This window comes from Streptomyces sp. NPDC051662, from assembly GCF_040681655.1.
GTDB lineage: Bacteria > Actinomycetota > Actinomycetes > Streptomycetales > Streptomycetaceae > Streptomyces.
In genome coordinates, this window is record NZ_JBFAZD010000009.1 from 55,895 (window position 1) to 113,565 (window position 57,671).

General features: G+C 70.6%; 45 protein-coding genes and 1 riboswitch (2 of these 46 running past the window's edge). Of the genes, 21 read left to right on the top strand and 24 right to left on the bottom strand.

The genetic code is table 11. The features are described from left to right. Nucleotides 1-346, top strand: partial view of an NPP1 family protein gene (locus tag AB0M67_RS16885; protein ID WP_365746147.1) — the 3' portion only. Its footprint begins 422 nt before the window's first position; the window shows 346 of its 768 coding nt (coding positions 423-768); its start codon lies off the left edge, out of view; the stop codon is at nucleotides 344-346. Nucleotides 347-361: 15 nt separating this feature from the next. On the opposite strand, the gene AB0M67_RS16890 is transcribed toward AB0M67_RS16885, so the two are convergent. Then, the gene (locus AB0M67_RS16890; protein ID WP_365746148.1) at nucleotides 362-991 is read right to left on the bottom strand and encodes a GntR family transcriptional regulator; all 630 of its coding nucleotides are present in this window, start codon (nucleotides 989-991) and stop codon (nucleotides 362-364) included. A 253-nt stretch (nucleotides 992-1,244) separates the two neighbouring features. On the opposite strand from AB0M67_RS16890, the gene AB0M67_RS16895 reads away from it, so the two are divergent. After that, the gene (locus AB0M67_RS16895; protein ID WP_365746149.1) at nucleotides 1,245-3,527 is read left to right on the top strand and encodes an ATP-binding domain-containing protein; all 2,283 of its coding nucleotides are present in this window, start codon (nucleotides 1,245-1,247) and stop codon (nucleotides 3,525-3,527) included. A 147-nt stretch (nucleotides 3,528-3,674) separates the two neighbouring features. After that, entirely contained in the window at nucleotides 3,675-4,838 is a 1,164-nt protein-coding gene (locus AB0M67_RS16900; protein ID WP_365746150.1) for a glycosyltransferase, read from the top strand. 103 nt (nucleotides 4,839-4,941) lie between these two features. Here AB0M67_RS16900 and glgB read toward each other — a convergent pair whose 3' ends face one another. From glgB to AB0M67_RS16920, 4 genes are all read right to left on the bottom strand, one after another. Beyond that, entirely contained in the window at nucleotides 4,942-7,419 is a 2,478-nt protein-coding gene (gene glgB / locus AB0M67_RS16905) for a 1,4-alpha-glucan branching enzyme (protein ID WP_365746151.1), read from the bottom strand. 110 nt (nucleotides 7,420-7,529) lie between these two features. Next, the gene (locus AB0M67_RS16910; protein WP_365746152.1) at nucleotides 7,530-9,032 is read right to left on the bottom strand and encodes a phosphotransferase; all 1,503 of its coding nucleotides are present in this window, start codon (nucleotides 9,030-9,032) and stop codon (nucleotides 7,530-7,532) included. 267 nt (nucleotides 9,033-9,299) lie between these two features. Next, the gene (treS, locus tag AB0M67_RS16915; RefSeq protein ID WP_365746153.1) at nucleotides 9,300-11,021 is read right to left on the bottom strand and encodes a maltose alpha-D-glucosyltransferase; all 1,722 of its coding nucleotides are present in this window, start codon (nucleotides 11,019-11,021) and stop codon (nucleotides 9,300-9,302) included. Next, a complete protein-coding gene (locus tag AB0M67_RS16920) occupies nucleotides 11,018-13,015 on the bottom strand; it encodes an alpha-1,4-glucan--maltose-1-phosphate maltosyltransferase (RefSeq protein ID WP_365746386.1) in 1,998 nt (665 codons plus the stop codon). Before AB0M67_RS16920 ends, treS begins: the two co-directional genes overlap by 4 nt. A gap of 550 nt (nucleotides 13,016-13,565) precedes the next feature. Between AB0M67_RS16920 and glgP the strand changes: the two genes are divergently transcribed. From glgP to AB0M67_RS16935, 3 genes are all read left to right on the top strand, one after another. Continuing rightward, nucleotides 13,566-16,148, top strand: a complete 2,583-nt coding sequence (gene glgP, locus AB0M67_RS16925; protein ID WP_365746154.1) for an alpha-glucan family phosphorylase — start codon at nucleotides 13,566-13,568, stop codon at nucleotides 16,146-16,148. 230 nt (nucleotides 16,149-16,378) lie between these two features. Continuing rightward, nucleotides 16,379-17,614 carry an alginate lyase family protein gene (locus tag AB0M67_RS16930; RefSeq protein WP_365746155.1) on the top strand — a complete coding sequence of 412 codons (1,236 nt, stop codon included), beginning with the start codon at nucleotides 16,379-16,381 and terminating at the stop codon, nucleotides 17,612-17,614. 265 nt (nucleotides 17,615-17,879) lie between these two features. Continuing rightward, on the top strand, nucleotides 17,880-19,298 hold the full coding sequence (locus AB0M67_RS16935; protein WP_365746156.1) for a DUF2252 domain-containing protein: 1,419 nt from the start codon (nucleotides 17,880-17,882) through the stop codon (nucleotides 19,296-19,298). A 13-nt stretch (nucleotides 19,299-19,311) separates the two neighbouring features. Here the strand turns inward: AB0M67_RS16935 and AB0M67_RS16940 are convergent, their stop codons facing one another. The 3 genes from AB0M67_RS16940 to AB0M67_RS16950 all read right to left on the bottom strand — a co-directional run bounded on the left by AB0M67_RS16940 (nucleotide 19,312) and on the right by AB0M67_RS16950 (nucleotide 21,158). Further along, nucleotides 19,312-19,722 carry a VOC family protein gene (locus tag AB0M67_RS16940; RefSeq protein WP_365746157.1) on the bottom strand — a complete coding sequence of 137 codons (411 nt, stop codon included), beginning with the start codon at nucleotides 19,720-19,722 and terminating at the stop codon, nucleotides 19,312-19,314. Nucleotides 19,723-19,797: 75 nt separating this feature from the next. Further along, nucleotides 19,798-20,190 carry an AraC family transcriptional regulator gene (locus tag AB0M67_RS16945; protein ID WP_365746158.1) on the bottom strand — a complete coding sequence of 131 codons (393 nt, stop codon included), beginning with the start codon at nucleotides 20,188-20,190 and terminating at the stop codon, nucleotides 19,798-19,800. Next, complete coding sequence (locus AB0M67_RS16950; RefSeq protein WP_365746159.1) at nucleotides 20,187-21,158, bottom strand: threonine/serine dehydratase; 972 nt, start codon at nucleotides 21,156-21,158, stop codon at nucleotides 20,187-20,189. The genes AB0M67_RS16945 and AB0M67_RS16950 overlap by 4 nt, the downstream gene beginning before the upstream one ends. A gap of 44 nt (nucleotides 21,159-21,202) precedes the next feature. Here AB0M67_RS16950 and AB0M67_RS16955 point away from each other — a divergent pair, with 44 nt between their 5' ends. The 3 genes from AB0M67_RS16955 to AB0M67_RS16965 all read left to right on the top strand — a co-directional run bounded on the left by AB0M67_RS16955 (nucleotide 21,203) and on the right by AB0M67_RS16965 (nucleotide 24,330). Next, nucleotides 21,203-21,844 (top strand): TetR/AcrR family transcriptional regulator C-terminal domain-containing protein, encoded by a 642-nt coding sequence (locus tag AB0M67_RS16955; protein WP_365746160.1) that lies wholly within the window; start codon nucleotides 21,203-21,205, stop codon nucleotides 21,842-21,844. Nucleotides 21,845-21,934: 90 nt separating this feature from the next. Continuing rightward, complete coding sequence (locus tag AB0M67_RS16960; protein WP_365746161.1) at nucleotides 21,935-23,113, top strand: DUF1266 domain-containing protein; 1,179 nt, start codon at nucleotides 21,935-21,937, stop codon at nucleotides 23,111-23,113. Next, nucleotides 23,104-24,330, top strand: coding sequence for a DUF1266 domain-containing protein (locus AB0M67_RS16965; protein WP_365746388.1), 1,227 nt, complete (start codon nucleotides 23,104-23,106; stop codon nucleotides 24,328-24,330). The genes AB0M67_RS16960 and AB0M67_RS16965 overlap by 10 nt, the downstream gene beginning before the upstream one ends. A 137-nt stretch (nucleotides 24,331-24,467) precedes the next feature. Here the strand turns inward: AB0M67_RS16965 and AB0M67_RS16970 are convergent, their stop codons facing one another. Both AB0M67_RS16970 and AB0M67_RS16975 read right to left on the bottom strand, forming a co-directional pair. After that, nucleotides 24,468-26,504 (bottom strand): M4 family metallopeptidase, encoded by a 2,037-nt coding sequence (locus AB0M67_RS16970; protein ID WP_365746162.1) that lies wholly within the window; start codon nucleotides 26,502-26,504, stop codon nucleotides 24,468-24,470. A 475-nt stretch (nucleotides 26,505-26,979) separates the two neighbouring features. Next, nucleotides 26,980-27,597, bottom strand: a complete 618-nt coding sequence (locus tag AB0M67_RS16975; RefSeq protein ID WP_365746163.1) for a TetR/AcrR family transcriptional regulator — start codon at nucleotides 27,595-27,597, stop codon at nucleotides 26,980-26,982. A gap of 176 nt (nucleotides 27,598-27,773) precedes the next feature. Between AB0M67_RS16975 and AB0M67_RS16980 the strand changes: the two genes are divergently transcribed. Beyond that, on the top strand, nucleotides 27,774-28,955 hold the full coding sequence (locus AB0M67_RS16980; protein WP_365746164.1) for an alpha/beta hydrolase: 1,182 nt from the start codon (nucleotides 27,774-27,776) through the stop codon (nucleotides 28,953-28,955). 37 nt (nucleotides 28,956-28,992) lie between these two features. Here AB0M67_RS16980 and AB0M67_RS16985 read toward each other — a convergent pair whose 3' ends face one another. From AB0M67_RS16985 to glgX, 4 genes are all read right to left on the bottom strand, one after another. After that, nucleotides 28,993-30,015: an alcohol dehydrogenase gene (locus tag AB0M67_RS16985; RefSeq protein WP_365746165.1), complete on the bottom strand. Its 1,023-nt coding sequence runs from the start codon at nucleotides 30,013-30,015 to the stop codon at nucleotides 28,993-28,995. Nucleotides 30,016-30,203: 188 nt separating this feature from the next. After that, nucleotides 30,204-32,156 carry an ABC transporter ATP-binding protein gene (locus AB0M67_RS16990; RefSeq protein WP_365746166.1) on the bottom strand — a complete coding sequence of 651 codons (1,953 nt, stop codon included), beginning with the start codon at nucleotides 32,154-32,156 and terminating at the stop codon, nucleotides 30,204-30,206. After that, a complete protein-coding gene (locus tag AB0M67_RS16995) occupies nucleotides 32,153-34,015 on the bottom strand; it encodes an ABC transporter ATP-binding protein (protein WP_365746167.1) in 1,863 nt (620 codons plus the stop codon). The genes AB0M67_RS16990 and AB0M67_RS16995 overlap by 4 nt, the downstream gene beginning before the upstream one ends. Nucleotides 34,016-34,065: 50 nt before the next feature. Then, entirely contained in the window at nucleotides 34,066-36,387 is a 2,322-nt protein-coding gene (glgX, locus tag AB0M67_RS17000; protein ID WP_365746168.1) for a glycogen debranching protein GlgX, read from the bottom strand. 227 nt (nucleotides 36,388-36,614) lie between these two features. Here glgX and AB0M67_RS17005 point away from each other — a divergent pair, with 227 nt between their 5' ends. From AB0M67_RS17005 to AB0M67_RS17045, 9 genes are all read left to right on the top strand, one after another. Next, nucleotides 36,615-37,799, top strand: a complete 1,185-nt coding sequence (locus tag AB0M67_RS17005) for an Ig-like domain-containing protein (RefSeq protein WP_365746390.1) — start codon at nucleotides 36,615-36,617, stop codon at nucleotides 37,797-37,799. A 367-nt stretch (nucleotides 37,800-38,166) separates the two neighbouring features. Then, complete coding sequence (locus AB0M67_RS17010; RefSeq protein WP_365746169.1) at nucleotides 38,167-39,339, top strand: Ig-like domain-containing protein; 1,173 nt, start codon at nucleotides 38,167-38,169, stop codon at nucleotides 39,337-39,339. 116 nt (nucleotides 39,340-39,455) lie between these two features. Next, nucleotides 39,456-40,226: an enoyl-CoA hydratase-related protein gene (locus AB0M67_RS17015; protein WP_326810599.1), complete on the top strand. Its 771-nt coding sequence runs from the start codon at nucleotides 39,456-39,458 to the stop codon at nucleotides 40,224-40,226. Nucleotides 40,227-40,478: 252 nt separating this feature from the next. Beyond that, entirely contained in the window at nucleotides 40,479-41,003 is a 525-nt protein-coding gene (locus AB0M67_RS17020) for an ATP-binding protein (protein WP_365746170.1), read from the top strand. A 73-nt stretch (nucleotides 41,004-41,076) separates the two neighbouring features. After that, the gene (locus tag AB0M67_RS17025) at nucleotides 41,077-41,919 is read left to right on the top strand and encodes a polysaccharide deacetylase family protein (protein ID WP_365746171.1); all 843 of its coding nucleotides are present in this window, start codon (nucleotides 41,077-41,079) and stop codon (nucleotides 41,917-41,919) included. Next, on the top strand, nucleotides 41,919-43,157 hold the full coding sequence (locus AB0M67_RS17030; protein WP_365746172.1) for a YncE family protein: 1,239 nt from the start codon (nucleotides 41,919-41,921) through the stop codon (nucleotides 43,155-43,157). The genes AB0M67_RS17025 and AB0M67_RS17030 overlap by 1 nt, the downstream gene beginning before the upstream one ends. Nucleotides 43,158-43,323: 166 nt before the next feature. Next, a complete protein-coding gene (locus AB0M67_RS17035; RefSeq protein ID WP_365746173.1) occupies nucleotides 43,324-43,980 on the top strand; it encodes an ADP-ribosyltransferase in 657 nt (218 codons plus the stop codon). A 117-nt stretch (nucleotides 43,981-44,097) separates the two neighbouring features. Further along, a complete protein-coding gene (locus AB0M67_RS17040) occupies nucleotides 44,098-44,310 on the top strand; it encodes an EF-hand domain-containing protein (protein ID WP_365746174.1) in 213 nt (70 codons plus the stop codon). A 129-nt stretch (nucleotides 44,311-44,439) separates the two neighbouring features. Further along, nucleotides 44,440-45,360 carry a CopD family protein gene (locus AB0M67_RS17045; RefSeq protein WP_365746392.1) on the top strand — a complete coding sequence of 307 codons (921 nt, stop codon included), beginning with the start codon at nucleotides 44,440-44,442 and terminating at the stop codon, nucleotides 45,358-45,360. A gap of 35 nt (nucleotides 45,361-45,395) precedes the next feature. Here AB0M67_RS17045 and AB0M67_RS17050 read toward each other — a convergent pair whose 3' ends face one another. Then, nucleotides 45,396-45,776 carry a helix-turn-helix domain-containing protein gene (locus AB0M67_RS17050; protein ID WP_365746175.1) on the bottom strand — a complete coding sequence of 127 codons (381 nt, stop codon included), beginning with the start codon at nucleotides 45,774-45,776 and terminating at the stop codon, nucleotides 45,396-45,398. 117 nt (nucleotides 45,777-45,893) lie between these two features. Between AB0M67_RS17050 and AB0M67_RS17055 the strand changes: the two genes are divergently transcribed. Next, complete coding sequence (locus AB0M67_RS17055) at nucleotides 45,894-46,301, top strand: RidA family protein (protein ID WP_365746176.1); 408 nt, start codon at nucleotides 45,894-45,896, stop codon at nucleotides 46,299-46,301. A gap of 105 nt (nucleotides 46,302-46,406) precedes the next feature. On the opposite strand, the gene AB0M67_RS17060 is transcribed toward AB0M67_RS17055, so the two are convergent. The 9 genes from AB0M67_RS17060 to gcvT form a co-directional block, all read right to left on the bottom strand. Next, entirely contained in the window at nucleotides 46,407-48,623 is a 2,217-nt protein-coding gene (locus tag AB0M67_RS17060; protein WP_365746395.1) for an N-acetylmuramoyl-L-alanine amidase, read from the bottom strand. A gap of 329 nt (nucleotides 48,624-48,952) precedes the next feature. After that, entirely contained in the window at nucleotides 48,953-50,290 is a 1,338-nt protein-coding gene (locus AB0M67_RS17065) for a hypothetical protein (RefSeq protein ID WP_365746177.1), read from the bottom strand. Between the two features lie 153 nt (nucleotides 50,291-50,443). Continuing rightward, nucleotides 50,444-51,190: a hypothetical protein gene (locus AB0M67_RS17070; RefSeq protein WP_365746178.1), complete on the bottom strand. Its 747-nt coding sequence runs from the start codon at nucleotides 51,188-51,190 to the stop codon at nucleotides 50,444-50,446. Between the two features lie 125 nt (nucleotides 51,191-51,315). After that, nucleotides 51,316-51,936, bottom strand: a complete 621-nt coding sequence (locus tag AB0M67_RS17075; protein WP_365746179.1) for an RNA polymerase sigma factor — start codon at nucleotides 51,934-51,936, stop codon at nucleotides 51,316-51,318. A 78-nt stretch (nucleotides 51,937-52,014) separates the two neighbouring features. After that, entirely contained in the window at nucleotides 52,015-52,446 is a 432-nt protein-coding gene (locus AB0M67_RS17080; protein ID WP_365746180.1) for a hypothetical protein, read from the bottom strand. Between the two features lie 228 nt (nucleotides 52,447-52,674). After that, complete coding sequence (locus tag AB0M67_RS17085; protein WP_365746181.1) at nucleotides 52,675-54,057, bottom strand: L-serine ammonia-lyase; 1,383 nt, start codon at nucleotides 54,055-54,057, stop codon at nucleotides 52,675-52,677. Nucleotides 54,058-54,201: 144 nt separating this feature from the next. After that, complete coding sequence (gene glyA, locus AB0M67_RS17090; RefSeq protein ID WP_365746182.1) at nucleotides 54,202-55,470, bottom strand: serine hydroxymethyltransferase; 1,269 nt, start codon at nucleotides 55,468-55,470, stop codon at nucleotides 54,202-54,204. A 16-nt stretch (nucleotides 55,471-55,486) separates the two neighbouring features. Beyond that, complete coding sequence (gcvH, locus tag AB0M67_RS17095; protein ID WP_365746183.1) at nucleotides 55,487-55,864, bottom strand: glycine cleavage system protein GcvH; 378 nt, start codon at nucleotides 55,862-55,864, stop codon at nucleotides 55,487-55,489. 105 nt (nucleotides 55,865-55,969) lie between these two features. After that, a complete protein-coding gene (gene gcvT, locus AB0M67_RS17100; RefSeq protein WP_365746184.1) occupies nucleotides 55,970-57,142 on the bottom strand; it encodes a glycine cleavage system aminomethyltransferase GcvT in 1,173 nt (390 codons plus the stop codon). A gap of 149 nt (nucleotides 57,143-57,291) precedes the next feature. Beyond that, nucleotides 57,292-57,389: riboswitch (glycine riboswitch) on the bottom strand. A 171-nt stretch (nucleotides 57,390-57,560) separates the two neighbouring features. Between gcvT and AB0M67_RS17105 the strand changes: the two genes are divergently transcribed. Beyond that, nucleotides 57,561-57,671, top strand: partial view of an AAA family ATPase gene (locus AB0M67_RS17105; protein ID WP_365746185.1) — the 5' portion only. The gene runs 639 nt beyond the window's last position; only the first 111 of its 750 coding nucleotides appear in the window; its start codon is at nucleotides 57,561-57,563; the stop codon falls past the right edge of the window.

The window sequence follows — 57,671 nt, forward strand, 5'->3', positions numbered from 1 at the left end:
CAACGTGGCCCAGTACGTCTCCACTTCCGCCCACGGCAACTTCAACATCCACACCCGTGACCAGATCCGCTGGGACGGAACCCACCCGAAGGTCGTCTACCACAAGGACGGCATCGGCACGCACTGCTTCCGCGCCGCGAACACCAACGACGAGCCGCCGGAGAACCACAAGGGCGGCTGGCAGTTCCCGACGCTGGTCGGCTGGAACGGCTACCCCGAGGGTCTCCGCGACAAGCTGAGCCAGGCCAACTTCGGCAGCGCCGTCTTCGGCCTCAAGGACGGCAACTTCAACAGCCATCTGGAGAAGGCCAAACCGGTCGGCATCCCGTTCGACCCCAACGCCTGATCCAGACGAAAGGCCCTAACCGGCGAGCAGGACCTTGAGCGTCGTCTCCAGGTGACCGTCGATCGCGCTGTGCGCGGCCGGCCGGTCACCGGAGGCGATCGCCGCCAGGATCGCGCGGTGCTCGGTCAGTACGGACTCCTGCCGCCCCTGCTGGTTGTAGAGCGCCACCACCCCGGCCCGGATCTGCCGGCTGCGCAGCCCGTCGTAGTGCCGGTTGAGCAGCGAGTTGCCCGCCGCGGCCACGATCGTGGCGTGGAAGAGATGGTCCACCGCGATGAACTCCTTGGCGTGCTCGGGCCCGCTCAGGGTCCGCTGGCGCTCCAGGAGCCCGGTCAACTCGGCCACCAGTCCGTCCCGGTCTCCCGGGATGACCTGCTCCGCGGCGTACCGCTCGACGATGCCGCGCAGCTCCATCAGTTCGGTGATCTCCCGCCCCGACAGCGGTACGATCTGCGCCCCCCGCTTGGGGACCAGCCGTACGAGATCCTCGGCGGCGAGCAGCAGCAGCGCCTCTCGAATGGGGGTACGGGAGACCCCGATGCGGTTCGCCAGTTCCTGCTCGGAGAGGAACTCGCCCTGTCTGTCCGGGTCGGTGAGCACGTTCTCCTTGAGGAACGCGTACGCCTTCTCCCTGCCCGACGTCATGACTTCCCCCACAGCGAAGGTTGCATACAACGAGTATACAGCCAGCGATCCGTCCGAGGGGGCGCCGAGGGTGCGCCGAGGGGGCGGGGACGCCGACGGTCGATATGTGCGAAAAAGGTGTGGAACATAAAAAGACCCCGGATCGAATTGACGACCGGGGTGTGCCTCTGCGTATATTGACTGTTTCCATGTCTTCGATGAATAACGACATGGACCAGGTCACTGGAAAGCAGTGTATCGGACAGGGGCTGAATTGTCAACCGAGGAATTGCAGAATGAGCAGCAATTCGTCTCCCTCCTCTATGAGCGTCTCGATGCCTTGAGGGAGCAGGCGGAGACCGCCGTGGAGGCGTCGATCGGGCAGGTCACCACCGTGCGGCAGGCCCGCGTCGAGCGCGATATCAGCGTCGCGGAACACTCGGGCCGCGTGTCCGCGCTGAATGCGGTGGAGTCCGGTCTGTGTTTCGGCCGGATCGATCTCAGCGAGGGAACGACCCATCACATCGGGCGCATCGGAATGCGACGGGACGACCCGGAACGTACCCCGCTGCTGATCGACTGGCGGGCCCCTGTGGCACGTCCCTTTTATCTCGCCACCGGCCACTCCCCGATGGGGCTGCGCAGACGACGCCACCTCACCACCCACGGGCGCCTGGTCACCGCGCTGCATGACGAGATCATGGACCTCACCGATACCACGCGAACCGGATACGAGGACCCGGACGGTGACGCCGTACTGCTCGCCGCGCTGAACTCCGCGCGTACCGGTCGGATGAGCGACATCGTGCAGACCATCCAGGCCGAGCAGGACCGCATCATCCGCGCGCCGCACCGCGGTGTGCTGGTGGTGGAGGGCGGTCCCGGCACCGGCAAGACCGCCGTCGCGCTGCACCGGGCGGCGTATCTGCTCTACGCGTACCGCGAGCAGCTGGCCCGCCGCGCCGTGCTGATCGTCGGGCCGAACCCCGCCTTCCTCGGCTATATCGGCGAGGTGCTGCCCTCGCTCGGTGAGACCGGTGTGCTGCTGTCGACCGTGGGGGAGCTGTTCCCGGGCGTACGGGCCACCGGAACGGACACCCCCGAGGCGGCCGAGGTCAAGGGCCGGGCCGACATGGCGCGTGTACTGGCCGAGGAGCTGCGCGGCCGGCAATCGCTGCCCCGCCCCGTCCTGGAGATCGCGCACGCCGAGTACGGCACGCTGGTACTCGACCGCGACACGGTGTACGAGGCACGGCAGCGTGCCCGGGACACCGGACTGCCGCACAACCCCGCCCGGCCGACCTTCGCCTTCCGGATCATCGACGCGCTCACCGAACAGCTCGCGGACCGGATCGGCGCCGACCCGCTCGGCGGTCCCAACCTCCTCGACCCCACGGACATCGCCCAGCTCGGCAAGGAGATCGCCACCAGCCCCGAGGTACAGGCGGCGATCGACACGCTGTGGCCGAGGCTCACCCCGCAGCAGCTCGTCTCCGACTTCCTGGCGGATCCGGGCGCCCTGCTCGGCCCGCGCGACGCCGCCGCCGTACGCCGCTGCGGGCCCCGGACCGGCGCCGACGCCAGGATCGACTGGACCCCGGCGGACGTACCCCTGCTCGACGAGGCCGCCGAACTGCTCGGTGAGGACGACAGCGCCGCCCGCGCCGCCGCCGCGCTGGAGCGCCAGGAGCGGATCGCCTACGCGCAGGGTGTGCTTGAGCTGTCCTACGGCTCCCGTACGCAGGAGTTCGAGGACAGGGAAGACGAGGATTCGGAGGTCCTCGCCGCGCACGACATCATCGACGCCGAGCGGTTCGCGGAGCGGCACGAGGAGACGGACACCCGCAGCGCCGCCGAGCGGGCCGCCGCCGACCGCACCTGGGCCTTCGGCCATATCGTCGTGGACGAGGCACAGGAACTCTCCGCGATGGCCTGGCGGTTGCTGATGCGGCGCTGCCCGAGCCGGTCCATGACCCTGGTCGGCGACCCCGCCCAGACGGGGGACGCGGCGGGCTGCGACTCCTGGCAGCAGATCCTGGAGCCGTACGTACAGCAGCGCTGGGAGCTGTCCAGGCTGGGCGTCAACTACCGTACGCCCGCCGAGATCATGGAGGTCGCGGCCGAGGTACGGCGACTGACGGATCCGCTCTTCGAGCCGCCGAGGTCCGTGCGCGCGACGGGCGAGGGGCCGGTCGTACGCTCCGCCAAACCGGCTGATCTGGCCCGTACGGCGGCCGGGCTGGCGGTCGATCGGCCGGGCGAGGGCCGGCTCGCCGTGATCGCCCCGGCCGCGCTGCTGCCGCGGCTCGCGGCCGAACTGCCCGACGCCTCCTGGGGTATCGCGCCCGATCTGACCCGGCCCGTCGTGCTGCTCAACGCGCGACAGGCGAAGGGCCTTGAGTTCGACACGGTGATCGTCGTCGACCCGGAGGGGATCATGGACGGCTCGCCGCGCGGCACCAACGATCTGTATGTGGCGCTGACCCGGGCGACCCAGCGGCTCGGGATCGTCCGCGACGCGGAGGTCCCGTCCCGGCTGAAGACGGCCACGCAGTAGGGGTCACGCCTTAGGGGTCACGCCGTGGGCCGGCCCAGGCCGCGGGCGGACCGCGCGTACTCGTGCGCGCGTCCGTCCGCTCGCGGTCCGTATGCCCGGAGTCCGGATTCCGCTCCCTGAATTCGGTGGAGCAATACGCTGATCGATATGCGGATACTCTTCTCAAGCACTCCCGCCCATGGCCATCTGTTGCCACAACTCCCCCTCGCCCACGCGTTCCGTGAACGAGGCGACGACGTGGCGTTCCTGACCGCGGGCGGCCTCGCTCCCGTACTGGCCCGGGAAGGTTTCGACTTACTGCCGGCGGGACCGACCATGGATGTGCTGGTGGCGGACTTCACTCGCGAGACCGGCGAGCGGCCGGAGGGCGAGCCGTCTCCGGACATGGTCGGCGAGCTCTTCGCCGGAGTCCGGGTCGACCGCACCGCGGACGAGGCGCTGGCCGCCGCCCGCGACTGGCGGCCCGAGCTGATCGTCACCGAACTGGCCGACTGCGTGGGTCCGTTGGTAGCCGCCGCCCTCGATGTGCCGGTGGCGAACCTCGCGTACGGTCCCGCCCTGCCGCCCGACTTCGCCGCGGCCATGGACGCGAACGTCGAACGTCGCTACGCCGAACGTGGTCTGACCCCCCGCCCCGCCGCCCACTACCTGGACACCTGCCCGCCCGCGATGCAGCAGGACGGCTGGCGGCCTCCGGCGGGACGGCTGCCGCTGCGCCCGGAGCCCCACGGGCAGACGCGGACCGGACAGGGGTCGTCGGAGCCGGCCGGGACATCGGCGCCCGCCGACCCCGAGCCACGGCGTCCGCGCGTGCTGGTGACCTTCGGCACGGTCTTCTCCGCGCCCGAGGTGCTCAGCCCGATCCTGCGTGAACTGTCCCGGTCGGACCTGGAGTTGCGGGTCACGCTCGGACTCACCGCGTCCGCCGAGGACTTCGACGTCGACCACGACCGGGTGACGTTCGTCGGCTTCACCCCGCTGAGCGAACTGCTCCGCGACACGGACCTGGTGGTGACCCACGGCGGCGCCGGCACCACCCTGGGCACGCTCGCCGCGGGCATCCCGATGGTGGTCGCCCCCCAGGGCGCCGACCAGTTCATCCAGGCCGACCGCGTGGCCGCGGCGGGCGCCGGACTGGGCCTTCCGGGGGGCATGGCCACCCCCGAGGGTGTCGCCAAGGCCGCGTCCGCCGTACTGGCGGACCAGGGCTTCCGGGCCGCGGCCCGTACGGTCGCCGACCAGATCGCCGCGATGCCGTCCCCCGCCGAGGTGGCCGCGACCCTGGCGGCGGAGCAGGCGCCGGTGGCCTGAGCCCGAGCCCCGGCTCTTGATCGCGGAACGACGAGGTGGCGCCGCCCAGCACATCGGGCGGCGCCACCTCCTCACGCGCGGGCGGAAGAGAGAGACCTCCGTATCAGACCGGTCGCAGCCAGACCGTCGCCAGCGGCGGCAGCGTCAGCTGGACGGACACCGGCCGGCCGTGTGCCGCCACCGACTCGGGCTTCAGCGGGTCCGCGTTGAGCACATCGCCGCCGCCGTAGCGCGCCGCGTCCGTGTTCAGGACCTCCGTCCAGGCGGCGAACTCCTCGGGCACACCGAGCCGGTACTCATGGCGCACCACCGGCGAGAAGTGCGAGACCGCCAGCAGCGGCGAGCCGTCCGCGTCGAACCGCAGGAACGCGAAGACATTGTCCTCACCCGCGTCGCCGTCCACCCACGCGAAGCCCTCGGGGACCGTGTCCCGCTGCCAGAGCGCGGGCGTCGCGCCGTACACCGCGTTGAGATCGCGGACCAGATCGCGCACCCCCCGGTGGTCGGGCTCGGCCGCGTACGACGGATCGAGCAGCCACCAGTCCGGGCCGTGCCCCTCCGACCACTCCGCCCCCTGGGCGAACTCCTGTCCCATGAAGAGGAGTTGCTTGCCGGGATGGGCCCACATGAAGCCGAGATAGGCGCGTTCGTTGGCGCGCTGCTGCCACCAGTCACCGGGCATCTTGGAGACCAGCGCCCGCTTGCCGTGCACCACCTCGTCGTGCGAGATCGGCAGGACGTAGTTCTCGCTGTACGCGTACACCATGGAGAAGGTCATCTCGCCGTGGTGATACTTGCGGTGGACGGGCTCCTTGGAGACATAGTCCAGGGAGTCGTGCATCCAGCCCATGTTCCACTTCAGGCCGAAACCGAGCCCGCCGTAGCCGTCGGGCCCGACATCGTGGGTGGCGCGTGTGACCCCGTTCCAGGCCGTGGACTCCTCGGCGATGGTCACCGCACCGGGACAGCGCCGGTAGACGGTGGCGTTCATCTCCTGGAGGAAGGCGACGGCGTCCGGGTTCTCCCGGCCGCCGTGTTCGTTGGGGGTCCACTGCCCCTCCTCGCGCGAGTAGTCGAGGTAGAGCATCGAGGCGACCGCGTCGACCCGCAGCCCGTCGACATGGAACTCCTCGCACCAGTAGACGGCGTTGGCGACCAGGAAGTTACGCACCTCCGTACGCCCGTAGTCGAACTCCAGCGTGCCCCAGTCGGGGTGCTCGGCCCGTTGCGGGTCGGCGTGCTCGTACAGCGGACGGCCGTCGAACCGGGCCAGCGCCCAGTCGTCCTTGGGGAAGTGGGCGGGCACCCAGTCGACGAGCACCCCGATGCCCGCGCGGTGCAGGGAGTCCACGAGATACCGGAAGTCGTCCGGGGTGCCCATCCGGGAGGTCGGCGCGTAGTAGCCGGTGACCTGATAGCCCCAGGAGCCGCCGAAGGGATGCTCGGCGATCGGCATCAGCTCGACATGGGTGAAGCCGAGGTCCTTGACATACGCGGGCAGCTGGGAGGCCAGCTGACGATACGTCAGACCTGGTCGCCAGGAAGGCAGATGGACCTCGTACACCGAGAACGGCGACTCGTGCACCGGACGGTCGGCGCGGTGCGCCATCCACTCCGCGTCGTGCCAGACATGGTGGGACTCGGTGACGACGGACGCGGTCGCGGGCGGTACCTCCGTGCGCCGCGCCATCGGGTCGGCGCGCAAGGTGTGCGAACCGTCGGGCCGTGTGATGTCGAACTTGTAGAGCGTGCCCTCGCCGATCCCCGGCACGAACAGCTCCCACACCCCGGTGGAGCCGAGCGAGCGCATCGGAAGGCTCGTACCGTCCCAGTAGTTGAAGTCACCGGCGATCCGGACGCCTTGGGCGTTGGGCGCCCAGACGGTGAAGCGGGTGCCGCTGACGCCCTGGTGGGTCATGATCCGGGCGCCGAGGGCTTTCCACAGCTCCTCGTGTCTGCCCTCGCCGATCAGATGCAGATCCAGGTCCCCGAGGGCGGGCAGGAAGCCGTACGGATCCCGGACCTCCAGCTCGTTCAGCTCCTGTGCGGCGTCGCTGTAGCGGACGCGGAGCGTGTACGCGGGCACCGCGCGCAGCGGCAGCACCCCGGAGAAGAAGCCGTCCCCGTCGTCGTTCAGCTCGGCTCGGACCTCCAGCTCCTCGGCGACGACGGTGACGGCGCGGGCGTACGGCCGCAGCGTCCGGAAGAGGACACCGTCCTTCACGGGATGCGCCCCCAGCAGCCCGTGCGGATCGTGGTGCGCACCGGAGAGCAGCCGCTCCCGGTCACCGGTGCCCAGCGGTCGCGCGGCCCGCACCCGACGGCCGCCACCCCGTTGCCCGCGCGGCCGGGGCGCCGTGGGAGCCGCCGCCGGGGCCGCCGATTGCGCCGGGGCGGGAGGGGCCGCCTGGGCCGGCGGTGCCTTGCGGCGCGCGGGCTTCTTCCCCTTCTTGGCGGTGGCCTTGCCCGCGCCCGGACGCGCGGTCCCGGCGGCGGGCGCCGGGACCGGGAGCGAGGCGGTGGGAAGCTCGGGCTGGGACGAGCTGTCGGACGAACGGTCGGACGGCGTGCGGGCGGTCACGGGGGCTGCCTCCTCGGCTGGGCTTCGCTGCTGGACGGTCGAACGGGTGGGGAGCGGGGCCGGACAGGCCGGTACGGGGAACAGGGGCGAGGGGCCTCCGGCCGGATGTGTCAGGCGCCCGCGGCCAGTCGGCGGATCGCCGCCATCGGGACCGGGAGCCAGTCGGGGCGGTGCCTCGCCTCGTACAGGACCTCGTAGATCGCCTTGTCCGTTTCGTACGCGCGCAGCAGCTCGGGCTCCGCGCGCGGGTCGGTGCCGGCCGTGGCGTACCCCTCGCAGTACGCCTCCCGGCAGCGCGCCGCCCAGTCCGGGCGCCAAGGCTCGTGGGAGCGGGCCGCGTAGTCGAAGGAGCGGAGCATGCCCGCCACATCGCGGACCGGCGGCTGCGGGCGGCGGCGTTCGGCGAGCGGTCTTGCGGGCTCGCCCTCGAAGTCGATGACCGACCAGCGGCCGTCCGGCGTCCGCAGTGTCTGGCCGAGATGCAGATCGCCGTGGACACGCTGGGCGGGCCGGCCGCGCCCGGCCTCGTCGAGCCCGGCGAGCGCGTCGAAGGCGGTGCGCAGCCCGGCGGCGTACGGCAGGAGCGCGGGCACCGCACGCGCCGCCGACTCCAGGCGTTCCGCCATCCCGTCGGCCAACTGCGCGGTCTGTCTGCGGCCCAGGGTCACGGTCGGCAGCGCGGCGGCGAGCGCGGTGTGCACCTCGGCGGTGGCCCGCCCCAGGGCGTGGGCCTCCGTGATGAACTCCCTGCCGTGGGCGAGCGAGGAGAGCGCCAGCTGCCAGCCGTCCTGCGAGCCGCGCAGATAGGGCTGGAGGACGCCGAGTGTGAGGGAGTCCCCGCTGCCCGAAGGGTCGGCGGCCTCGAACCAGCCGACCGGCGCGGGCACCCGCTCGCACCCCTGGGCGGCCAGCGCGAGCGGCAGCTCCAGATCGGGGTGCGGGCCGGGGAAGACCCGGCGCAGGATCTTCAGGATGTAGGCGTCCCCATAGACCAGGGAGGAGTTGGACTGCTCGGCGTCGAGCAGCCGGCCGCTCAGCCCGGCGGGTACGGCGCTCGCCCGGTCGAATCGCAGCGGGCCGAGCGCACCGGGGGAGCGCAGCCGCTCCAGCAGCAGTTCGGCCAGCTGGGGGTCGTGCAGGGCCTCGTAGACGGTACGGCCGGCCAGTGGCCCCTGCGTGGGGTGGCCGATCAGCGCGGAGGCGAGGCGCGGCGGCAGCGCCTTCCGTACCCCGAGCAGCAGCTGATAGCAGTCACCGGCGGGTGACGGGACCCCGGAGGGGGTGGAGGAGGGGGACGACGGAATCGACCGCGAGGTACCGGAGGTTCCGCGCTGCTCGACCCGTACGAGCAGATGCAGCAGACCCGGACCGGCCGCGTCCACGGGCAGCAGTTCGGTGACCGTCACCGGCACGAAGCCGGTGACGGGACGGCCCTTGCCCGCGAACCAGCGCTGGCGGGGCAGCCAGTCGTGGAGCAGCGGAGCGAGCGAGCCGACCAGCGTTCTCGCGTCGGCGGGCGACAGGGCCGGTGACACGGGCGGTGCGACGGACGGGGCGACGGGCGAAGCAGTTGCGGGGCGCGGCGTGATCCGGGTGGATGCAGCCTTCGACATGGCATCGCGTCCTTTCCCCGGGCACACCACAGGATGCGCAGAGTGTCCCGGATTGCGGCAATGGCTGTCCGGCTGTGCGGGACGTGTCGGGTGAGGATGATCCGTACGGATCGATTCCGTACGAACTCAATACGAATTTGATCGAATCGATCGAACTGGATGTGGAGGAGCGTGCCCCGTGCGGGGCGGTGGAAACCGCCCGGCACGGGACCCCGGTCAACACCGCGTGAACGAGTGAGCGGTGTTGAGCGGGGTGGCGCGGCGTGGTCAGGCCGCGGGATCCTTGCGCAGCCGGAACCAGTAGAAGCCGTGGCCGGCCAGGGTGAGCAGATAGGGCCACTCACCGATCGCGGGGAACCGCACACCGCCGATCAGCTCGACCGGACAGCGCCCGCTGAACTCCTTCAGATCCAGCTCCGTGGGTTGTGCGAAGCGGGAGAAGTTGTGCACACACAACACCAGATCGTCACCCTCGCCCTGCTGGGAGGGCGCCTCACGGAGAAAGGCGAGCACGGCCGGGTTCGACGACGGCAGCTCCGTGTACGAGCCGAGGCCGAAGGCCGGGTTCTGCTTGCGGATCTCGATCATCCGCCGCGTCCAGTGCAGCAGCGAGGACGGCGACGCCATCGCCGCCTCCACATTGGTCACCTGGTAGCCATAGACCGGGTCCATGATCGTCGGCAGATAGAGCCGGCCGGGGTCGCTGGACGAGAACCCGGCGTTCCGGTCGGGCGTCCACTGCATCGGGGTCCGTACGGCGTCCCGGTCGCCCAGCCAGATGTTGTCACCCATCCCGATCTCGTCCCCGTAGTAGAGGATCGGGGAACCCGGCAGCGACAGCAGCAGGGCGGTGAACAGCTCGATCTGATTGCGGTCGTTGTCCAGCAGCGGGGCGAGCCGGCGCCGGATGCCGATGTTGGCGCGCATCCGCGGATCCTTGGCGTACTCCGCGTACATGTAGTCGCGCTCTTCGTCCGTGACCATTTCGAGGGTCAGCTCGTCGTGGTTGCGCAGGAAGATGCCCCACTGGCAGCCGGTCGGGATCGCCGGGGTCTTCGCCAGGATTTCCGAGACCGGGTAGCGGGACTCACGCCGTACGGCCATGAAGATCCGCGGCATCACCGGGAAGTGGAACGCCATATGGCATTCGTCGCCGCCCGCGCCGTAGTCGCCGAAGTAGTCGACGACATCCTCCGGCCACTGGTTGGCCTCGGCGAGGATCACCGTGTCCGGATAGTTGGCGTCGATCTCCTTCCGTACCCGCTTGAGGAACTCGTGGGTGGCCGGGAGGTTCTCGCAGTTGGTGTTCTCCTGCTGGTACAGATACGGCACGGCGTCCAGTCGGAAGCCGTCGATGCCCAGATCCAGCCAGAAGCGCAGCGCGGAGATGATCTCCTCCTGCACCGCCGGGTTCTCGTAGTTGAGATCCGGCTGGTGGGAGAAGAAGCGGTGCCAGTAGTACTGCTTGCGCACCGGGTCGAAGGTCCAGTTGGACGTCTCCGTGTCGACGAAGATGATCCGGGCGTCCTGGTACTGCTTGTCGTCGTCGGCCCAGACGTAGTAGTCGCCGTACGGCCCGTCGGGGTCCTTGCGGGACTCCTGGAACCAGTCGTGCTGATCACTCGTGTGGTTCATGACGAAGTCGATGATCACGCGCATACCGCGCTGGTGCGCGGCGTCGACGAACTCCACGAAGTCGGCGAGATCCCCGAATTCGGGGAGCACCGCCGTGTAGTCCGAGACGTCGTAGCCGCCGTCGCGCAGCGGTGACTTGAAGAACGGCGGCAGCCAGAGGCAGTCCACTCCGAGCCACTGGAGATAGTCCAGCTTGGCCGTGATGCCCTTGAGGTCGCCGATGCCGTCGCCGTTGCTGTCCTGGAACGAACGCACCAGGACCTCGTAGAAGACAGCACGCTTGAACCAGTCGGGATCGCGGTCCTTGGCCGGGGTGTCCTCGAACGTGTCGTGGACGGGCTCATTGACGATCATGATGTGGGTGACCCTCCGATCGGCGGGGACGGTCGCAGAACCGCGACGTGCGCGGGCGTGACGCCCGGCTCTAGGCGCACGTAGGTGGCTCTGCCCCAGTGATAGGTCTCGCCGGTGAGCTCGTCGCGCACCGGGACGGTCTCGTGCCTGTCGAGGCCGAGCCGCTCCATGTCCAACGAGACCGTCGCCTCCTGGGTGTGGTGCGGGTCGAGGTTGACGACCACCAGGATGATGTCCGTCCCCGACCGCTTGCTGTACGCGATGACCGCGTCGTTGTCGGCGTGGTGGAAGTGGATGTCGCGCAGCTGTTGCAGCGCGGGGTGCCGTCGTCTGATCCGGTTGAGCGCGGTGATCAGCGGGGCGATGGTGCGGCCCTCGCGCTCGGCCGCTTCCCAGTCCCGGGGCCGCAGCTGGTATTTCTCCGAGTCGAGGTACTCCTCGCTGCCGTGCTTCGCGGGGGTGTTCTCGCAGAGTTCGTATCCCGCGTAGACACCCCAGGTGGGCGCCATCGTGGCGGCCAGCACCGCCCGTACCTCGAAGGCCGGCCGGCCGCCCTCCTGAAGATAGGCGTGCAGGATGTCGGGCGTGTTGACGAAGAGATTCGGCCGCATGTACGCGGCTGCCTCCCCCGACAGCTCCGTCAGATAGTCGGTCAGCTCCTGCTTCGTGTTCCGCCAGGTGAAGTACGTGTACGACTGCTGGAAGCCGATCGCGCCGAGCGTGTGCATCATCGCGGGCCGGGTGAACGCCTCGGCCAGGAAGATGACATCGGGGTCGGTGCGGTTGATGTTCGCGATGACCTTCTCCCAGAAGAGCACCGGCTTCGTGTGCGGGTTGTCGACGCGGAAGATCCGCACGCCGTGGGCCATCCAGTAGCGCAGGATCCGGCTGGTCTCCCGGACCAGACCGCGCAGATCGCTGTCGAAGGCGATCGGATAGATGTCCTGGTACTTCTTCGGCGGGTTCTCCGCGTACGCGATGGAGCCGTCGGCGCGATGGTGGAACCACGCGGGGTGCTTCGTGACCCAGGGGTGGTCGGGAGAGCACTGGAGCGCGAAGTCGAGCGCGACCTCCATCCGCAGGGTGCGGGCCGTCTCCACGAAGTGGTCGAAGTCCTCGATCGTGCCGAGATCGGGGTGGATCGCGTCATGGCCGCCGTCGGCCGAGCCGATCGCCCAGGGCACACCGACATCCCCGGCGGCGGGGGTGAGGGTGTTGTTGGGGCCCTTGCGGTGTGTGGTGCCGATGGGATGGACCGGCGGGAGATACACGACGTCGAAGCCCATCGCGGCGACGGCGGGGAGCCGTTCGGCGGCCGTCCTGAACGTGCCGCTCACCGGCGGCTCGTCCTTCTCGACGACCGCGCCCTCCGAGCGCGGGAACAGCTCGTACCAGGAGCCGAAGAGTGCCCGCCCGCGCTCCACCAGCAGGGGAGCGGGGCGCGAGGAGCTGACCAGATCGCGCAGCGGATGGCGGGAGAGGGCGGCGTCGACCTCGGGGGCGAGCGCGGCGTCGAGCCGGGCCCGCGCGGGCAGTGTCCCGTCGCGCAGGGTGTCCGCGGCGGCGAGCACGGCCTCCCGGCCGTCGCGTTTCGGTACGCCGTCGGCGGCCCGCTCGTACAGCGCGGCGCCCTCCGCGAGGACGAGGGCGATGTCGTGTTCGTCGGCGGCTGCCGGAATCTTGATGCTCGCGGCGTGGCGCCAGGTGGCGACCGGGTCGCTCCACGCTTCGACGGTGTAGGTCCAGCGGCCTTCCTCGGTGGGTGTGACCTCCGCGCCCCAGCGGTCGGTGCCAGGGGCGAGTTCACGCATCGGAGTCCAGGGGCCGGGGCGGCCACTGGGGTCCATGAGGACGACGTTGGCCGCGACGGCGTCATGACCCTCCCGGAAGACGGTCGCGGTGACCAGGAAGGACTCACCGCTCACCGCCTTCGCGGGGCGTCTGCCGCAGTCGACGAGCGGGCGTACGTCCAGGACGGGAATGCGACCAATCAGCGGTTTCACTGGATCACCTGAGGGCTGTGCGGGCGTGACAGGCAGGGCGGGTGGAGCTGACCGATCGGGATGACCGGGTGGTGCGGCTGCGGAGGATCTTCTGTCCTCCGAAGATCTGCTGTCTTTGCGAGGTTTTGATGTTCTTTGTAGCTGCTCGGTAGACGACTGGGAGGCTGCGGGCATGGCCGCTCCTGTCCGCGTTCACTCGAATAGCGCTGGAATCGTCCTCAATTGTGTAGGGACGCGCTCGTGTGCGGTGCGATGAACATGCGTACGTGCCGGGTGTACCGGGGGAGCCTTCCCACTCTTTTCGGGTGGGCAATCCGGCGGATTGTTAACTACTGCGGCGTACAGGAACAGCAGGGGCGCACGGTCACTAACGGCAAGGTTCAGGCCATGAATTGGGGAGCACGGCGCGGACTCCCCCGGGTGAGTGCGCGTGTGCGCCGTGGTTGCGGAGGGTGAGGTGGGGCTACCGTCAAAGGGACGGCGGGTCGCACAACGTGGTGCGTCCCCTGTGGCTCGTATGTCCCCTGCGAAGGTGGAACACGTGAAGGCAATCCGTCGGTTCACCGTCCGCCCCGTCCTGCCCGAACCACTCCAACCGCTCAGCGACCTCGCCCGCAATCTGCGCTGGTCCTGGCATACAGAGACCCGTGAACTCTTCGAATCCATCGACCCCGCCGGCTGGCGGGCCACCGGCCGCGACCCCGTACGGCTGCTCGGAGCGGTGTCCGCCGCGCGCCTCGCCGAGCTGGCCGGGGACCGTCCCTTCCTGGACCGGCTGGCCGCCGCGGCGGCCGGTCTCGACACCTATCTGCGCGGCGATCGCTGGTACCAGGAACGCGACGAGCAGGGCGCCGAGCTGCCCGCCGCCATTGGCTACTTCTCGCCGGAGTTCGGGGTCACCGCCGCCCTGCCGCAGTACTCCGGCGGCCTCGGCATCCTCGCCGGTGACCATCTCAAGGCCGCCAGCGATCTCGGCGTACCACTGATCGGCGTCGGGCTGCTCTACCGGCACGGCTACTTCCGCCAGTCGCTCTCGCGGGACGGCTGGCAGCAGGAGCAGTATCCGCTCCTCGATCCCAACGAACTCCCGGTGACACTGCTGCGCGAGCCGGACGGCACCCCCGCCCGGATCGTTCTCACCCTGCCGGGCGACCGCTCGCTGCGCGCCTGCGTCTGGCAGGCGCGGGTCGGGCGCGTCCCGCTGCTGATGCTCGACTCGGACGTCGAGGAGAACGGGCCGGGCGAACGCGAGGTCACCGACCGGCTGTACGGCGGCGGCAGCGAACACCGCCTCCTCCAGGAGATGCTGCTCGGCATCGGCGGGGTCCGGGCGGTCCGTACGTACTGCCGGCTCACCGGCCACCCCGAGCCCGAGGTGTTCCACACCAACGAGGGCCATGCCGGATTCCTCGGCCTGGAGCGCATCCGCGAGCTGATGGCGGGCGGTCTCGGATTCGAGGCGTCCCTGGAAGCCGTCAGGGCCGGTACGGTCTTCACCACCCACACCCCGGTGCCCGCCGGGATCGACCGCTTCGACCGCGATCTGGTGGCCCGCCACTTCGGGGACGACGGCGAACTGCCCGGGGTGCCCGCCGAGCGCGTCCTCGGGCTCGGCATGGAGTCCTACCCGGGCGGCGAGCCGAACCTCTTCAACATGGCCGCGATGGGCCTGCGGCTCGCCCAGCGCGCCAATGGCGTATCCACCCTGCACGGCGCCGTCAGCCGCCGGATGTTCGCCGGACTCTGGCCCGGCTTCGACCCGTCGGAGGTGCCCATCACCTCCGTGACCAACGGGGTGCACGCACCGACCTGGGTGGCCCCCGAGATGGCCCGCCTCGGCGACGCCGAGGGCGTCCCGGACGCCGACGTCTGGGCCGTACGGCGCGCCCTGCGCGAGCAGTTGGTGACCGAGGTGCGCGCGCGCCTGCACGCCTCCTGGCGCCAGCGCGGTGCCGAGGCCGCCGAGCTGGGCTGGATCGACGGCGTCCTCGACCCGGACATCCTGACCATCGGCTTCGCCCGCCGGGTCCCCTCGTACAAGCGCCTCACCCTCATGCTGCGCGACCGCGAGCGGCTGACCGAGCTGCTGCTGCACCCCGAGCGGCCGATCCAGATCGTCGTCGCGGGCAAGGCCCATCCCGCGGACGACGGCGGCAAGCGGCTGGTGCGGGAGCTGGTGCGGTTCGCCGACGATCCCCGGGTGCGGCACCGCATCGTCTTCCTGCCCGACTACGGGATGGGCATGGCCCAGAAGCTCTACCCCGGCTGCGACGTCTGGCTCAACAACCCGCTGCGGCCCCTGGAGGCGTGCGGCACCAGCGGAATGAAGGCCGCGCTCAACGGCTGTCTCAACCTGTCCGTCCTGGACGGCTGGTGGGACGAGTGGTTCGAGCCGGACTTCGGCTGGGCCATCCCCACCGCCGACGGCTCGTCCGCCGACGAGAACCGCCGGGACGAACTGGAGGCGAACGCGCTCTACGAACTGATCGAGGACCGCGTCGCACCCCGCTTCTACGACCGCGGCGGGAACGGACTGCCGGACCGCTGGATCGAGATGGTCCGGCGCACGCTGGTGTCGCTCGGGCCGAAGGTGCTCGCGGGCCGGATGGTGCGCGAGTATGTGGAGCGGCTGTACGCCCCGGCCGCCGCCGCCCATCGCGCGCTGGACGCCGAGACCGCCTCGGAGCTGGCGTCCTGGAAGTACCGCACGCGCACGCTCTGGCCGTATGTGTCGGTCGACCATGTCGAGACGGTCGCGGCGACCGGTGTCGGGGGCGGGGCGGGCGGCGGCGCCGAGCTGGGCTCCACGCTCTCCCTGCGGGTGAGCGTCGGCCTCGGCGAACTGCGCCCGGAGGATGTCGAAGTGCAGGCGGTCGCGGGGCGGGTGGGCTCCGACGACACGATCGTGGATGCCCAGACCTTCCCGCTCAAACCGGCCGGCGGGCCCGATCTGGAGGGCCGCTGGGTGTACGAGGGCCCGCTCGCCCTGGACCGTACGGGCCCGTACGGCTACACGGTCCGGGTGCTGCCGGCCCATCCGCTGCTCGCCACCAGCGCGGATCTGGGGCTGGTCGCGCTGCCGACGGAGGCGACGGGGGAGGGCGCGGGCGTGCTGCTGAGGTGAGGGCCGCTCACGCAGGTCATGAGGGGCCGGACAGCTTCGGGTGTCCGGCCCTTCGCATTGCCCGACCGCCGTGCGCTGCTCCGCCCTCTCGACCGGTCCAATGGTCCAGACCTTGACGTGTCCATGGGATGGTTCTACGTTCCTCACTCAACCAACGGTTCACAACCCGATCCCACATTCATGTGAGTGAATCGAGTTGAGGACGTCCAGCGACCGGAAGGCACCCCCACATGCGCCCCGGATCCATCCCCCGAGTCCTCGGACTCTCCACGGCCCTCGCCGGCGTGCTCGCCGCCGCCTTCATGACATCCGCCTCCGCCGAGAAGGCGCCGGACGCCGCACCGGCCAAGCCCGCCACCGCCGCGGTCGCCGCCGCGCCGGCCAACTTCACCCACCCGGGGGTGAACCTCAACACCGCCCAACTCGACTTCATCCGCGGCAAGGTGCAGGCCGGGGCGCAGCCCTGGAAGGGCGCCTACGACCAGATGATGGCCAGCAAGTACGCCAGCCTCTCGCGGACGCCCAAGCCGCGCGCGATCGTCGAGTGCGGCTCGTACTCCAACCCCAACAACGGCTGCACCGACGAGCGCGAGGACGCGATCGCCGCGTACACCGACGCCCTCGCCTGGTACATCACCCGCGACGACCGCTACGCGCAGAAGGCGATCCAGCTCATGGACGCCTGGTCCAACTCCATCCAGGACCACACCAACAGCAACGCCCCGCTCCAGACCGGATGGGCCGGGTCCTCGTGGCCCAAGGCCGCCGAGATCATCAAGCATGTGTACGGGAACTGGCCGAACGCCGGGCGGTTCTCCACGATGCTGCGCACGGTCTATCTGCCCGAGATCATCAACGGCTCCAACTCCAACGGCAACTGGGAGCTGACGATGATGGAGGCGGCGGTCAGCATCTCCGTCTTCCTCGACGACGGGGCGAGCTACGACAGGGCGATCAGCAAGTACCTCGTCCGGGTGCCCGCCTATATCTATCTCGCCTCGGACGGCGCGCTGCCCAAGACCGTCCCGAGCCAGAACCTCAACACCCGTGACAAGATCGTCGGTTACTGGCAGGGCCAGGGAACCTTCATGACCGGGCTGACCCAGGAGACCTGCCGCGACTTCGTGCACACCGGCTACGGCATCTCGTCCGTCGGCCATGTCTACGAGACCGCGCGCCTCCAGGGCCAGGACCTGTTCCCACAGGTCGGCGAGCGGCTGCGGCAGGCGCTCGGCTTCCAGGCGAAGTACGAGATCCAGGCCGAGCCCGTACCGTCCTCGCTCTGCGGCGGCAGTGTGACGCGCGGCCTCGGACCGATCACCGAGGTCGGCTACAACGCGCTCAACACGCGGCTGGGTTACGCGATGACCAATACCCAGCGGCTCACGGAGCAGCAGCGGCCGTCGGGGACGAACAATCTGTTCGTGGCCTGGGAGACGCTGACGAACGCGGGCAACCCGAACTAGGTTCGGACCGACGACCAGCCGCGGACTCGATCGTCCAGGGGCCGCGGAGGCGGGCGCCCCGGGCCCGGCGGCGGGTACCGGTGCGTGGTGGGCCGGCACTCACCGACGTGCCGCGGGTCGGCGCCGCCTCGCCGCCGACCCGCGGCACGCCGGGATGCGGGCGTCCGAGGGCGACGGATAATTGGACGGGAGGGCGTAGGCGGGGCGGGACCGTCGGTGCCCGCCCCTGCCGCGCCACCGCACTCTCGGACGGGAAGTGCACGCCATGACCAAGGCCGGCGGAATCTCCGGTGACGGACGGCCCCTGTCGCCACGGGAACGGGCGGACAGGGGCAGAGCGGCCCGAAAGAGAGCGCCGAGGTCCAGCCACGCGGGGTACACCCCGGCCGAGGGGCGGCAGGACCCGGTGGACGTGATCGAGGAACAGTCGGCCATGCGCGTACCGGAACTCGTCCCGATCCGCTATGGACGGATGACGGAGTCGCCGTTCCGCTTCTACCGGGGCGCTGCCGCGATCATGGCCGGCGATCTGGCCGCCACCCCCACCTCCGGCATCAGGGCGCAGCTGTGCGGGGACGCGCATCTGCTGAACTTCCGGTTGCTCGGCTCTCCTGAGCGACGCCTGGTGTTCGACATCAACGACTTCGACGAGACCCTGCCGGGCCCCTGGGAATGGGACGTCAAACGGCTGGCCGCGAGCCTGGTGATCGCGGGACGCGAGAACGGCTACTCGGCGAAGCAGCGGGCGGGGATCGTCCGGGCCGCCGTACGGTCGTACCGCGAGCGGATGCGGCTCTACGCGGGCATGGGCCATCTTGAGGTGTGGTACGACATCGCCGACACGGCACGGCTCCAGAAGGTGGTGGACAAGCGGCTGAGCGCGAGGGGCCGGGGGCGGGTGTCGCAGGTCATGGCGAAGGCGCGTACCAAGGACAGTCTGCAGGCCTTCGCGAAACTGACCCGGCTCGACGCCGGTGAACGCCGGTTCGTGGCCGATCCGCCGCTGGTCGTGCCGATCGACGACATGTCGGCGGGGGCCGAGCGGGACCGGATCTCCCATGAACTCCACGCACTCATGGAACGGTACGGCCGGAGCCTGTCCACGGAGCGGGCGCATCTGCTCCGGCAGTACCGGGTGGCCGACATCCCGCGCAAGGTCGTCGGGGTGGGCAGTGTCGGAACCCGCTGCTGGATTCTGCTGCTGCTCGGCAGGGACGACGAGGACCCCCTGATCCTCCAGGCCAAGGAGGCCGACCACTCGGTGCTCGCCGCGCGTGTCGGCGAGAGCGAGTACGACAACCAGGGACAGCGCGTGGTCGCGGGACAGCGGCTCATGCAGGCCGTCGGCGATGTCTTCCTCGGCTGGGACCGGGTGAGGGGGATCGACGGCCGTCAACGGGACTTCTACGTACGCCAGTTGCGCGACTGGAAGGGCATCATGATGCCGCAGATCATGGTGCCGAGGGGGATGCGCGTCTTCGGTGAACTCTGCGGAGCGACCCTGGCCCGCGCCCACGCCCGGTCGGGGGACCGCATCGCCATCGCCGCGTATCTGGGCCCGGGGGAGGCGTTCGACATCGCGCTGACGGAGTTCGCGGAGAGCTACGCGGACCAGAACGAACGCGACCACCAGGCGCTGGTGGACGCGGTGGGGAAGGGGAGGGTGAGGGCGCAGGCGGGGTGAGGGTGGAAAGAAGTCAGGCCTTCGGCTGGGTGAAGCGGATGTTGTTGCCGAACGGGTCGCGCAGGCCGCAGTCGATTCCGTACGGGCGGTCGGTGGGCTCCTCGGTGAACTCGACGCCCCGGGCCAGCAGCGTCTCGTATGTCGTGCGGCAGTTGTCCGTGCTGAAGATGAGCGAGCCGCCCGTCGCGCCCTTGGTCACCAGCTCCCGGACCTGCTCCGCCGTCTCCTCGGACATCGCCGGCGGGCCCGGCCTCTCCAACAGGATCTGACGATCCGGGTGGCCGGGGACGTTCACGGTCAGCCAGCGCATGAAGCCCAGGTCGACGTCGGCGTTGACTTCCAGGCCGAGCTTGCCGACGTAGAAGTCGAGGGCCTCGTCCTGGTCGAGTACGTAAATCTGTGAGTGCGTGATCGCGTTGAACATGGGCATCACGCTACCGAGCGAGATCGACGAAAACTTATCCAAAACTGCTCAGCCGGGAACGTGTGGCGCGGGCCGTCAGCCGCTTGGCCGCGTCCACGCCATGGTGAAGCACGTCGGTACGTTCACGGCCGTCGCTTCCTTGCGATACGCCCTCGGTGACCGGCCGACGATGTCGCGGAACGTGCGGCTGAAGGTTCCCGGACTGCCGAAGCCGACCTGGAAGCAGATGTCCGTCACACTGCGGTCGGTCTCCCGCAGCAGGGACATCGCGCGCTCGACACGGCGGCGCTGCAGATAGCGGTGCGGCGTCTCGCCGAACGTGGCCCGGAAGGTGCGCGTGAAGTGTGCCGCCGAGACATGGGCGATCCGCGCCAGGGCCGGGACGTCCAGCGGCCGCGCGTAAGCGCGGTCCATCGCGTCCCGTGCCCGCAGCATGCGGCGGTTGGTCTCCTCGGCGGCGCGGCTCACCCGTCCGTCCCCTCGTCCGTCCCCGCCAGCGACCCCAGATCCGTGTTCGCCCCGCACAGCACCACGCAGATCCGTTCGCCCTCCTCCGGGCGGTAGCCATACCCCTCGCCCCCCACGGTCAGCGCGGCGAGGGCCGTCGCCGCGGCGTGTTCGACCGCGAGGCGGTGGTCCGTCCACAACACGCGGCGGGCGCGGGTGATCTCCGGATCCGGGACCAGGACGGAGCGCACGTCGTCATGGCCCGCGGCACGCAGGGCGAGCGCCGAGGCGCGGGACGCGCCGAGGGAGTCGGAGGCCACGGAGTCGACCGGGACGTCGACCGGCCGGCCGGCTTCCAGCGCGGCGTTCAGCGCGCGGCAGTTCTCCGGCTCGACCGCCACCGTCCTGATGCCATGGTGCCGCGCGGCGGTGGCCACCCCGGCGAAGAGCCCGCCGCCGCCCACCGAGACCACCACCGTGTCCAGATCCGGGATCCGCTGGTGGATCTCCTCCAGCAGGGTGCCCGCGCCCGCGGCGATCAGGGGGTTGTCGTACGCGTGCGAGGCGAGCGCGCCGGTCGTCGCGGCGAAGTCCTGGCACGCGGTCAGCGCCTCGGCGTACGACGCGCCGGTCAGCCGTACGTCGGCGCCGTACGAGCGGAGCCGCGCGACCTTCACCGGCGGCGCGGTCTCCGGGAGGAACACCGTGGCGGTCACGTTCTGCTGCCGGGCGGCCCACGCGCAGGCGAGCCCCGCGTTGCCGCCCGACGCGATGGTCACGCCCGCGTCGGGGAGGGTGCCCTCCTCGCGATGGGCGCGCAGGAAGTTCTGGGCGCCCCGGGCCTTGAAGCTGCCGGTGTGCTGAAGGTGTTCCAGGGCCAGCCAGAGCTGGGCGGCGCCGGGGTCGGCGGGCGCCACCGCCACGGGGCGTACGTGTCCCGCGATGCGGTCGGTGGCCTGCTTGATGTCGTCGTAGCTGAGTTCTCGCACCGGCTGCTCCTTGTTTCGATACGGTGTACCGTACGCTGGCTCGCATGCCTCGGCAATCCGCTTCCCTCGACTCCGCCACCCCCGGACGCATCGCCGCGACAGCGCTCGCGCTGGTCGACGAGGAAGGCCCGGGAGCCCTCAGCTTCCGTACGCTGGCGGCCCGCCTCGGTGTCGCCCACGCCACCGTTCAGCGCCGCTGCACGGATCTCGCCGGGCTGCTCGACCTCTGCGCCGACCACCTCGCGGCCGAGCTGCCGGACATCCCGCCCGGCACCGACTGGGCCCGCGCCACCGAGCTCCGCTTCCGCAGGCTCTACGAATCGCTGACCGCCCATCCGGGGCTGCTCGCCCTGCGCGGCGGCCGGCCGTGGCTCGGGCCGCAGTTGCTGGGGCGGCTGGTGGAGCCGCAGCTCGCCGACAGTATCCGGGCAGGCATGACACCCGGGGAGGCGATCACCGCGTACCGCCGGATGTATCTGCTCACTCTCGGCAGCGCGACCTTCGTCGATCACCGCGACCCGAAGTCCTCGCTGGCGGTGACCCGGAGCGCGCTGGCGGCGCTGGACCCGGGGGAGTTCCCCGTACTGACCGGGCATCTCGCCGCCATCCTGCCCGCCGTCGTGGACCACGAGGTCTTCTACGGCGCGCTGCGCCAGCTCATCCGCGCCGCCGACCCGGCCGCCTGACCAACTCCCGGCCGCCTGGCCAACTTCCGCCCGTCGCGAGCACGCCACCTGCCCCACGGTGGCCCGGAACCGGTTCCGTAGGATCAGCCCGTGACAACGAGTACGGACGCGGATACGAATACGGACACCGGCTGGGCGCCACCGACCGAGACCGAGCGGCTGCTGTACGAGGCGACAGCGCGCGCCGACGGGGACGCGGTGCTCGACGTGCTCTCCCGCTCCCGGCTCTATGTGCTCGTCGCCCGGCTGCACGCCGACACCCCCGGCTACACCGCCCCGCTCCCGTCAGGGCCCGACCCCGCGACAGGCCGGACACACGTCCCCGTCCTGACCCCCGGCATGCTGCCGCCCTGGCATCCGGAGTGGGTGTTCCGGCGCACCACGCTCGCCGAACTCGCCACGTCCTGGCCGGACAACAGCTGGTGGCTCGCGGTCAACCCGGGCACGCCGTACGCGACCACCGTCAAGGCCCGGCCGGCCCACCGCAGGGCGTGGCTGAGGGCCGACGCGAAGTCCGGCGGCCCGGGGCGGAACCGGCTGATCACGCACGCCGGCGGTCCGCTGCACGGGCCGCTCGCGCACGGGCTGGCCCTCGGTGCCCATCTCGCCGTCGACAACGGCATCGTCTGGAACCAGCTCGGCGCCGCCTACCTCGACTACCCGACGGACATCGCCCGGCTGCACCACCCCTGGCACATCGGCAACCGCGCCGCGTACCGGCAGACGCTCGACGCGCTGATGGCCACGCGGCTCATCGGCCGTACGCACGAGTTCGTACTCCGCACCCGGCTCGGTCTCGTCGAACGGCTGAGGCGGGCGCCCTCCCAGCGGGAGTGGTCCGACAGCGTCACCGCCGCACTGAACCGGCGCGGCGCGTCCGAGGAGGAGTCGGCGGAGGCCGGTGAGTCGCTGGTGAGGGTCGTCCGGTACGAGAACCGTTTCCGCGCCGACGGCATCCTCGCGCCCGACGCGCGGATCGACACGCTGGCCGCCTTCGATCACGGACGCGCGGTCAATGTCGTACGGCTGGCGCTGGGCGCGCGCTACTGCGATCCGTACGAGGCCGAGCAGGCCGTCCTGCGGATCGGTGAGCTGGCCCGGCGGTCCTACGGCTCCTGGGAGGAGTTCTCCCTCGGCTACGCGCTGACCCGGCTGATCTACTTCGACACGGACGACGACTCCGAGGTCAGGTATCAGGAGTCGCTCGACCATCACCGCGTCCTCACCCAGGACCCCGCCAGCCCCTACCGGAACATCCCCTGGTCATGAACCCCACGAACCCCACGAACCCCGCGCACCCAGCGAACCCCACGAACCCCGCGCACTCCACGAACCCCGCGTACGGCGCCCCTTGGATATCTCCGTCCGAGACCGAACGCCTGCTGTACGAGGCCGGGGCGCGCGGCGACGTCGAGGCCCAGCTACGGGTGCTCGCGGGCGCGGGACTGTACATCGGCGCGCCGAAGGCCGAGGTCGACGCGGAACCCGATGTCGTCCACTGGCGCCCGCACCGGGACGAGGCGGGACGGAGCTGCAAGCCGGTCCTCACGCGCGGGATGCTGCCGCCGTGGCACCCCGAGTGGGTGTTCCACCGTGTCTCCCTCCGGTGGATCGCCGAGTTCGAATGGCGGGACCCGCGGCAACTGCTCGCGGTCAACGCGGGTACCCCCGCACAGCTTCTGCTGCCCGCCATGCCCCACCACCGCGCGCTGTGGCTGCGGTACTACGCGGAGAACGACCGTCCGTCGCGCGGCCGGCTGATCGCGCTGCGGCACGGTCCGCTGCACGGTCCGCTCGCCTACGGGCTCGCCTGCGGTGTGCATCTGGCGGTCGGGAACGGGGTGCCGTGGAACGAGGTCGGCACCGCCTACCACGACTACACCGAGGAACTCGCGCTGCTCCGTGACTCCTGGGGCATCACCGAACGCGGCGGCTGGCAGCGGGAGTTGAACGCCCTGCTGGACGCCCGCAACAGCCCGCCGGAGCCCGATTTCGCCCTCCGGGTGCGCGAGGAGCTGCGGGCCGGGCTCGGCGGCCCGCCGTCGGCCGACCTGTGGCGCGAGACGGCCGCCGGGCATGCCCAGGACCTCGGGGCCGGCCACGGCGCGGTCAAGGGCATCGAGGAGCTGGTGCGGCGCATCGTCCGGTACGAGGCCAGGTTCCGCGCCGACGGGCTGCTGCCCCCGGACGGCAGGGTGACCACCACGGTCGCCTATGACTACGGGCGTGCGGTGAATCTGGCGCGCTGGGGGCTGTCGGCGCGGTTCTGCGATCCGTACGAGGCCCAGCAGGCGATCGTGCACGCCGGGGCGCTGAGCAAGTCGGCCTACCGCTCGTGGGAGGACTTCTCCGCGGCGTACGCGCTCGGCAGGGTGCTGCGCTTCGACGGCGAGGAGTACGGCTCGTTCTACGAGCAGAACGTCGTCGCCCACCGTCAGCTGACGGAGAACGAGGGCAGTCCCTGGCGGAACATCCCCTGGCGCTGAGCGACCGGGCCGGACCGGACGCGGGGCGAGGCGACGCCAGGCAACGCGACGCGACGTGAGGCGACGCGACGCGGACACGGAACCGCCCGGGGTGTCAGCACACCCCGGGCGGCCCGCCGATCGCGGGGTCCTACGGCTCAGCTCGTCGGGAAGGTGAGCTTGAAGCTGTTGATACGGCCCGTGTCCTGCGCCGCGACATCCTGGACCTTCAGCTGCCAGGTGCCGTTGGCCACCTCGGAGGAGGCGTTCACGGAGAAGGTCTCCACGACATTGTCCGCGGAGTCGCTGCCGCTGGAGTTCTTCAGCCGGTACGCGGTGCCGTCCGGCGCGACCAGGTCGATGACCAGGTCACCGCGCCAGGTGTGCGTGATGTCCACACCGACCAGGAGGTTGGTCGGGGCGTTGCCCGTGACCCCGGTGACGTTGACCGAGGAGGTCACCGCCGCGCCGTTGTCCGGGATGGCGACCGCGCCGTTGTTCTCGAAGACGGTGCCGCCCCCGCCGCCGCCACCGGGGCGGGTGCCGACCGAGATACCGGCCCAGGCGTTCGCGACGGCCGTGTACTCGGGGCTGGTGGTGCCGTACAGCTCACCGGCGACCGCGAGCGTGCCGGTGCGGGCCGCCGCGTAGTTGGTCGTGGAGGTGAACTTCGTGGTGAGCGCCTTGAACCAGATCTGCTCGGCCTTCGCCCGGCCGATGCCGGTCACCGGCAGACCGTCGGAGGTCGGGGAGTCGTACGAGACACCGTTGACGACCTTGGCGCCGCTGCCCTCGGAGAGCAGGTAGAACCAGTGGTTCGCCGGGCCCGAGGAGTAGTGGACATCGACGTTGCCGATGCCGGAGTACCAGTAGTCCTTGGACGCGCCGTCCTTGCTCGGCTTGTCCATGTAGCGCAGCGGGGTGCCGTTGCCGTTGATGTCGATCTTCTCGCCGACCAGGTAGTCACCCGGGTCCTGAGGGCTGTTGGCGTAGAACTCGACCGCCGCGGCGAAGATGTCCGAGGTGGCCTCGTTCAGACCGCCGGACTCGCCGCTGTAGACCAGACCGGCGGTGGCGGCGGTGACGCCGTGGGACATCTCGTGCGCGGCCACGTCGATGGAGGTCAGCGGCTTGGCGTTGCCCGATCCGTCGCCGTACGTCATGCAGAAGCAGCTGTCCTGCCAGAACGCGTTGACGTAGTTGTTGCCGTAGTGGACGCGGGAGTACGCGCCGACGCCGTCACCGCGGATGCCGGTGCGGCCGTGCACGTTCTTGAAGTAGTCCCAGGTCTCCCCGGCGCCGTAGGCGGCGTCGGCGCCCGCGGTCTCCAGGTTGGAGGCGGCGCCGTTGCCCCAGGTGTCGGTGGAGTTCGAGAAGAGCGTTCCGGTGCCCGACGAACCGCGGTTGAGGTTGTACGTCTTGTGGTTGCCCCGGCCGCCGTCGGTCAGGTTGTACGTCGAACCCGACTGGGTGGAGCCGAGGGTGACCTGACCGCTGTACTGGGTGTTGCCGACGCCGTTGTTGACGGCCTGCCACTCGAACAGCTTCTTGCCGGTGGCGGCGTCGGTGACGACATGCAGCTCGTTCGGGGTGCCGTCGTGCTGGAGTCCGCCGACGACGGTCTCGTAGGCGAGGGTCGGCGAACCCTGCGCCATCCAGACCACCTTGCGCGGCGCGCGCTCGGCCTCGGTCTTCTTCGAACCGTCCGCGGCGGCGGCGCCCAGCGCCTGCTTCTCGGCGACGGCCGGCGCGACGTCGGCCGTGGTGGCGACGTTCTTCAGCGCGGAGGCGGACGCCTTGCTGACGGACTGGGTCGTGCCCGCCTTCGTCGCCGCGACGACGAGGTCACCGCCGAGGACCGGAAGGCCCTCGTAGGTGCGCTCGTACCGGGTGTGCGTGGTGCCGTCGACGTCCTGGACGACATCGCGGACGACGAGCTTCTCCTTCGCCCCGAGGCCGAGTTCCTTGGCGGTGGCCGCCTTGGACGCGTCGGCCTCGCGTATCAGCGCGGTGCGCTGGGCGGGGGAGAGAGTGCGCGGCAGCGCTCCGGGGTCGGCCTTGCCGGCGACGGGCGCGGCGGGCGCGCCGTCCGGCTGGGCGGCGGCGGTGCCGGCCTGGACACCGACGGTGAGAAGAGCTGCTGCGGCGATCAGAGCACCGGTCGCGGTGGCGCGGCGGCTGAGCGTGGGTCTCACGCGAACTCCTTCTGCGAGGGGGGTACCGGGCAGCTCGGTGGGCCGTCCGGACAGTGCACGCGGAGCAAGGTGGTGCGGAGAACGGGGGAAGAGTGGCAGGCGTGACGGCTGGCTGTCAGGAGCGCGTCAACAAGTTGGCCGGAATTCGTCCGCTGCCCGAAAGGCCTTGTTCGTTAAGCGGACGTTTCGTCGATCATTGCGGCGGTGTTTCGCGGGGTTCGCGGTAGCTGGATCCGGACAGGGTGCGGAGTTCCGGCGGGCGGCTCGCGATGTTGTGGATTGTGAACGGGGTGTGGTGCGAGGGGCCGATGTGCCGTGACGTGATCACGACGGATTGTGGCTCGTTTCGTACCATCACCCGGCCCCCATCACCCGGCCCCCATCACCCGGCCCCCATCACCCGGCCCCCATCACCCGGCCCCCATCACCTGGCCCCCGTCACCCGGCCCCGGCCGCGGCCCCCGGCCCTCCGGACCTAGGCGGGTCGGTACGAGGTGATCAGCCGGGCGAGATGCGTCCCCGCCGTACGCAGTGGCTCGTCGCTCCGTGACACCTGAGCCGCGAACTCGGCGCCCTCCAGCGTGCTGATCACCGTATGGCCCAGGTCCCGGGCGTCCTCGTCGGGGATCCCGGCGCCGCGGAGCGCGTCGGTCACGAGCCCGCGCCAGTGCTCGAAGGCCAGGGCGGCGGCCCGCTGGATGTCGGGTGCGCGGCCGGCCGTCCCCAGGGCGGTGGCCGTGACCGGACAGCCGTCGATCCAGTCGGAGGCGCGCAGGCCCGTCGCGAGGCCCTCGGCGCAGGCCACGACCGCCCGGGCCGGGTCCGGCTCGCCGGCCAGCACCTCGCGCAGGATCGTGGCGAACTCCCGGTCGCCGTGCTCGATCGCGGCGACGGCCAACTCCTGCTTCCCGCCGGGGAAGAAGTGGTAGATGGAGCCCAGTGTGGCGTTGGCCTCCTGGGCGATCTGCTTGATCCCCGATCCGTCGTACCCCTGCCGCTGCATCAGCCGCGAGGCGGTCCTGACGACCCGTTCGCGGGTGCCGAGGGTGGCCCCCGGATCGCTGTCCGAGTGGTGCCGAGCGGTGGTCTTCATCAGGCCAGGCTATCGGTTGGAGCGTTCGTTCCAGTGCCCTGCGCCGGCCCTGGGAGCGGGTGCCCCACGGGTGGAGCGACCCTGAGTCCGGCGGACCCGGGGGTGGGGCGGGAGTCAGGGGCGGGTCGGCCCGTGGTCTGACGCGCCGGTCCGGCCGTTCACCTAGCGTCGTCGGCATGAAGCGACTTCACCGTACGGCGACCGCCGCGGCACTCGCGCTCCCGGTCGTCGCGGCAGGTACCGCCTCGGCGCTGCCGGCACCCGTACCCGTCACCGCGCCCGCCACGCCCGGTTCCGTGGCCAGGGCCGAGACGCCCCAACTGCCCCGGCCCACCGGTCCGTACGCGGTCGGCCGGCACTCGCTGCACCTCACGGACCATTCCCGCCCCGACCCGTGGGTACCGGAAGCGGGCGCGCGCGAACTGATGGTCACCCTGTACTACCCGGCCCGGGCCGGTACGGGAACGCCGGCCCGGTACGCCACCACCGAGGAGATCCGGCTGCTCCTTGAGTTCCAGAACCTGGACGGCGCCGTTCCGCCGGAGACACTGAGCGCGACCGGCGTACACAGCCGTGTCAACGCGCGCCCCTCAGGCGGCGGTTCACATCCCCTAGTGGTGCTCTCCCCGGGCTTCACCACCTCCCGCTACACCCTCACCGGCCTCGCGGAGGATCTGGCGAGCCGCGGATATGTGGTCGCCGCCCTGGACCACGCCTACGAGTCCGCGGGCGCGGCCTTCCCGGGCGGCCGGATGCTGACCTGTGTCGCCTGCGACAAGATCAAGGAGTCCGAGGACTACGGCGTCGCCACCACGGTCCGCGCCCAGGACGTGTCCTTCCTCCTGGACCGGCTGACCGGCCGTTCGCCGGCCTGGCGGTACGCCCACCTCATCGACAGGAAGCGGATCGGCATGGCCGGCCACTCGCTCGGGGGCGCGAGCGCGGCATCCACCATGGCGAGCGACAGCCGCGTCCGGGCGGGCGTCAACATGGACGGGTCCTTCCACGGTTCGGTACCCGTCGAAGGGCTCGACGGCCGCCCCTTCATGATGCTGGGCACCGAGGAACTGCATCACCCCGGCGGCGGGGACGAGAGCTGGGACACGGCCTGGGACCGCCTGGACGGCTGGAAGCGCTGGCTGACCGTCGCGGGCGCGGACCACTTCACCTTCACCGACGCCCCGTTGCTCGCCGAGGAGTTCGGACTGCCCGCGCCGGAGCTCTCCGCCGAGCGCTCGATCGACCTCACCCGCGCGTACACCAGTGCCTTCTTCGACCAGCATCTGCGGTCCATCCCCCGGTCCCTGCTGGACGGCCCGACGGCGGCCAACCCGGAGGTACGGTTCAACACCCCCTGACCGGCGGGTGCGGGAGAGCACGGGGCCGGGGCGCGCCTCAGCGGGGGGTGAGCACCATCCGGAAGCGGGCCGCGCCGGAGAGCATCCGCTCGTACGCCTCGGCCGTCCGGTCCAGCGGCATGACCTCGGTCATCGGGCGGATCCCGTGCAGGACACTGAACTCCATGGTGTCCTGCACGTCCTGAGCGGTGCCCGAGGGATGGCCGCGGATGATCCTGCCGCTCAGCAGGAGCTGGCCCGAGGTGATGCTCATCGGCTCGGGGGCCGCCCCGATGAGGACCAGCTCGCCCCGGTGGGACAGCCCGTCCACGGTCGCCGTGATGGCGTCGGCGTTGGCCGCGGTGGCCAGGACGACCTTGGCGCCGCCGAGTGACCGCAGCGCCTCCGCGACGGAGGTGTCCGCCGTACTGTCGATGTAGTGGTGCGCCCCGAGCTGTCCGGCGAGGTCCTCCTTGGCGGCCCCGCGGGCGATGGCCACGGTCTCGAAGCCCATCGCGACGGCGTACCGCACCCCCAGATGGCCAAGACCGCCGATGCCCAGGACGGCGACCAGGTCGCCCGGCCGCGCGGAGCTGCGCCGCAGCCCGTTGAACATGGTCACCCCCGCGCAGGCCATGGGACCCGCGTCCGTCGCCGCCAGCCCGTCGGGGATCCGGGCCAGGGCGTCGGCGGGCGCGATGACCGACTCGGCGAAACCGCCGTCGTACGCCCATCCGGGGACCTTCAGGTTCTCGCACACGATGAAGTCGCCCTGCCGGCACGGCACGCAGTGGTGGCAGCTGCCGCCGAACCACCCCACCGTCACTCGTTCCCCCACCTGCCATCCACTCCACGTCCCGTCGCCCAGCTCCTCGATCCGTCCGGCGATCTCATGCCCGGGGACCACCGGAAACCGCACGCCCGGCAGCATGGCGTTCACGAAGGCGCTGTCGCTGTGACAGATCCCGCAGGCGTCCACGGACACCCGCACCTGCCCGGCCCCCGGCCGCGGGACCTCACGCTCGACGATCTCGAACGGCCCGCCGGCGGTGGCGACCTGCGCGACTCGATAGGTGCTCATCTGGCTCTCTCCGGGGGTACGGAGGGGTACGGACACGACGCCCCCCGAACCAGCAGACCAGCTCGGCCCCGGTCACGCGCGCCGGGTGAAGCAGGCGTGTTCCCCCGTCTTCCCCCGTGTTCCCCCGTGTTCCCCCGTGGCGGGCCGGCGAGCGGGCCGCCACGGCCGCGGTTCCGGTCCAGGGCTCGTCAGGCCAGGCTGTCGCGCCAGGCACGGTGGAGGCCGGCGAAGCGGCCCGTGCCGGCGATCAGGTCCGCGGGGGCGCCGTCCTCGACGATGCGGCCGTGTTCCATCACCAGCACCCGGTCCGCGATCTCGACCGTCGACAGACGGTGCGCGATGACCACCGCCGTACGGCCGCGCAGGACTGTGTCCATCGCGCGCTGGACCGCGCGTTCGCCCGGGATGTCGAGGGAACTGGTCGCCTCGTCGAGGATCAGGACCGCCGGATTCGCCAGCAGCGCGCGGGCGAAGGCGACCAGTTGGCGCTGGCCCGCGGAGATCCGGCCACCGCGCTTGCGTACGTCCGTGTCGTAGCCGTCGGGCAGGCCGCTGATGAACTCATGGGCGCCGATGGCCTTCGCCGCGCGTTCGATGTCCTCGCGGGAGGCGTCCGGGCGGCCCAGGGCGATGTTCTCGGCGACCGTGCCGGAGAACAGGAACGCCTCCTGGGTCACCATCACCACCCCGCGCCGCAGCTCGGGGGTGTCCAGCTCCCGCAGATCGACGCCGTCAAGGAGGATCCGGCCCTCCGTCGGGTCGTAGAACCGCGCCAGCAGCTTCGCCAGCGTCGATTTGCCGGCGCCCGTCGAACCCACGACCGCGACCGTCTGGCCCGCCGGGATCGTCAGCCCGAAGCGGGGAAGGATCTCGCCGCCCGTGCGGTACGCGAAGCTCACCCCGTCGAAGACGGCCTCCCGGCCCGGGAACCCGCCGGTGAGCGCGGGCAGTGTCCGCGGGTCCTTCGCCTCGGGCACCGAGGGAGTCTGGGCCAGCAGCCCCGCGATCTTCTCCATCGAGGCCGCCGCCGACTGGTACGAGTTGAGGAACATCCCCAGCCGGTCGATCGGGTCGTACAGCCTGCGCAGATAGAGCACGGCCGCGGCCAGCACACCCAGCGCGAGCGTGCCGTCCGCCACCCGGTAGGCGGCCCACAGGACGATCGCGGCGACGGCGGTGTTGGCGACGAACCGGGAGCCGATCACATACCGGGCCATCTCCAGCAGCGCGTCGCCGTTGCTCCGTTCATGGCGGAGGTTGAGCGCGTGGAAGTCCGCGTCATTGGCGCGCTCGCGCCGGAACGCCTGCACCGGCCTGATGCCGTTCATCGTCTCCGCGAACTTCACGATCACGGCCGCGATCGCCGTGGAGCGCCGGCCGAAGACGATCCCCGCCCGTCGCTGATAGAGCCGTACCAGCAGATACAGCGGTACGAAGGAGAGCACGGCCAGCGACCCGATCCCCACGTCCAGATAGAGCAGCATCGCCGAGATGTACGCGAAGGCCAGCACCACCCCGATGAGTTCCTGGAGGCCCTCGCCGAGCAGTTCGCGCAGGGATTCCACATCGGTCGTCGACCGGGAGATCAGCCGGCCGGAGGTGTAGCGCTCGTGGAAGTCCAGGCTCAGCGCCTGGGCATGGCGGAAGATCCGGCCGCGCAGATCGAGCAGTACGTCCTGGTTGACCCGGGCGGAGACCCGGATGAAGGCGTACTGGAACGCGCCCGAGCCCACCGCGCAGATCAGATACCCCGCCCCGACGGCGTACAGCGGCCCGTGGTCGCCGTCGCGGAAGGCGGGCACACCGCGGTCGATGGCGTACGCGACGATCAGCGGGCCCGCCTGGGAGGCGGCCTGCTGGAGCAGCAGGAGCAGCGCGGCCAGCGCGACCCGCCCACGCCTGACCTTCAGCAGCGACCGCAGCAGGGCGCCGGTCGCGCCCGGTGGCGCGGGCAGGGCGTCCTGGCCGAACGGGTCATCGGCCTCGGCTGCGTGGGCCTCGACGGCGTCGGGCGCGGCTGCGTGGGCCTCGGCTGCGTCGGGCGCGGCCGGCGGCGCGGGGGAGTCCTTGCCGCCCGGCTCGATCGGACCGTTCGCGTCCGGGCCCGGTGCGCCCTGGCCCGTGGTGGTCGACGTCGTCATCGGATGCTCTCCTCAACAGGCCCGGAAGCGGCTCCCGAAGCGGCTTCGGTCCCGGAAGCGGCTCCGGCCCCGGGATCCCGCTCCGCCCCGGACATCAGCCACGCGTACTCCTCGCTGCTCCGCAGCAGCTCCTGATGGGTGCCGACGGCGGCGATCCGGCCCCCCGATATCAGCGCCACCCGGTCGGCGAGCAGCACCGTCGACGGCCGGTGCGCCACCACCAGCGCCGTGGTCTCCCGGAGCACCTGCCGCAGCGCGGCCTCCACCAGCGCTTCCGTATGGACGTCCAGCGCGGACAGTGGATCGTCGAGCACGAGGAAGCGTGGCCGGCCGACCACCGCCCGTGCCAGCGCCAGCCGTTGGCGCTGGCCGCCGGAGAGGCTGTGTCCCTGCTCGCCGACCTCCGTCCCCGTCCCCCGCGGCAGATCCTTGACGAACCCCGCCTGGGCCACGTCGAGCGCACGCCGCAGCGCGTCCTCGTCGGCGTTCTCCGCGCCCATCAGCACGTTCTCCCCGACGGTCGCGGAGAACAGCGTCGGCTCCTCGAACGCCACCGACACCAGCTCCCGCAGCCGCTCGCGCGGCATCAGCGCGATGTCCTCGCCGTCCAGCGTGATCCGCCCGGCGGTTATCTCGTGCAGCCGCGGTACGAGGGCGGTCAGCGTGGTCTTGCCGGAACCGGTGGCCCCGACGATGGCCATCGTCTCGCCGGGGCCGATGTGCAGATCGATACGGTCCAGGACGGGCGTGGAGCCCGCCTCGGCGTCCGGGTACCGGAACGAGACCCCCTCGAAGCGCAGCCCGCGCCCTGACTCTCGATCCGAGGTCTCTCCGGCCCCGGTGCCCGGCGCGATCTCATCCTCTTCTTCCTCCCGTACGTCCATCACCTCGAAGAACCGCTCGGTCGCCGTCGCGGACTCCTGGCTCATCGCGAGCAGGAAGCCGATCGACTCGACCGGCCACCGCAGCGCCAGCGCCGTCGACAGGAAGGCGACCAGCGTGCCCGTCGAGAGTCCGCCGTCCGCGACCTGGATCGTGCCCAGCACCAGCGCGGCGGCGACGGCCAGTTCGGGAATGGTCATGATCACGGCCCAGATGCCCGCCAGCAGCCGCGCCTTCTCCAGCTCTGTCGCGCGCAGCCGCTGGGTGAGCGCCCGGAACGCGAGGGACTGGCTGCGGTGGCGGCCGAACCCCTTGATGATCCGGATGCCGAGCACACCCTCCTCGACCACCGTCGTCAGATCGCCCACCTGGTCCTGCGCCCGGCGCGCGACCAGCGCGAACCGCGACTCGAAGAACGAGCAGACGATGACCAGCGGCACCACCGGGATCATCAGCACCAGCCCGAGCGACCAGTCCTGCATCAGCAGGATCAGAAAACCCACCAGGATCGTCGTCGCGTTGACCAGCAGAAACGTCAGCGGGAACGCCAGGAACATCCGCAGCAGCATCAGGTCCGTCGTACCGCGCGACAGCAGCTGACCCGAGGGCCAGCGGTCATGGAACGCCACCGGCAGCCGCTGCAGATGCCGGTAGAGATCCGCCCGCATGGCCGCCTCCACACCGGCCAGCGGTCGCGCCACCAGCCACCGGCGGAAACCGAACAGCACCGCCTCGACGATCCCCAGCACCAGCAGGAGCAGCGCCCCGAGCCAGATGCCCCCGGTGTCCCGGTCCGCGACAGGACCGTCCACCATCCACTTCAGTACGAGGGGGAACACCAGCCCGAGACAGGAAGCGACGATCGCGACGAACGCCGCGCTGAACAGGCGCGCGCGCACCGGCCGTACGTACGGCCACAGCCGCAGCAGAGAGCGAACGGAGGACCGGTTCTTGGTGGCTGCATGTGTTTCGGACATCAGGGGCGAGCCTACGGTTCACCACTGACATCGCTCATGTGGTTTTCCCCTCACCCCCGCACTCTGAGGAGCAGCACCGCCCGCGCCGGGACGGTGACCGTCGCTCCGCCCGCGTACACCGTGCCCGGCGCCTGCGACTGCTCCTCCCGGGTGGTGTCGACCACCAGTTCGTACGCCCGCGCCCAGGGCGCCCCGGGCAGCGTGAACGCCACCGGCCGGCCCGCCGCGTGCAGGATGGTCAGGAAGCTGTCGTCCGTGATCTTCTCGCCCCGCGCGTCCCGGCCGGGGATGTCCCGTCCGGACAGGAAGAGCCCGAGCGTCGAGGCGGGCGCGTACCAGTCCTCCTCCGTCATCTCCGAGCCCTGCGGGGTGAACCACGCCAGGTCACGCAGCCCGTCCGGGGCCTGCGGACGGCCGGAGAAGAACGCGCGGCGGCGCAGCACGGGATGAGCGTGGCGCAGGGCGAGCAGCCGGGCGGTCAGCGCGTGCAGTCCCTGCCCGCCGGGGCTCTCCAGCAGTGACCAGTCCAGCCAGCTGACCGCGCTGTCCTGGCAGTACGCGTTGTTGTTGCCGCGCTGTGTACGGCCCATCTCGTCGCCCGCGACCAGCATCGGCACGCCCGTCGAGACCAGCAGCGTGGTGAGCAGATTGCGCGACTGCCGTCGGCGCAGGGCGTTGACGGCCGGATCGTCCGTCTCGCCCTCCACACCGCAGTTCCAGGCGCGGTTGCCGTTCGTCCCGTCCCTGTTGCCCTCGCCGTTGGCCTCGTTGTGCTTGCGCTCGTACGACACCAGATCGCGCAGCGTGAAGCCGTCGTGCGCGGTGACGAAGTTGATCGAGGCGTACGGCCGCCGGCCGCCCCACGCGTACAGATCGCTGGACCCGGACAGCCGGTAGCCGAGATCCCGTACGTCGGGCAGGGCGCCGCGCCAGAAGTCCCGGACAGCGTCGCGGTAGCGGTCGTTCCACTCCGTCCACAGCGGCGGGAACGACCCGACCTGATAGCCGCCGTTGCCCACGTCCCACGGCTCGGCGATCAGCTTCACCCGGCGCAGCACCGGGTCCTGGGCGATCACCGCGAGGAACGGCGAGAGCATGTCGACGTCGTGCATGGAGCGCGCCAGGGCCGCCGCCAGATCGAAGCGGAAGCCGTCGACGCCCATCTCCGTCACCCAGTAGCGCAGCGAGTCGGTGATCAGCCGCAGCACCTGGGGCTGGACCACATGGAGGGTGTTGCCGCAGCCGGTGTAGTCCGTGTATCTGCGCGCGTCCGACGGCAGCCGGTAGTAGCCGCGGTTGTCGATACCGCGCAGGGACAGCGTCGGCCCCTGCTCCCCGCCCTCCGCGGTGTGGTTGTAGACCACGTCGAGGATGACCTCTATCCCCGCGGCGTGCAGCGCCCGCACCATCTCCTTGAACTCCGCGACCTGCTGTCCCCGCGTGCCGCTCGCCGCGTAGCCGGCGTGCGGCGCGAAGTAGCCGATGGAGTTGTAGCCCCAGTAGTTGCGCAGCCCGCGCCGCAGCAGATGGTCCTCGTGCGCGAACTGGTGTACGGGCAGCAGCTCCACCGCCGTCACCCCGAGCCGCCGCAGATGGCCGATGGCCGCCGGATGCGCGAGACCCGCGTATGTACCGCGCAGCTCCTCGGGGATCCCCGGGTGGAGTTTGGTGAAGCCCCGCACATGCAGCTCGTAGATGACCGAATCGGCCCAGGGCGTCTTGGGCCGGCGGTCGTCGGCCCACTCGTCGTCGGGCGCGCCGTCATGGACGACGACGCCCTTGGGGACGTACGGGGCGGAGTCGCGGCCGTCCCGTACGGTGTCGGCCACCTCCCGCTGCGGCCAGTCCCGTACATGCCCGTAGACCTCCGGCGGCAGCGCGAAGTCTCCGTCCACCGCACGGGCGTACGGATCGAGCAGCAGCTTCGCCGGATTCCAGCGGGCACCCGTCCAGGGGTCCCAGCGGCCGTGGACCCGGAATCCGTACCGCTGTCCTGGCCGGATGTCGGGCACGAAGCCGTGCCAGATCTCATGGGTCAGCTCGGTCAGCGACAGCCGGGTCTCGGCGCCGCTGTCGTCGAACAGACAGACCTCGACCGCCTCGGCGCCGCCCGCCCAGAGCGCGAAGTTGGTGCCCGCCACGCCGTCGGGGCCCACTCGGTAGCGCGCTCCCAGTGGCGTCGGCGCGCCCGGCCAGACCACGGGCCTCGGGGCGTCGGGCTCGCGGCGGTGGCCCTTGCCCTCGATGCCGGGTCCGATGCCCGTTCCGACGCCGGCTCCGGCGCCGACTCCCGCGCCGGTTCCGACGCCCTGTGCCCTGCCCTCCTCCTTCCGCCTCTCCTGCACTGCCTTCTGCTCGGCTGCGCTCGCCACTGACCGGCCTCCCGCGGCTCGTCGGCCTCGCGGATCGGGCGCACGACGTCCCGGCCGTGGCTCCCCTCGCGTGGTCCTCCCCCCTGTTCTGCCCGCAAGAGGGCCCGCCCTCACGTTTCCACCGGAGGGGCGTGGTCGTTGGGCGGGACGTGAGACACGTACTGAAGCGGACAGAGCCCAAGCGGGCAGGGACCGGCGTGGCCGCCGTTCTGACATGGGCAGGACTGATGACCGGGCTGCTGGCCGGCCTGGCGGGATGCACAGGCACCGAATCGTTCACGGAGGGCAAGTCGCGCGCTCCCGGTGACACGATCCGGATCACCCCCGAGGACGGAGCGAAGGGCATCGGCCGGTCCGACCCGATCGCGGTGCGGGTACCGGACGGCCGGCTGGAGCGCGTCAAGGTCGTACAGGTGGAGGACGCGCAACCCACCGAGCTGCGCGGACGGATCTCCGCGGACGGCCGGTCCTGGACGCCGGAGAGCGGTGCGCGGATCGCGCTCGCCGCCAAGTACAGCGTCGACGCGGTGGCCGTGGACGGCGCGGGCCGCCGCTCGGCGCGTCACTCCACCTTCACGACGGCGGTCCCCACCGACCGGTTCATCGGCTACTTCTCCCCGGAGAACCGCGCCACCGTCGGCACCGGCATGATCATCTCCTTCGACTTCAACCGGAGGATCCAGGACCGCGAGGCCGTCGAGCGCGCCATCACCGTGACGGCGGACCCGCCGGTCGACATCGCCGGGCACTGGTTCGGCCATGACCGTCTCGACTTCCGGCCGAGCGAGTACTGGGAACCGGGCACGGAGGTCACGATCGAGCTGGCCCTGCGGGACGTCCAGGCGGCGCCAGGGGTGTTCGGCATCCAGGAGAAGACCGTCGGCTTCACCATCGGCCGCTCCCAGGTGTCGGTGGTCGACGCCGAGGAGCACAGCATGGAGGTACGGCGCGACGGCGAGCTGGTCTCGACCGTGCCGATCACCGCGGGCGCTGCCAAGACCACCACCTACAACGGGAAGATGGTGGTCACCGAGTTGTACGACGTCACCCGCATGAACGGCAGGACGGTCGGCTTCGGCGGTGAGTACGACATCAAGGACGTGCCGCACGCGGTACGGCTCACCACGTCCGGGACGTTTCTGCACGGCAACTACTGGGCGCCCGCCGACACATTCGGCTCCCAGAACGTCAGCCACGGCTGTGTCGGGCTGCGGGACGTGAAGGGCGGCGGCCCCGACACCCCGGCCGGCTGGTTCTTCGACCGGACCCTGATCGGCGATGTCGTGGAGGTGGTCAACTCCCATGACCGTACGGTCGCGCCCGACAACGGTCTGGGTGGCTGGAACCTCGACTGGAAGCGCTGGAAGGCGGGTTCGGCCCTCGCCGAGGTGTCGGGCTCCGCCGCCGACTGAAGCCGCCGAGCCGCGACCGTCGTTGGCCGACGCTTCGGCGCAGCCCCCGGCACGGGACCGGCCGGCCCCTCGTACGGCCCGTATGACCTGCACCGTCCCGGCCTGTTGGGACGGAATGGTGACAGACGCGAGAGCATCGCAAGGCTCGCGGTGTGATTATCTGTCGCGAGCGCGTGCACTCGACGCGCGGGAGTGCGGGCCGTGGCGGGGCCAGGCCGTGCGAGGGGAGACGACCGAAGTGAATGGGCTGCCGATATCGGGGACATCGGCCGGGCCGGGCCGGACGCCGCGGGGCGAGAGTCCGGAGCGGCGAACGGAACGGCGGACGGGACGAAGGGGAAACGGCGGCACGGGGCTGCTGGCACTGATGCTCGGTGCGCTGCTCCTGGTCGTCACGGCGTGCGGTGGGGGCGGGGGTTCCGGCACGGGCGACGGTGACAAGAACGGCGAGGGCGCGGGGAAGGTCGAGAACGCGGCGTCGGTGGCCGTCGTGACGATCGCCCCGAAGGACGAGGCGAAGGCCGTCGCGACCACGGGAGCCCTCAAGGTCTCGGCCGACAAGGGCAAGCTGACCACGGTCACCGTCCAGGACGACAAGGGCAACCCGGTCGAGGGCAAGCTCGCCGCCGACGGCACGAGCTGGGAGCCGCTCCAGCATCTGGCCGGCGCCACCAAGTACAAGGTGCACGCGATCGCCAAGGACGCCGAGGGCCGGGAGTCCGCGAAGGACACCACCTTCACCACGCTCGTACCGAAGAACACCTTCATCGGCCACTACACGCCCGAGGACGGTTCCACGGTCGGGGTCGGAATGCCGGTCTCGATCAACTTCACCCGGGGCATCACCGAGCCCGAGGCGGTGGAGAAGGCCATCACGGTGACGGCGGAGCCGTCCGTACCGATCGAGGGCCACTGGTTCGGCAACGACCGCCTCGACTTCCGCCCCGAGAAGTACTGGGCGGCCGGTACGAAGGTGACCGTGAAGCTCAACCTGGACGGGGTCGAGGGCCGCCCCGGGGTGTACGGCGAGCAGGCGAAGTCCGTGCGGTTCACGGTCGGCCGCAGCCAGGTCTCCACCGTCGACGCGAGCGCCAAGACGATGAAGGTCGTACGGGACGGCAAGCAGATCAAGAACATCCCGATCACCGCGGGCGCCCCGTCGACCACCACGTACAACGGTCAGATGGTCATCAGCGAGAAGTACGAGGTGACCAGGATGAACGGCGCGACGGTGGGCTTCGGCGGTGAGTACGACATCAAGGACGTGCCGCACGCGATGCGGCTGTCCACGTCGGGCACCTTCGTCCACGGCAACTACTGGGCCTCGCCCGGCACGTTCGGCTCGGCGAATGTCAGCCATGGCTGTGTGGGGCTGCGGGACGTCCGCGGCGGCGGGAACAACGGCACGCCCTCGGCGCGGTTCTACAACTCCTCGCTCATCGGTGACGTCGTGATCGTGAAGAACTCGAAGGACAAGCAGATCGCCCCGGACAACGGCCTGAACGGCTGGAACATGTCCTGGTCGGAGTGGATCAAGTAGGACGTTCGTCGATTTCCACCGCTTTCTCCGAGGAGATACGGGCCCGGTGCGCCGCAACCCCGCGCACCGGGCCCGTCCGCGTATCGGCGCCGGTTAGTGCCGGTTAACCTGCCCGTATGGCATTCGTGAATCTTGAGGTCTCCGGCGGCGTCGGTACGATCCGGCTCGACCGCCCTCCGATGAACGCACTCGACTCCTCCATCCAGGACCGGCTGCGCGAGCTGGCCGAGGAGGCGGGCCGGCGCGACGACGTACGGTCCGTGATCCTGTACGGCGGCGAGAAGGTCTTCGCGGCGGGCGCCGACATCAAGGAGATGCGGGGGTGGGACCACGCGGCGATGGTCGTGCGCTCCCGGGCGCTCCAGGAGTCGTTCACCGCCGTCGCCCGTATCCCCAAGCCCGTCGTCGCGGCGGTCACCGGCTACGCGCTGGGCGGCGGCTGCGAGCTGGCCCTGTGCGCGGACTTCCGGATCGCCGGGGCCAACGCGAAGCTCGGTCAGCCCGAGATCCTGCTCGGTCTGATCCCGGGCGCCGGCGGTACGCAGCGGCTCGCGCGGCTGGTCGGCCCTTCCCGGGCCAAGGACCTCATCTTCACGGGTCGTCAGGTGAAGGCCGACGAGGCGCTGGCGATCGGCCTGGTCGACCGGGTGGTCCCGCCGGAGGAGGTGTACGAGCAGGCGCACGCCTGGGCCGCGAAGCTCGCCCAGGGGCCCGCGCTCGCGCTGCGGGCCGCCAAGGAGTCGGTCGACGCGGGTCTGGAGACGGATCTGGAGACCGGTCTCACGATCGAACGCAATTGGTTCGCGGGGCTGTTCGCCACGGAGGACCGCGAGCGTGGCATGCGATCGTTCGTGGAGGACGGCCCCGGGAAGGCCAAGTTCCTCTGAAAGCAGCCCTGTTGGCCGGAGGGCGCAACGCGGCGTCAACCCGGCGCCCGGGTTAGCGCAACCTTAAGAGAGCCTTAAGGTATTTACCGTGATCGCTCTTGGTGATCACTCCATTGCGAGTCGTTATCGCAGGTCAGTGAGTTGTGCAAGGCAGAGTTCTGCCCTTGGCATATGCCATTCGCGCCCCCTGGAATGACTCATTCCGGGGGGTCGATTCACCCGGAACGGCCCCCGGGAGGGTTCCGGGCGGCCATGATGGGGGGCATGGCGGGCCTGGAGGGTGTGGAGCAACCGCGGCAGCGCGGCGACGCTGCCGCCACGCGGTGGATACCGTCCGCCGATGACGAACAGGCGCTCAAGGCGCTGGAATTGTTCGGTAATCCGACGGAGGCGGAAGTCCGTCTGGCCTCCCGCCCGGAGTCCGCCCTCGCCGCCCGCCGGATCACCCACTGCGTGGTGCTGAGGCAGTGGGCGCTCTCGCCGCAGACCGCCGAGTACGCCGTACTGCTCGTCTCGGAACTCGTCGGCAACGCCGTACGGCACACCGGCGCCCGGGTCTTCGGGTTACGGATGCTGCGCCGCCGCGGCTGGATCAGGATCGAGGTACGGGACCCCTCGCGCGGACTGCCCTGTCTGATGCCGGTGCACGAGATGGACACCAGCGGGCGTGGCCTCTTCCTGGTGGACCGGCTCTCCGACCGATGGGGGGTGGATCTGCTGCCGCGCGGCAAGACCACCTGGTTCGAGATGCGGGTCTCCGACCGTCAGGTGCCCTGAAGATGACGACCCGTACGTCCCGTTAAACGGGTCAATCGTCACCTTTCGCCCTCCTTCCCCCTTAAATGGGGGCGTGATCCCGATCGACCGTCGCAGTGCGCTGCGCGCCGGAGCCGGCGCGGCCGTGGCGGGCGCCCTCGCCACCGGCTGTACGGACAGCGCCCCCGCCATGCCCACCGGTTCCGCGTCCGGTCCGCCGCGCGGATCGGCCCCCGGGTCGCCGCCCGGGTCGCCGCCAGGACCGTCCGCCGGATCCAGCACCGGGAGCGGGCGGCCCGCCGCCCGTACCGCGCCCGCGCCACGCCGGTTCCCCGGGCAGAGCGCCGAGATCACGCACGGCCCCCGCGACCGCGCGCGGGTCGCCCTCACCTTCCACGGCCAGGGCGACCCCGCCACCGCCACGGCCGTGCTGGCCGAGGCGGAACGCGCCGGGGCCCGGATCACCGTTCTCGCCGTGGGCGGCTGGCTCGACGAGAACCCCGCACTCGCCCGCCGGATCCTGGACGGCGGCCACGATCTCGGCAATCACACGCTGCACCACATCGACATCTCCGAACTGGACGAGGCCGCGGCGTACGCGGAGATCACCGGCTGCGCCCAGCGGCTGCGCAGGCTCACCGGCTCCATCGGCAGCTGGTTCCGCCCCTCCCGCACCCAGCACGCCGGCCCGCTCATCCTGCGGCTGGCGCGGAAGGCGGGCTACCCGCACGTCCTGTCGTACGACGTCGACTCCCTCGACTTCACCTCGCCCGGCGCCGCGGCCGTCACCCGCACCGTCACCGGACAGATCCGCAACGGCTCCGTGGTGAGCCTGCACTTCGGCTACGCGGACACGGTCGCCGCGCTGCCCGCCCTCCTTGACGCACTGGAACGCCGCGGCCTGCGCGCGGTGACGACCACGGAGTTGCTGACCTGATGCTTCCCCCCACTCCACGGACCACCGGGCGGCCCGCCCCGATTCCCCCGCGGGCCGCCGAGCGGATCACCGGACGGGCCACCGCCCTGCTGGGGGCCGCCGCCCTCGCCCTGCTCGCGAGCTGTGCGAGCCCGGACGCCGAGCGGGTCGAGCGGAAGGAGACCAAGGCCGCCGCCCGGCCCGTCGTGCCGGAACGCAGCGTGCCCGCCGGACTGCCGGGCATGCCACCCGTACTGGACCCCAAGGACATCTACGCCGCCGACCGGCCCGGCATGTTCTCGCCCATCGTCAAGGGCTTCCCGTCCCGGGTGTACGTGCCCAACACCCACTCCGACACGGTCTCGGTGATCGACCCCGCGACCTACAAGGTCATCGAGACCATCGACGTCGGCAGACAGCCGCAGCATGTCGTGCCCTCCTGGGATCTGAAGACCCTCTGGGTCAACAACAACCGCGGCCATACGCTCACCCCGATCGACCCCGCCACCGGAAAGGCGGGCGAGCCGGTCGACGTACACGATCCGTACAACCTCTACTTCACGCCCAACGGCAGATACGCGATCGTCATGGCCTCGCTCGACCGTCAGCTGGTCTTCCGCGATCCGCACACCATGAAGGTGAAGAAGACCGAGCCGGTCACCTGCGCGGGCGTCAACCACGCGGACTTCTCGGCGGACGGCCGGTACTTCATCGTGTCGTGCGAGTTCTCCGGTGAACTCCTCAAGGTCGACACGGAGCATATGAAGGTCATCTCCCAGCAGAAGCTGCCCTTCCAGGGAGCGATGCCGCAGGACGTGAAGATCTCGCCGGACGGCAAGACGTTCTACATCGCCGACATGATGGCGCACGGCGTGTGGGTGCTGAACGGGGAGAAGTTCACCACCCCGAAGCTGCTGCCGACGGGCGAGGGCTGCCACGGCCTGTATGTCAGCCGGGATTCCAAGGAGATGTACATCTCCAACCGCGGCGAGGGCACCATCTCCGTCTTCGACTTCGCGAAGAACAAGCTGGCGAAGAAGTGGCATCTGCCGGACGGCGGCAGCCCCGACATGGGCGGTGTCTCGGCGGACGGCAAGGTGCTGTGGCTGGCGGGGCGTTACGACTCCGAGGTGTACGCGATCGACACGCGCAGCGGCAAGCAGCTCGCCCGGATCCCGGTCGGCGGCGGCCCGCACGGACTCGCGGTCTACCCGCAGCCGGGCCGTTACTCGCTGGGGCACACGGGAGTCTTCCGCTGACGCGGAGTTGCCGCCGGACTGACGGCGAGGGAGACAGCGAGGGGACGTCGAGGGGGTGTCGAGGGGGCGTCAACTCGTGCTGACGCAGGCAAGGTTGTGGACCGACACGCCCCTGAACGGGTGACGGTCCACAACCCGCCGCCGTACAGCGTGGAGGGTGCACCCCATGATCACTTCTCGCTCACGGCGGCGTGCCGCCGCCGTCGCCCTGTCCGTCACCGCCGTTCTGATCCCGGCCTCCGCCACCGAGGCCGCGTCCACGGCGACCCAGACCTCCGCCGGGTCCGCCGCCGTCACTCCGGCCCCCGCGCGCGCCGCTTCCTTCAAGGCCGCGGAGAGCTGTCCCCGCGTCCTCGACCCGATGTTCGCCGCGGCGGACCATACGGTCGAGAGGGAGCGCATCACCCCGAAGCCCACCTGGCGCACCGACTGCCGGCAGCTCTACCGCGCCGACAACCGGAAGCCCGAGGTGATCTTCGAGCAGGGCTTCCACCCGAAGGCGCCGCTGGACGGGCAGTACGACGTGGAGAAGTACGTCCTGGTCAACCAGCCCTCGCCGTATGTCTCCACCAGCTATGACCACGACCTGTACAAGCAGTGGTACAAGAGCGGCTTCAACTACTACATCGACGCCCCCGGCGGTATCGACGTCAACAAGACGATCGGTGACACCCACAAGTGGGCCGACCAGGTGGAGGTCGCCTTCCCCGGCGGGATCTCCCGGGAGCGGATCGTCGGTGTCTGCCCGGTCGACAAGGTGAAGAAGACCGAGATCATGTCGGAGTGCCTGGACAATCCGCACTACCAGCCGTGGCGCGGCTGACCGTCGTCCGAGGTCCGCTCGGAGTGTGACGCGGTCCCGCCCCGGGCTGCCGCCGTTCGGGTGAAGGTGTACGGATAATCTGACCCCGTTAGTACGGCATCACGAAGGGGCGGAACAGTGGCGGACATTGACGAGGCGCGCAAGGCGTTCGAGCGGTTCGACGCGAACGGCGACGGGCTCATCACGGCGGCCGAGTACAAGAGCGTGATGGCGCAGCTCGGCGACTTCCATGTGACCGAGACCGTGGCGCAGGCCGTGATCAACGCGCATGACGGGAACGGCGACGGGCTGCTGACGTTCGACGAGTTCCTGGCCTCGCGCGCGAGCTGATCCGGGAACGCGGTGATGCGGGGCGGTGGCAGCCGGGACGGCCCGGACCATCAGCCGCACGCCCCGCTCGCGTTGCCGGGGGACGCGCCGGGCGGGGATGATCAAGCGGTGATATATCCGGGTCCGTCCATCGACGAAGCCACCGGCTCGGCCGGCCGCAGGGCCGCACTGATAGCCGGCGGCGTCCTGTTCGCCGCGCTGGTCGTCCTGCTCGGCGCGGGCATAGCCTCGCGCGGGACCGGCGAGCTGCGCATACCCGGCGCGGGCGGTACCACCGCGCTGCGGGTCGCCGTCTTCGCCGGGCTCGCGCTCCACCTCGGCGAGCTGGTCGGCACCCGGCTCGCCGGTACCGGCCCCGTGCCACGCGGCTGGGCCCTCGCCGCCGCGCTGACCGGGGCAGCCGCCTCGGCGGGACAGATCATCCTGCTCGCGTCCGTGAGCGGCCTCGACATCACCGCGGTGTACGGCACCGTCGAGGGCCGTCTGCTGCTCTTCATGGCCAACGGCTTTCTGCTGGCGGCCGGCTGTGTCGCCCTGAACCGCCCCCTGGCGGCCCTCGCGCCCCTGGCCGTGGTCGTCGGCGCGGAGGCCCTGCGGGCGCACCCGGAGCCGTACACCCCGATGCTGGGCACCGCCCTCACCGTCGTCCATCTGACCGCGGCCTCGCTGTGGACCGGCGGGCTGCTGTACGTCCTGCGCACGATGTGGCTGCGCCGGGACGACTCGGCCGGGGCCCGCCAGGTGCTCGCCCGCTACGCCCGGCTCGCCGGCTGGCTGTTCGCCGCGCTCGCCGCCACCGGAACGCTCTCCACTCTCCGCAGGCTCCCGGTCGACGTCGTGATCAGCACGGCGTACGGCCGGGTGCTCATCGCCAAACTGCTGCTGGTCGCGGTCGTGAGCGGCCTCGCCCTGACCGCCAGACGCCGGCTGCGCCGCGGCGCGGACGCGGGACCTCCCGCCCGTGCCGAGCTGGCCGTACTGGCGGTGATCGTCCTGCTGTCGGCGATCCTGACGGTGGTCCCCGACCCGCACTGGCTCAGCACCCGCTGACGGGGGCCTCCCGATCGCCCCCATCGCCCCCGCCGTCAGACGTCGAAGCGGTGCCGGGAGGTCTCGATATGGCCGAGGTACCGATGGGTCCAGGCGCACATTCCGTCGACCGTCTCCCGCAGTCCCCGGCCCGGCTCGGTCAGGGTGTACTCGACGCGCGGTGGCACGGTGGGATACACGGTCCGCTCGACCAGCCCGTTGCGCTCCAGCATGCGCAGGTTCTGGGTGAGCATCTTGTGGCTGATGCCCTCGATCTCCTGGCACAACTCGCTGAAGCGCAGGGTGTGGTCACCGAGGGACTCGATGATCAACAACGCCCACTTGTTGGCGACGTCCGAGAAGATCTCCCGCGCCAGGGAGTCCGCGCGCCTCAGGTCGGCTTCGTCGGGCGAGCCCGTGTACTGCTTGGTCACCATCAGGTTCCCCAGTCACTGAAAAGTGCGTTCTTCCATGTCAGCGCTCACTCTCCTACGGTTCTTGAGTAACCACAAGAGACCACGGGCCACCGGGTTCGTGACAAGGAGGCGGGCAGCATGGCCATCACCCTGGTAGATCCCAGCGGGTTGCCGAAGATCGATGTCTACCGGCAGGTGTCGATCGCGACAGGATCGAAGCTGGTCTTCATCGCCGGGCAGGTCGCCTGGGACGCCGAGGGGGCCACGGTCGGCGAAGGTGACCTCGCCGCCCAGGTCGAGCGGTGCTACCTCAATGTCGGCACGGCCCTTGCCGAGGTCGGGGGCTCCTTCGACGACGTGGCGAAACTGACCGCCTATGTCGTCGACTGGACCCCCGACAAGATGCCCCTGTTCCTGGAGGGGGTCGCTCGGGCAGCCGCGAAGCTGGGCACCACCCCGGTACCGCCGGCCACACTGCTGGGTGTCGCGGCACTGGACGTGCCCGCCCATCTGGTCGAGATCGAGGCCACCGCGGTCCTCGACTGAACATCCGCCCAGCGGGACGCTGTCCGGCTCCGGGCAAGGAATTGGCCCTCGCGACCGCGGTCGGGTCGCGAGGGCCAACGTCTTGCGTCTTGCGGGGGCCAGGGCCTACTTGATGTGGACGAGGCCGTCGGTGGTGATGGTGGGACGGCCGCTGGTACCGACCACGACGATCTTGACGGTGTGCTTGGCGCTGCTGGACCAGGTCTTGGTCCAGATCGCGTCCCGGTACAGGGTGGCGGCGGACTTCAGGTCGACCGTGGCGACCTTGGCGCCGTCGACATAGACGTATGCCTGGCCGGAGCCGGAGGCGCGGGAGACCACCCAGGCGGCGGAGCTGCCGGTGAAGGTCCAGGTGAGACTGGCGTTCTTGGCGGCGCTGGAGTAGGACTTGCCGCCCAGGTAGCTGGTGGAGGAGCGGGTGGTCCAGCTGCCGGACTTGACGGCGGAGCTCTCCTGGAGGATCACGGGGGTGTACGCGGGGGAGGACGTGCGGTAGTTGCCGGCGTAGTCGTAGGCCCGCATCGACCAGGTGGTGGCGGTGCCTGACGGGGCGGTCCGGCTGGAACTCGTGGTGGTCGGGCCGAAGGTGGCCGTGGCCGGGGACAGCAGGCTCACCTGACGCAGAGCCTTGTCATCCGCGGCCTTCCAGCCGAGGGTGACCGGGACAGCGGTGGTGTTGACGGTGCCGGTGCGCAGGGAGAGCGCCGGGTTGGTGGTGAAGGTCGGTGCGGTCGTCTCCGCCACGACGCTCAGCGCGGCACTGGTGGCGGTCTTTCCGGACTGGTGTGTCGCCCGCACGGCGACGGTGTGGCTGCCCAGGGCCAGGGTGGCGCCGGCGGAGGTGGCGGCTCCCGAGGTGGTGGCGGCGACCTTGCCGTCGACCAGCAGCTCGAACCTCTTGATGAGCGCGGCCGGCGTGGTCGCCGTCCACTTCACGGTGATGGCGCCCTTGGCGTAGTACGTCGAGCCCGAAAGGGCCGCGCCGTCGACCGAGGTGGCCTTCAGACCCTGCACCGGGCCGGCCGCCAAGGCGCGGATGGCCGGCAGCTGGGCGTAGAGGGAACCGCCGGGACACTGGGTGTTGTAGCCGTCACGGTGGCTGGTGATCCGTGGGAAGGCGTACGTGCTGCCCGCGGTGAAGCTGGTGCCGAAGTAGTTCTTCTGGGTGGCGCCGGCGGTGAGCTGGGTGGTCCCGGCCGGGTCGGCGCCGTACTGGCCGAGCTTCCAGGCCGCCAGACGGGCGATGGAGGCCAGCGCGGCGCTGGAGGCGTTGGTGGACGTGTAGTCGCCGAGGACGGAGATGCCCGTGGACTCCCGGTTCCAGCCGTAGGCGTGAGCACCGAGCACCGGCATGTCGACACCGCCCTTGCGGCCCTCGAAGAGGGTGCCGCACTTGTCGACGAAGAAGTTGTAGCCGATGTCCTTCCAGCCGTTGACCTGTACGTGGTACGCGTGGATGCCCCGCACGATCGACGCCGAGTCGGCGCAGGAGTAATCGTTGGTCCCGGCGGTGTGGTGGACGAACACGGACTTCACGTCCGCGTTGTACTCCGGTGCGTCGGGGCTGATCGACTCATCCGCGCCCCAGCCGGCGCGCGAGGTGATCGGTGGTTGGGGCACGGTGGACGGCGGCGCCGAGGGCGTGGCGGAGGCGGACGGGCTCGCGGACGCGCTCGCCGAAGCCGAGGGCGAAGTCGAAGCCGAAGCCGAGGGCGAGGGCGAGGGCGAAGTTGAAGCCGAAGGAGCCGACGACGTGGAGTCGGTGGCGCCGGGTGTCTCCGCCACGAACGCGGCCGGCTCGGCCACGCCGCCGGCGACCTTCATCTCGGCGGTGGTCGCCACCCCGGGGTCGACCAGGTTGACCTGGAGCCCCTTGGGCAGGCCTGAGCTGGTGGTGCCGTCCTCATGGACGACCCGGACCTGGACGCCGTCGGAGGGGCCGACCCACAGCGGCTCGGACGCGCCGCGCGCGTCCGGGCCGGCCTCAGGGGCCGCCACCGGGTTGTCTCCCGCGTCAAGATCCCGCCAGGCGGTCCACTCGCCGGTCTCGCTGCCGCGGGTGCGCACCTCAGCGGTGCCGTGCAACTTCTTGGCGGCGCCCGTCCAGGAGACGCCGAGCAGCGAGAACTGCCGGGTGTCCGTGTTTGGCAGCTCCCGCTTGCCGCTCGCGGTGCTCTTCAGCGTCAGGTCGTAGACCTTCACCGGCCGCTTGGCCCGGCTCTGTGCGCCGGGTTGGTCGGCCGGGTCGGCGACGGCATAGGTCACCACGCCCCCGCCCCCCAGTACCACCGCACCGAGCGTCAGCCACGCCCGTCGCTTCAGGCTCAGTGGTCTGTAGGCATGCGATGTACGACGACTCAAGATGCATCCACCCCAAAGCAGGCCGGAAAGGCCGCGGAAGAAAGTTCAGAAGAAAGCTCAGAAGAAAGTCACGTGGGGCGCATACGGCATGCGCATGGCCCATTCCCCCAGCGCGCGTCGGTCGGTAATCGTCACGGCCGCGGGGAGAAGAGTGACGGTGATCACTTCGCGGTCGGTTCCGGGCCGGGCCGGGCCAGGACGTCAACGGTCAACGGGCATCCTGCCCTGACGACGAATGCGGTGGTTCCCCCTGTCGTCATGACAGGGGGAACCACCGGTGCTCAGGGTGGCTACTTGGTGATCGTCACCGTCGTCCGACTCGTCGCGGACAGGTGCTGGCCGTCGCCGTTGTATGTGGCGGTATAGGTGATGTCCCCCGTCTCGTTCGGGCGTTCCGTGAACGTGAACTCGCCCGTCGCCGTGGAGACGGGGAAGGTGCCGGCCGGAGTGCCGGTCGGGTGTTCCGGGTCCGTGCGGGTCACGTCCACCGTCGTGCCCGCCGGGAAGGGTTCCGCCGCCGACAGCCGGCCGGTGATGGTCAGGTCCTTGCCCTTGCGGGAGGTCGCGGGGGCCTCGAAGCCGAGGGCGGTGTCCAGCTTGCCGGCGTCCGGGAGGACATGGAGCGTGGGGGCGCTGCCGTAGGACAGGCCCGAGACGGCGAAGAGGCGGTTCTCGTCCGGGGCCCAGGCGAGGCCGTCGCGCTGGATGTCGTTCACCACGTACTCGTGGAGCGACGGCCAGGTGGAGCCCGGGCGGTAGGTCTTCACGAAGTCGCCGTCCGCGCCGGTCGCCACCGTTCCGTCGGTCGCCACGGCCACCGCGTTCGGGAACTGCCAGCTGGAGTAGACGCCGTTCGACGACAGGTCCGACAGGCGGACGATCTGGTGGTCGGACGGGTTGTTCGCCGCTACGACAATGTTCTGGCCGTCCGCCGTCACCGCGAAATCGTTGAGGAACGCGATCGACGGCGACGAGGCGAAGCGGCGCTCGGCGCGCTTCCGCAGGCCGTCGGTCGCCGTGTCGTAGACCGCCAGGCTGGCCGGGCTGATGCCCTCCTCGCCCGCCACCAGGACGTTCGGGTCAGCGGGGGACGACGCCAGGGTTGGGGCGTAGGACCAGTACCGGCCACTGGGAACGAGCGTCGCCGCCGGGGCCGGAGAGGCCACGTCGAGCGAGCCGATGCCGCCGCTGCCGCCGGCCGCGTAGCCGAACCACAGCTTGCCGCCGGCCATCGCCAGGGTCTGGGGCGAGGTGTCCGCGCCGGTCGGGTAGCGGTTGGTCTCGGTCAGGGTGGCGGTGTCGATCTCGGCGATCGCGTCGACCGTCGACAGGGCCACGTACAGCTTGCTGGAATCCGCCGAAAGCACGAGGCCCGCGGCCCCCTCCTCGGCGGTGATCTGCCGGACGACCGAGCCCGCGTAGTCGGTGACGACGATGCTGCCGCCGGCCGGGTCGCTGACGAACACCCGGTCGTGCACTCCGTCGACGACGATGTCCCGGAACGAGGCGCTGGGCAGCGCCACACTCGTCTCCTCGGCCGTGGCCGTCACCGTCCCCGCCCCGATCAGGGTCAGCGAGCCGATCAGTGCCACTGCCACCGCGGTGGCGGTGTGTTTGTGGATGCGCAAGTGAACGAAACCTCCTTGGAGTTGGGGGCCGTTGTCGGCCTCCAGTTCAAAGAGCGCAGGGCGATGGACAGGTGTCACCGGGAGGCGCGGGTTCGTGTCCCCCGGGTGGCCCCGGACTCGCGGCCGAAGCGCTCACCGTGCTCGCTCGCAGTGCTACTTGTCCTTGTTGTTCCCGTTCCCGTTCCCGTTCCCGTTCCCGTTCCCGTTCCCGTTCCTGTCCCTGTTCTTGTTGGTCGCGTTGTCGGCCGCCTTGTTCGGCTTCTCGACGGTGGGGCCGCCCTTGGTGTTCCCACCTGACGTGCCCGGCTTCCCGCCCTTCTCGGCCTGGGCCAACTGATCGGCGCAGTAAGCGGCGACGTCCTCCTCACCGCCCGCGGCCGTGATCAGCCGTTGCCAGGCGGTCGAGTTCACCGCATTGCCCCGGCCCCTGACCGACTCGTACGCGCGGCAGTGGGCCTCGGTGTCCTTGGCCGTTGCCGGGCGGCCGGAATCGGCGGAGGCGCGGGGCGCACCGGACTTCGTCGCGTCCGGCTCCGCGGCGGAGCGTTCCGGGGCGCTCGGCGACGGACGCTGTCGTTCGCGGACCTCGTCCTTCGGGTCTCCGGCAGGGGCGTTTGAGCCCGTGCCGACGCCCGCGACCGCGACGCCGCCCAAGGTCAGGCCGGTGATGAACAGGGCGATGGTGGCTTTCAACGAGCGCCGTGTCCCACGGGGCTTCTTCGGTCGCCAGTCGTCCCACTGCCGGGTCCGCGCGTCCTCGTGCGTTCCCGCGTCACGGGCGGCGCGGAACGCGGCCGTCGCCCGCTGCTCGGCCTCCGCGGTCGTGGCGTCCTCGATCAGCGCGCGGGCCAGCAGCGGCTCCAGTACGGCGCCCTCGGCCTCATCCGCGGTCCCGTGCACACGGCTACCGGGGTATGTGCGCCGACGGCCCCACGTTCTGCCGTAGCTCTGTCGATCACCCATGCCCGTGCCCATTCCTGCCCGACGACGGTTCGGTCCGTTGTTGTCTCTGGCGCCGTGATAGTTCATGTCGACTGCCCCAGCGTGTGACGATTCTCTTCCGTCACACCCGCGGCTCCGAGCTGGCGTGCCAGGCGTCTCAGCCCTCGGTACGCGGCGGTGCGCACCGCACCGGGCCGCTTGCCGAGGACACGGGCCGCGGCGGGGCCGTCGAGACCGACGACGACGCGCAGGAGCACGGCCTCGGCCTGGTCGCGCGGCAGTGAGCTGATCAGAGCCAGGGCCTGCGCGGTGGAGAGGGACTCCAGGGCCTGGTCATGAGTGGTATGCGGATCGGGCAGCTCGACGAGTACGTCCTGTTCGAGGATGGCGGGCTGGGGGCGTACCCGCCGACGGCGCAGATGGTCGAGGGCCCGGTGCCGGGCGATGGTCGCCGTCCAGCCGCGGAAGCCGGCCCCGTCCCCCTTGAACCGTCCCAGGTCTCGGGCGATCTCCAGCCAGGCGTCCGACGCCACGTCCTCGGCGTCGTCACCGACGAGCCCCCGCAGATAACCGAGCAGTCCGGGCTGCACGACCCGGTAGGCGGACGCGAAAGCCGCTTCGTCGCCGGCCTGGGCCCGCGCCACGGCCGCGCCCAGCTCCTCGTCGTACGCCCGTATGTGCCGGGGCTCCCTTCCGTGGCCCAAAACTGTCCCCGTTCGCACCGAGTTCGTAGCACTTCGCGCCGTGCGACACGGTTCGGCCGTGTCCACGCCCCGTGATCATCAGGCCGCCGCCTGCCGGGCCCTTCCATGGAGCATCAGGTAGAAGATCTGCAGCGACTCCCCGGGACCACCCACCTCGAAGCGGTTGAGGACCTTGCCGAGGGGGTTCCAGACACGACCGTCGGGCATACGCACCCCGACGGGCTGGCCGAAGTAGGCGCGTTGGGCGGCGTCGAAGTCCACCCACACCGCTCCGGCGCGCCGCACCAGCACCTCACCGACGTACGCCCCGAGGCTGAGAAGCGCGTCGCGTACCCGCTCCCGGTCGGCCCCGCCCTTGCGGAGCCCGTCGACCAGGAAGTCGACGATACGCAGACTGCGCACGGAGTAGTCGAGCGGGAGCCGGTGCTGGGCGATGACGCGGGTGACGAAGACCGTCGCGTACGGACGCATCTCGCCCGCGCGCGGCACATGTTCGTCCACTGTGTCCATGAGTCCCACCCCTTCGCTCGTTTCGGGGGAACTCCCAGCGCGGCTCCCCCAGTTGGTCAAGCGGATGCCGCACCGTGAACATCACGGGTCATGGGTGTGTCGATCGACACACGGCGAACTCGTCGACCGCGTACAACCTTTGTGTCTTTCTCGCGTCGGTGAGGGCGAAGCCGGGGTTCGGGGCACCACGGACGGAACGACGGGCGACAGCGAGGCCGCCTCCGGCCGTCAGCACTCGATGATGTTCACCGCGAGCCCGCCGCGCGCCGTCTCCTTGTACTTGACCGACATGTCCGCGCCCGTCTCCTTCATGGTCTTGATGACCTTGTCCAGGGAGACCTTGTGGCTGCCGTCGCCGCGCAGTGCCATCTTCGCGGCCGTGACCGCCTTCACCGCCGCCATGCCGTTCCGTTCGATGCACGGGATCTGGACCAGGCCGCCGACCGGGTCGCAGGTCAGGCCCAGGTTGTGTTCCATGCCGATCTCGGCGGCGTTCTCGACCTGTTCGGCGCTGCCGCCCAGGACCTCCGCGAGGGCGCCCGCGGCCATCGAGCAGGCCGAGCCGACCTCGCCCTGGCAGCCGACCTCGGCGCCGGAGATGGAGGCGTTCTCCTTGAAGAGCATGCCGATGGCGCCCGCGGCGAGCAGGAAGCGGACGACGTTCTCGTCCTTCTCCTCCGCCGTGGCGCCGCCGGCCGCGAAGTTCATGTAGTAGTGCAGTACGGCCGGGATGATGCCGGCGGCGCCGTTGGTGGGGGCGGTGACGACGCGTCCGCCCGCGGCGTTCTCCTCGTTCACGGCCATCGCGTAGAGCGTGATCCACTCCATGGCGTGCGCCTGCGGATCGCCCTCGGCGCGCAGCTGGCGTGCCGAGTGGGCGGCGCGGCGGCGGACCCTGAGGCCGCCGGGCAGGATGCCCTCGCGGGCCATCCCGCGCGAGACGCACGCCTGCATGACGCGCCAGATCTCCAGCAGCCCGGCGCGGATCTCGTCCTCCGTACGCCAGGCCTTCTCGTTCTCCAGCATCAGCGCGGAGATCGACAGACCGGTGTCCGAGGACAGCCGCAGCAGCTCGTCGCCGGTGCGGAAGGGGTACTTCAGCACGGTGTCGTCGAGCTTGATCCGGTCCTCGCCGACGGCGTCCTCGTCCACGACGAAGCCGCCGCCCACCGAGTAGTACGTCTTCTCCAGAAGCACGGCGCCGGCCGCGTCGTACGCGAAGACCGTCATGCCGTTGGCGTGGTAGGGCAGGGTCTTGCGGCGGTGCAGGACCAGGTCCTTGTCCGCGTCGAAGTCGATCTCGTGCATGCCGAGCACATTGAGCCGGCCGCCGGCGCGGATACGTTCCGCCTGATCGTCGGCGCTCTCCACGTCGACCGTACGCGGCGAGTTGCCCTCCAGGCCGAGGAGAACGGCCTTGGGGGTGCCATGGCCATGGCCGGTCGCGCCGAGCGAGCCGAACAGCTCGGCCCGTATCGAGACGGTGTGGGCGAGCAGGCCCTCGTTCTTGAGCCGGCGCGCGAACATCCGCGCCGCGCGCATCGGACCGACCGTATGGGAGCTGGACGGGCCGATTCCGATCGAGAACAGGTCGAAGACCGAGATGGCCACGGGGAACTCCTTGCTGGTTGGTAGACGCCGTTGTCTGCCGGGGTGGTGCAGAGATGACGGTGACACGCGGGGGAACGTGGTGCGGGGCACCGCGCCGCACGGTCCAGTGTGCGCGGTGCCCCGGAACTCAGGCCGTACGGATGACTACAGGCCCGGGTACAGCGGGTGCTTCTCGGCCAGCGCGGTGACCCGGCCGGCCAGCGCCTCGCGGTCGAAGGAGGGCTTCAGGGCCGCCGCGATGATGTCGGCGACCTCGGTGAAGTCCTCGGTGGTGAAGCCGCGGGTGGCCAGGGCGGGCGTACCGATCCGCAGGCCCGAGGTGACCATCGGGGGGCGCGGGTCGTTCGGGACGGCGTTGCGGTTGACCGTGATGCCGATCTCGTGGAGCCGGTCCTCGGCCTGCTGACCGTCCAGCTCGGAGTTCCGCAGGTCGACGAGAACGAGGTGTACATCCGTGCCGCCGGAGAGTACGGAGACACCGACCTCCGTGACGTCCGGCCGGCCCAGCCGCTCGGCGAGGATCCGGGCGCCGTCCAGGGTGCGCTGCTGGCGCTCCTTGAACTCGTCCGTGGCCGCCACCTTGAAGGAGACCGCCTTGCCCGCGATGACATGCTCCAGCGGGCCGCCCTGCTGACCGGGGAAGACCGCGGAGTTGATCTTCTTCGCCAGCTCCTTGGTGGAGAGGATCACACCGCCGCGCGGACCGCCGAGGGTCTTGTGCGTGGTGGTCGTGACGACATGCGCGTGCGGCACCGGGTTGGGGTGCAGGCCCGCGGCGACCAGACCGGCGAAGTGCGCCATGTCCACCATCAGATACGCGCCGACCTCGTCCGCGATCCGGCGGAAGGCGGCGAAGTCCAGCTGGCGGGGGTACGCGGACCAGCCGGCCACGATCAGCTTCGGACGGGACTCCTTGGCCAGCCGCTCGACCTCGGCCATGTCGACCTGGCCGGTCTTGTCGTCGACGTGGTACGCGACGACGTTGTAGAGCTTGCCGGAGAAGTTGATCTTCATACCGTGGGTCAGGTGCCCGCCGTGGGCGAGGTTCAGACCCATGATCGTGTCGCCGGGGGAGAGCAGCGCGAACATCGCCGCCGCGTTCGCCTGGGCGCCGGAGTGCGGCTGCACGTTCGCGTGCTCGGCGCCGAAGAGCGCCTTCACCCGGTCGATGGCGATCTGCTCGATCACATCGACATGCTCACAGCCGCCGTAGTAGCGGCGGCCGGGGTAGCCCTCGGCGTACTTGTTGGTCAGCACGGAGCCCTGCGCCTCCATGACCGCGACCGGAGCGAAGTTCTCCGAGGCGATCATTTCGAGCGTGGACTGCTGGCGGTGGAGCTCGGCGTCGACGGCGGCGGCGACGTCGGGGTCGAGCTCATGGAGCGAGGCGTTCAGAAGCGACTTCGAAGACATCACGGTCCCTGGGGTCTCAGTTGCCGGAAAACTCTGTGTACTCATCGGCGGTGAGCAGGTCATCGGGCTCCTGCGCGACACGTACCTTGAACAGCCAGCCGCCCTCGAACGGGGCGGAGTTCACCAGTGAGGGGTCGTCCACGACGTCCTGGTTCCTCTCGGTGACCTCACCGGTCACCGGGGCGTACAGATCGCTGACCGACTTGGTGGACTCCAGCTCTCCGCAGGTCTCGCCCGCGGTCACCGTGTCACCGACCTCGGGGAGCTGGGCGAACACGACGTCGCCGAGGGCGTTCGCCGCGAACTCCGTGATGCCGACCGTCGACACACCGTCCTCGGCGGCCGTCAGCCACTCGTGCTCCTTGCTGTAGCGCAGCTGCTGGGGGTTGCTCATGACCTGAATTCTCCTGTACGCGGGGGTGTGGTGCGGAACAGCTGTCTTACGGACCGAGACGGCGCCCGGGTCGCGGACCTGACCGGGGGTGTGCTGACGTCCGTATCACTTCTGGCGCTTGTAGAACGGCAGCGCCACGACTTCGTACGGCTCGTGGGAGCCGCGGATGTCGACCCCGACGCCCGCCGTGCCGGGCGTGGCGTACGAGGCGTCGACGTACGCCATGGCGATCGGCCTGCCCAGGGTCGGGGAGGGGGCGCCCGAGGTGACCTCGCCCACGACGGCGCCATCCGTGACCACCTGGTATCCGGCGCGCGGGACCCGGCGGCCCTCGGCGATCAGGCCGACGAGCTTGCGGGGCGGGGCGGACGCGGCGCGCTCGGCGGCGGCCTGAAGGGCCTCGCGGCCGACGAAGGCGCCGCCGTTCGAGGTCTTCTCGAACTTCACGACCCGGCCGAGACCGGCGTCGAACGGGGTCAGCGCGGTGGACAGCTCGTTCCCGTACAGCGGCATGCCGGCCTCAAGACGGAGGGTGTCGCGGCAGGACAGCCCGCAGGGCACCAGCCCGACGCTCTCGCCGGCCTCGGTCAGCGCCTGCCACAGCCCCTCGGCGTACCGGGGCTCGACGAACAGCTCGAAGCCGTCCTCACCGGTGTAGCCGGTACGCGCGATCAGCGCGGGGACACCGGCGACGGTGCCCGGCAGGCCCGCGTAGTACTTGAGCCCGTCCAGATCGGCGTCGGTCAGCGACTTCAGGATGCCCGGGGACTCGGGGCCCTGGACCGCCAGCAGCGCGTACGCGTCCCGGTCGTCGCGTACCGCCGCGTCGAACCCCTCGGCGCGGGCGGTCAGCGCGTCCAGCACCGTCTGGGCGTTGGAGGCGTTGGCGACGACCATGAAGGTGTCCTCGCCGAGGCGGTAGACGATCAGGTCGTCCAGGATGCCGCCGTCCTCCTGGCAGATCATGGTGTAGCGGGCGCGGCCCACGGCGACGGCGCCGATATTGCCGACCAGCGCGTAGTCGAGGAGGTCACCGGCCGCCGGTCCCGAGACGGTGATCTCACCCATGTGGGAGAGATCGAACAGACCGGCGCGGGTGCGGACGGCCTGGTGCTCCTCGCGCTCGCTCGCGTACCGCAGCGGCATGTCCCAGCCCGCGAAGTCGGTCATGGTCGCGCCCAGCGCGCGGTGTGTGGCGTCGAGTGCGGTGAGACGCGGGGCTCCAGGGGCGCCGGAGGTGCCGGGCGTGCTGGTGCTGCTCGGGGGGACATGGCTCATCGGTGTGACTCCCAGGGCATGACGGCGAGGACGATCCTCCCCATCTGTCATCGGAACCTGAGAGGTTCATCACGGCCACCCGTGAGCGGGCGGCCATGACTTGCACCTTGGGTGGAGCCGCAGAGCTGCGGCCCGCTTTTCAGATCTGCCTCATCCACGCGGTACGGGGCCTGAGAGATTCAAGGGAGGAACTTGCTCCTTCGGCGCCCGGCGCACACGGTGACCGGGACTCTCCCGCGCGGATTCAAACGGCCGGTATGCAGTTGGCGGGCACATCATCGCACGCATCGCCGCCGAGCGGGACGGCCGGTCCGCAACTCGCCGACCCCCGGAAAAAGCTTGTGGCGCATTACCATTTCTTTACACTTCTTGGGCAAGGGTCATGGGCCAGGCCGACTGAGCTGACAGGGGGACGGCGATGATGTCGCAGGGGTCCGGTACGTACCCGACGACGGCGGGGGTGCCCACACAGACGGGCACAGCCGCACAGCCCGGCGCACCCGCCAGGGACGGCTCGTTCCGGGAGGGC

Bases quoted from the DNA above. Each gene is read 5' to 3' on its own strand.
- AB0M67_RS16890 (WP_365746148.1), bottom strand. From the start codon at position 991: ATGACGTCGGGCAGGGAGAAGGCGTACGCGTTCCTCAAGGAGAACGTG.
- AB0M67_RS16900 (WP_365746150.1), top strand. From the start codon at position 3,675: ATGCGGATACTCTTCTCAAGCACTCCCGCCCATGGCCATCTGTTGCCA.
- AB0M67_RS16910 (WP_365746152.1), bottom strand. From the start codon at position 9,032: ATGTCGAAGGCTGCATCCACCCGGATCACGCCGCGCCCCGCAACTGCT.
- treS (WP_365746153.1), bottom strand. From the start codon at position 11,021: ATGATCGTCAATGAGCCCGTCCACGACACGTTCGAGGACACCCCGGCC.
- AB0M67_RS16930 (WP_365746155.1), top strand. From the start codon at position 16,379: ATGCGCCCCGGATCCATCCCCCGAGTCCTCGGACTCTCCACGGCCCTC.
- AB0M67_RS16935 (WP_365746156.1), top strand. From the start codon at position 17,880: ATGACCAAGGCCGGCGGAATCTCCGGTGACGGACGGCCCCTGTCGCCA.
- AB0M67_RS16940 (WP_365746157.1), bottom strand. From the start codon at position 19,722: ATGTTCAACGCGATCACGCACTCACAGATTTACGTACTCGACCAGGAC.
- AB0M67_RS16955 (WP_365746160.1), top strand. From the start codon at position 21,203: ATGCCTCGGCAATCCGCTTCCCTCGACTCCGCCACCCCCGGACGCATC.
- AB0M67_RS16975 (WP_365746163.1), bottom strand. From the start codon at position 27,597: ATGAAGACCACCGCTCGGCACCACTCGGACAGCGATCCGGGGGCCACC.
- AB0M67_RS16980 (WP_365746164.1), top strand. From the start codon at position 27,774: ATGAAGCGACTTCACCGTACGGCGACCGCCGCGGCACTCGCGCTCCCG.
- AB0M67_RS16985 (WP_365746165.1), bottom strand. From the start codon at position 30,015: ATGAGCACCTATCGAGTCGCGCAGGTCGCCACCGCCGGCGGGCCGTTC.
- AB0M67_RS16990 (WP_365746166.1), bottom strand. From the start codon at position 32,156: ATGACGACGTCGACCACCACGGGCCAGGGCGCACCGGGCCCGGACGCG.
- AB0M67_RS16995 (WP_365746167.1), bottom strand. From the start codon at position 34,015: ATGTCCGAAACACATGCAGCCACCAAGAACCGGTCCTCCGTTCGCTCT.
- AB0M67_RS17005 (WP_365746390.1), top strand. From the start codon at position 36,615: ATGACCGGGCTGCTGGCCGGCCTGGCGGGATGCACAGGCACCGAATCG.
- AB0M67_RS17010 (WP_365746169.1), top strand. From the start codon at position 38,167: ATGCTCGGTGCGCTGCTCCTGGTCGTCACGGCGTGCGGTGGGGGCGGG.
- AB0M67_RS17015 (WP_326810599.1), top strand. From the start codon at position 39,456: ATGGCATTCGTGAATCTTGAGGTCTCCGGCGGCGTCGGTACGATCCGG.
- AB0M67_RS17020 (WP_365746170.1), top strand. From the start codon at position 40,479: ATGATGGGGGGCATGGCGGGCCTGGAGGGTGTGGAGCAACCGCGGCAG.
- AB0M67_RS17030 (WP_365746172.1), top strand. From the start codon at position 41,919: ATGCTTCCCCCCACTCCACGGACCACCGGGCGGCCCGCCCCGATTCCC.
- AB0M67_RS17035 (WP_365746173.1), top strand. From the start codon at position 43,324: ATGATCACTTCTCGCTCACGGCGGCGTGCCGCCGCCGTCGCCCTGTCC.
- AB0M67_RS17050 (WP_365746175.1), bottom strand. From the start codon at position 45,776: ATGGTGACCAAGCAGTACACGGGCTCGCCCGACGAAGCCGACCTGAGG.
- AB0M67_RS17055 (WP_365746176.1), top strand. From the start codon at position 45,894: ATGGCCATCACCCTGGTAGATCCCAGCGGGTTGCCGAAGATCGATGTC.
- AB0M67_RS17080 (WP_365746180.1), bottom strand. From the start codon at position 52,446: ATGGACACAGTGGACGAACATGTGCCGCGCGCGGGCGAGATGCGTCCG.
- glyA (WP_365746182.1), bottom strand. From the start codon at position 55,470: ATGTCTTCGAAGTCGCTTCTGAACGCCTCGCTCCATGAGCTCGACCCC.
- gcvH (WP_365746183.1), bottom strand. From the start codon at position 55,864: ATGAGCAACCCCCAGCAGCTGCGCTACAGCAAGGAGCACGAGTGGCTG.
- gcvT (WP_365746184.1), bottom strand. From the start codon at position 57,142: ATGAGCCATGTCCCCCCGAGCAGCACCAGCACGCCCGGCACCTCCGGC.